We start from the raw sequence: 57,210 nt of genomic DNA, 5'->3' as shown, positions 1-57,210 counted from the left end.
TCAAGCCATCGCCGGCAAGCCGGCTCCTACAGCCTTAATCAAGGGCCAACGGCCCCCCCAAACCCCCCACTGAAAACCCGGGGGATGTATTGCATTCAAAGCCACCGCAAACCTTTGTAGGAGCTGGCTTGCCAGCGAAGGCGGTGGGTCAGATGCACCGCGCCGTGCCATTCGCCGGCAAGCCGGCTCCTACAGGTGCGGTGTGTCAGGTGCACCGCATTGCATCATTGGGTTCTAGGAACCCTTGTTACCCTTTTCATTGGCCGGGTCGTAGACCTTGGTCAGGTCACCGCCGAGGCGGAAGGTCTTGAACGGCTGCATCTGGTGTTTCTTCGCCAGCACCTCGGGCGAGCAGGTGTAGAGCGAGCAGAACGGTTCGAGCCAGGCGAATTTCATGTCCTCTTTCAGGTCGGTCATGTCCTGTTCCTTGCCGTTCTTCTTCTCGAATTGGTCCGGGTCTTTCACCCCGGACAGCACCCGGTCACCCAGGCGTTTGAGCGCGCCATTGTTTTCCTGGCGCAGATCCACTCCATTGACCTGGGCGAAACTGGCGATCATCGCCAGCGGCGGCAGGGCGTAGTTGTGGTAAGCCAGGGCCCGCTGCTGACGCTTGAGTTCGTTGGGCAGGTAGCCGTCGGCGTCGACCTGATTGGCGCCGACCTTGTATTCCTTCACCGCCCAGTCGAACAGGTCGCGACGGTTGGTGGCGACGGAGGTGGCCATCACCGACCATGCCGCCCAGTACGAGTGGTTGTTGGTCATGTCGAGCGGCAGGTTGTCCCAATCGCTGACCACCTGATCGGCCATCCTGCTGAACCAGGCTTCGATCAACTGCGCTTCTTGTTGATGGGTGGCCAGTGGGTGGGAATCGGAAAACTTCAGGCGGATATAGGCCGAAGCCATGCTGCCCAATGCCCATTTGCGCATCGATTTGCCGGTGTGGTTGAAGTCCTTGGACATCAGCGCGTCGGCCTGGGCCCAGGCGGTCAACCAGTCGAGTGTGCATTCCAGCTGTTCCGGGCGACCGTCACGCATGAACTGCATCACGCGCTTGCTGGTGCCGCGCTCGATCTTGGTGATGTCGGCGGTGCTCTCGCGGAAGGCTTTTTCCGACTGCACGTTCAGGGTCGCGCGGGCCTTGTCCGAACCTTCGTACTTGCTGCGAAATTGCAACGAGCCGGTGTACGGCGTCGGCATCGCATCGCAGCCTTCGCTTTTGTCGCCCGTCTTGAATTTATCCACAGGCGCAAAATAGCCCTGGGGTGGACGCAGTGGCGCAGCCGCTTGCGTGGCCCCGGCGAACATCGCCAGGCTCAGGAGCGTCGGTGCCAACAGTGTTGAAATTTTCGGATAGCGCATAGCAGACCTCATTGCCCGACCGAAGCAGTACGCTGCTCGGCGCCCGGGAATACGTTGCGTTTGCAAATTTTCGCTTCGACTTTCCGAGGCGCGGCACCGGCTTCGGGGCCCTGGACTTCAACGGCCAGCAGGTTCTGCGAAGCCCAGTCTTCATCCGTGCGCAACTCGAAAGCGAAACGCCCGTCAGTCTCGGAGGTTTCCGGTTTGTCGATCTTGATGTCCTCGTGGCGACCGTTCATGTACCAGAGGGTGGCTTGCAGGGTTTTCACCGAAGTGTCGGCGAAACGGATGTCGACCTGGTGGCTGCTGTTGCGCAGGTCCATATTCTTGCTGTTGACCATCAACTCGTTTTTGCCCGGCTTGAGCGTGGCGCTGCCGGACATCTGCGCATCCTTGCCTTCGCAACCGTTGTCCAGCAACGCCATCATCTGGCGGTAGATGGTTTCCTGGTCGAGGCGGTACAGCGGCGAGAATTCCCAGATGAGAATTTTCGGCGGATTCTTCTGGAATTCGTCGCTGCCCAGGTACTGCAGCATCGAACCTTCCAGGCCGCCGCCGGGGAAGGCCACGTTGAGGATGTCGGCACCGATGGCCTCTTCGAGGAACCCGGCGAAGTTGTAGTTCTTGCCGCTGTGGGAGGTACCCACGAGGGTGATTTGCGGATTGCCGGAATCACCGAACAGATCGCCATCACCCGCTTCGCCCTTCGGTTCGGTGGTGAACTGATCCATGTACTGGATCGCGTAGCTGGTGCCACAGAGTTGACCGGCCATGTTGTGCAGGGTTCCGGTCTTGCCCATGCGACCCGACTTTTTGGTCTCGAATTCGCGCTTGGGAATGTCGGCGAATTCAGGCAACTGCTTGACCTTCTCGGCGACGATTTTCGCCGTGCGCTGGGCACCGTACGGCGTCCAGTGCTGGTCGCCACGGAAGTAGAAATCGTGGGCGGGCAGGGTGTCGGGCAACGACTCGTTGGTCAACGGCGAAAGGTCCGGGACGACATAGCCCATCTGCGCGAAACGACCGAGCATGGTCTTGTAGTTCTGCAGCGCCTTGTCGAAGTCGAAGCTGGCTTTCTCCGCCGGGTTGAGCTTGTTGCGGTTCACCAAGCCACGGGTCGGCTGGTACACGATGACCAGTTCCACGCCTTTGCTCTTGAACGCATCGTGCAGTTGTTTCATGCGTTTGTAGCCGGCGGGTGTGGTGTCGAATTCGGTGCGCAGGTCTTCCTGGGTGCGGAACAACCAGTCGCCCTGGGCCTGTACCAGGGTGGTGAAGTTCTGCTGATAACGGGTGGTGTAGTTCTTCGCATCGTGGGCGGCCGGGCACAGGCTGCAGCATGGTTCTGCTGTAAAGCTAGGCGCTTTGACCTCGTCGGCGCGAGCACCGCCGCTGGCCGCGAGAATGCCGGCGGTCAGGGCCGACAGGCTGAGTAATTTGATCAAGTGTGGGTGCATAAGATTATCCTCAGTCCCGCATTTCGGTCTGGCGTTCGACAGGGTCGATCAGCACGGCTTTCTGCTGGCGCACCAGCAGGTCGAGAATTTCATCCTGGCGCTCGCCAAGGATGCCGGTGAAGCTGATGCCGCTGGATTTGGCCGGTGCGAGCATCGACACGCGATACAGCTCGACACTCAGCGGCGAGTCGATGGACAGCGGCCCGCTGCCGTTGGCCGCCAGCTCACCGCCGACCACGATCAGCGACACCTGGGCGTCGAACGGGTCGAGCTTGATGTCACGGTCGGTGTTGCTCAGGTCTTTGATGTGCCCGTAGACGCCGGTCAGACCGTTGGCCATGGCGACGTTTTCGTAGAGGCGAATGTTCACGCTGTTACGAATGCGGATGCCGTGGCGCTTGTTGCTCAGCACACGGTTGCCCCACAGCAGGTTGTCGGCACTCTCGTAGAGGGTGATGCCGTCGGTGTGGTTCTGGTAGATCTCGTTGTGGGCGATCAGGTTGTTCACGCTGTTACGGTCGATCACCAGGCCCGACAGCTTGTTGTCGTAGCTGCGGTTGTTGAAGATGAAGCTGTCATTGACCTCACGGGAAATAATGATCCCGTGCTTCTTCTTGGTCCCGAACACCGTGTTGTCGGCAATGATCAGACCGTGGGAACGGTCATGCGGGTCGATGCCGTAGACGATGTTGTCTTTGTAGGTGTTGCCCTTGACCACGAAATCGCGGGTTTCATAGCAGTAGAAGCCGTACCACATGTCCGAGAATTCGGAACCGACGATCCAGCCAGTCGGTTCGGGGCGCTTGAGCACCTTGGCCATGTTCGGCGTGTATTGGGAAATACTCACGCCGTAGGACTTACTGTTGGCATAGCCAAAGCTGGCGATCTTGCTGTTGGCGATGTAAGTCTCGGTGCCGCCCCAGGCCAGCAGGAACGGGCGGAATTCCTTCGGCGAGTTGAACGTCGCCGGGCCGTTGTCCTTCTCGCGCCAGCCAGTGATTTTGGTGTCGCGCACGAACAGTTGGCCGTCGTTGACCAGGAACGAACCGGCCTCCTGGGACAGGCGCAGTTCCTGGGTCTGCTTGTCGATTTCCAGGATGCCGTGACGGCCGACCACGATCGGCAACTTCGCCAGGTAAACCCCTGGCGCGGTTTCGATGACGTATTTGGGTTGCTTCTTCGCCAGGTCCTTGAAGTTCATGTAACCGTCGTCGACAAAGATCGCCTGCGGGATGCCGTGCTGGCGCACCACCCATTCGGCCATCTTGTTGTCGCCGCCGATGAAGTCCTTCAGGGCGTCTTCCTGCATCATCCGGCGCACGCTGATTTTGCCGGCCTTGCTGCGCACGATTTTCGCGGCGACGGCTTCGGCGGTGTAGCCCGAGACATCCGGCAGTTTCGGCGTGGCCAGTTCCAGCGGCGCGGTCGGTGCGCTGCTGACGGTATAGGTCTTGGCCTGTTGCAGTTCCTTGGCCACGGTTGCCGGCTTCGCCGGTTCCACGTTGGCCGGCTCTGCATTGGCGAAGCCAGTCGCGGTGGCCAGCAGCAACGCGAGAGCCAACAGGCTGATCGAGCCTTTTCGGGCTGGATGATTCATCTGGGAGACTCCCTTCGCAATGTGCATCAGAAGCGCCAGATCACGTCGATGAACGCGCGGTGCATGTACGAATCGACTTCCTTGCCGTAGGCATCGCCCGGCTTGAACACACCGCCACGGAAACGCACCAGGGCCGAAGGCTCATCGATGGACTGGCTCAACGCCGCCGGCAACAGGCCTTGCTTGAAGTACTTGGTGACCACCAGATCCATCTCCTGACCGAGGTCTTTCTCGCCATCGTTCAGCGGCAGGGACGTGGTGGAAAGAATTGCGCCGGTGGCGTCGTCGGTGTTGTTTTCGACCGCGTTGATGCCATTGCTGCCGATTGGCTTGTTGCCGTCGACGCGCCAGAATTTGTGGTAGATCAGGCTGGCGTCGTATTCGTCGTTGAGCATCCACGAGCCGAACAAAGTCGCGGTCTGCATGTTTTGCATTTCGCCACGAAAGGCCTCGCCGAAACGGTGTACCCGCGAGCGGGTGCCGGTGTAGTTCGAGCGGTTGCTTTCCAGGCCGTTCTGTTCGTACTCGGCGCTGGCGCGGGCATAGGCGGCACCGACTTGCCATTGCGGATCGAGGCGCAGACGCACGCCGATATCGGTGGCCCAGCCGTTGAGGTTTTCACCGCGCTTGGCTTCGGCCGGCGACGTACCATCGGCGTTCAGCGGGTTGACCTTGTCGATGTCGCCGCTCATGCCGGTGATGCTGCCCCAGTAATTGACGGTGTTGGTGTTGCGCCAGTTATAGGCGTCGCTGTCGGCGGTCAGGCCGATCCAGCTGATGTCACCGTTCTGTTTCTTGTCCAGCGAATCGGCCGGCACGCCCGGTTCCGGGAAGTCGAGCTTGCCGTTGTCATGGGTGTGATGACCACGAATGCCGACCCAGTTGCCCGGTGTCCACTGATACGACGCATCGGCGTAGGCGTGCAGGCGATCCTTGTCTTTCGGGGCGAGTTCCGTGAGGTCGGTGCGGTACTCGCTGAAACGTTCGGCGACCCCGACGTTGGCGCGCAACAGGGTGGTGTCGAACGTCCAGTTCAGGGCTTCGATGTTGGTGTCGCGCCATTGGCCGTCGGCGTTGTGCAGACGTTGGCGACCGAGCTTCAACTGCTCGCCCGGATACGGCGTGAGTCCGCTGTAGCCGACCCAGAATTCGCGCATGGCCAGGTAGTTTTTCTTGGTCTTGCGATCACCGTTGTCGGTGGGCGTGGTGCCATCGCTGGCGGTCCCTTGCAAGGTGTCCGTCTCGATGATGTCGGTGGCAGTCACGGCTTGCCCCATGGCATAGGCGCTCCACGCGCCGCTTTCGCCATAGATCCATGGACGCAAGTCGAGGCCGACGCCGTTGACGTCGCCACCGCTCTGGGTACCGAGGTCACTGTCGTCTTCGGATTGGCCGGTAACCTTCACTTCGAGGCCAAAGTTCTTGGTTTCAGTCATCGCAGCGAGCGTCGGGCAAGACCAGATCAGCGCGAATGTCAGGCCGATACCGGCCTTCATGAATGGATTCAACTTCATAGGGATTCCTCGCCACCTTCGTCTTGCAGGGCTTTCAGTTCCGGCGTGTTCGGGCTCAGGGCACCGCGCACGGCCTGTTCTTGTTTCAACAGGCGTTGGGCCTCGGCCAGCCGGTCAGGCGGCAGTTGCGTTTGGATTGTTTGCGCAAGCTCGGTGGCTTGCGGAGTGTTCTGGGCCAGGGCCAGTTGGCTGAAGACGTAGGCGTTGAGCGGATCAGGCTTGGTGCCCTTGCCCTGGGAAAACAGTTGGGCAATGGCGAAGTCGGCGCTGTTCTGGCCATTGCGCGCAGCGGTCAACAGATGGTCGAGCGCTTTCTGCGGATAGACCTTGCCCAGGTAGCCGCGGCGATAGATCTGGCCGAGGTAGTAATCGGCGGCGACTTCGCGGCCGACGGCTTTCTGGAAGTGCGCTTCGGCGACCTTGGCATCAGCCGGCACCAGTTTGCCTTCGAAGTAGAGCTTGCCCAGCAACAGTTCGGCGCGGGGCTGGTCGGCGGCGCGGCCGTTGTCCAGGTACTTCATCATTTGGTCGACGTCGCCCAGTTCGGGGAAGTCGTAGAGCAGTTGCGCGAGGGATACCCACGAGGCCGGGTAGCCCGGTGCGATCGGTTCGAGCAGCGACTGTGCGGTTTTCTCGTCGGTCTTGCCCAGGGACGAATCAGCGAGCACGCGGGCGACGCTGTCGACGCGCTGCGCCGAAACGGTGCCGCGAGCGTGAGCCGCTTGCATCTGTTTGATCAGCTCGGCCTGTTGCTCAGGCTTGCCTTGTTTCTGATAGACCGTGGCCAGCTCGACGTAGCAGATGTCATTGGTGTTGAGCACGGCCTTGCAGATTTTTTCCACATCATCCAGATGCTGGTCATAGGTGCCCTGGGTGCGATAGAGCAGCACTTGCGCCAGACCGGCTTCCGGTTTGCTCTCGGCACGCCATTGGCTGATTTGCTGCTGTGCATTCACGCTGGGAAAGCTGTGCGGGTATTGCAGGTACAGCATCGCCAGCGGGATCAGCGTGTTGCCTTCGCCCGCGGCGGCGGCTTTTTTCAATAGGGTTTCGGCTTCGTGCTGCTCGGCTTCGGTGGAGCCGGGCTTGGCCACCAGCAGACGACCGAGGCGTGCCTGGGCGCGCGGCGAAACGCTGGCCGCGGCGCGGTAAGTTGCCTCGGCCTGTTTCATCTGCGCCGGGTCTCGGCTGTCGACCTGGATGTCGGCCAGACCGACCTGGGCTTCGCTGTAGCCAAGGTCTGCCAGTTGCCGGTAATTCTGCGCTGCGGTGGCGGTATCGCCACGTTTGAGCGCTTCGTTGGCCAGGCGCTGGTCGGGTAGGCCGGCACAACCGGCCAGAGACACTGCTAGCGCCAGTGAGCACACCATATGACCCCTGTGGGAGCTGGCTTGCCAGCGATTCAGGCGACTCGGTGTTTCAGAGGAACCCCATTGATCCAATCGCGGGCAAGCCCGCTCCCACAGTGATCGCGGCGTTCTCAGGAGACTGATGATGGTCACAGGCATGTCCTCCGGTTACAGACCAACAGCCATGGCTTTGTCGATCAGCCAGTTCAGGTTCGGGCCACGGTCGCTGTTCACTTCCACCGGACGACCGGCGAGGGAGCTGTCCAGGGTTTCGTCCGGCTGGATCAGCACGCGGATGTCGGAGGACAGGTCGGCGCTCTTCAGGCTGGTGCTGCTGACGATCTTGCCGGTGCGAGAGTGGTCTTCGCCGGCGATCTGGAAGCGCACCGAAGTACCCGGGCGCACGTCGCTGAACTGGCGATAGGAGAAGCGCGCTTCGACGTTGGCTTCGCTGTTACGCGGCACCAGCTGGAAGATCACGTCACCCTTGCTGGCGTACTGGCCGTTGGCGACCATTTGCTGGGCTACGGTGCAGTCGCAAGGCGAAGTCAGCGTGCCGGTCATTTGTTTGCCGAACAGCTCTTCAACCTTGGCCGGTTGCAGTTGGTCTTCGTCCAGATGGCCCTTGAGCACGTCGAGCATGCTGGTGCTGAAGGTCGCCAGCGGTGCGCCTTTGGCGGCCACGCCGTCGGCTTTCACCAGGCTCTGCACGGTACCGTCGCGAGGCATGGTGATGTTCACGCCAGGCACGCTGACCAGGCCGGCCTGGGCATGGCTGACGAAGTACATGCCGTACACCGATTTGAAAACGAAGCCGAACGCGGCCAGGCCAACCACGAAGACCCCGAGGCTGAAGGTCACGGCTTTCATGCGTCCGAACGCGGTCATGCCATGGCCGCCGTCCTTGATCTTGCGCGCCTTGGTGAAGTTGTCGCGCTGCAGGGTCGCAAGCATTTCACCCACGCTGACGATGTCGCCGGCCAGGTGCGAAGTGATCAGGTGGCGCAGGGTCGAGATGTCCCGTGGTTCCAGGTTCTGGAACTGGCAGCCGGCGCGTCCGGTCTCGCGATCGAAAGAGCGGACCTGCAACTCGACGTCCATGGCCAGGCCGAGGTTGTCGATGACGAATTGCAGGCGGGCCTTGTACACGTCACCCATTTTCAGCGGCAATTGACCGGCGTTGAACGCCAGGCCACCGGCGGACAGGTCGATCACCCGGGCTTCGACCGGTGTCCGGTCAGGGCCGAAGAAACGCAACTTGGCCGGGATTTTCACGCGGGCGTGTTGGCGCTGGGCTTCGGATTCATGCACTACGTTGGCGTTGACGGCGGTATTCATAAAGGCGTTTTCCTGGTTAATTCAATAAGGGGGCGGTCAGACCATCAACAGCAGCACGGCGACAAAAATGCTGCCGGCAGAGAAGGTCATGGTCCGAGACGACCAGGTGTTGAACCAACGTTGAAAGCTGGCGAGATCACGGGTCAGGGAAGTGGGCTGGCGAGTCCAGGATTGTTGGTCGAGGCGGAAGAACACGTAGATCTTCACCAGTGCACCGACGATCTGGTTGTAATAGAGAATCGCCGGGTAGGCCGGGCCGATCCGGTGTCCGGAGCACGACAGCAACAAGGTCAGGATGAACCGGGTAATGCCGATCCACAGCAGGTACACCAGGATGAACGCGGTGCCGTACTTGAAGCTGGCGATCAGTGCCACGGTCAGGCCCAGCAGCGAGGTCCACATCGACACGCGCTGGTCGAACAGCACCACCGAAGTGAACACGCCGAGGCGTTTGATCCCCAGGCCCAGGGCACGGGAGTTCTGCCGCAGGTTATTGCCGTACCAGCGGAACATCAGTTTGCGACTGGCCTTGATGAAGCTCTTTTCCGGCGGGTGTTCAACGGTGTTGATCGCCGCGTCGGGCACGTAGAACGTGTCGTAGCCCAGGCGCATCAGGCTGAACCAGCTGGACTTGTCATCGCCGGTCAGGAACTTGAAGCGGCCCAGGCGCCAGTGTTGCAGCGAGTCGCTTTCCACGTCGGCGATGAAGTCCGGATTGGTGACCACGGTGGCGCGGAACACCGACATGCGGCCGGTCATGGTCAGCACGCGCTTGGACAAGGCCATCGAACACATGTTGATGTGGCGTTGGGCGAAACGCAGCTTGTGCCATTCGCTCATGATGTAGCCGCCGCGCACTTCGCAGAATTCGTTGGTGGTCAGGCCACCGACGTTGCCGAACATCTGGAACCACGGCACAGTCTTGAGCACCACGCCTTCGGCCAGCACGGTGTCGCCATCGATCACGGCGACCACGGCGCGATCATCCGGCAGGTGCCGGGAGATGGCGCGGAAGCCGTAGGCCAGACCATCGCGTTTGCCAGTGCCGGGAATGCGCACGAAGTCGAGCTTGACCCGGGACGGCGGGTTCATCCGGTTCCACAGGCTTTTTACCAGCAGCTCATCGGACATTTCCACGATGGAGCAGACCACGGTGGTCGGCAGGCCGCAGTCGATGGCTTCGCGGATCACCGAGCTGTAGACCTGCGCAGTGGTCAGGGCGTCGATGCGGAAACTGGTGACCATCAGAAACACGTGGGACGGGTCAGCCGCTTTGCCCAGCTTGCGCACTTTGCGCCGCAGGTGCGGGTAGACGATGTACAGAAAAATCATGCCGCGCACAAAGTGGGTGGCACCCATCGAGTAGCGCCAGATACCCACGGCGCCAATCAGGAAAATGAAGTCCTTCGACTCGGAGTCGAACGTGGACACGGGCAACGCCATGGCGAGGCCCATCAGTAAACTCAGGTAGAACAGCCAACCGGCGGCCTGGAGTAGGCCGTGTTTTAGCCTGTGCATAATCGGAATCCTAAAGTCAGTTGCAAGTCTCGCGCCCCCTGTAGGAGCCGGCTTGCCAGCGATGGCGATCTCAGGTACGCCTTCGCTGACGAGCCAGCTCCTACAGGTTTGCGGTGATCTGTAGGAGCCGGCTTGCTGGCGATCAGCGCGAAGCGCTTACAACCTGCCGGTTACCAGCAGATACCTTCGGCGCGGCCAGTGGTGCTGGTGGCCTTGGACATGAAGCCGACCAGGTCGATCACCTGCTTGCCGTGCGGAACGTCCTGCACCAGCGCGCGGAATTTCTCGTCGCGGTTGCCGAGGATGATTACGTCGGAGTTGTTGATCACCGCGTCGAAGTCCGAGTTGAGCAAGGACGAAACGTGAGGGATCTTCGATTCGATGTAGTCCTTGTTGGCACCGTGAACGCGGGCGTACTCGACGTTGCTGTCGTAGATGCTCAGGTCATAGCCCTTGCCGATCAGCATTTCCGCCAGGTCAACCAGCGGGCTTTCGCGCAGGTCGTCGGTGCCGGCCTTGAAGCTCAGGCCCAGCAGGGCAACTTTGCGTTTGTCATGGCTGGAAACGATGTCGAAAGCGTTCTGCACCTGGGATTCGTTGCTGCGCATCAGCGAGTTGAGCAACGGGGCTTCCACGTCCAGGGAGCCGGCGCGGTAGGTCAGGGCACGCACGTCTTTGGGCAGGCACGAGCCGCCGAAGGCGAAGCCCGGGCGCATGTAGTACTGGGACAGGTTGAGGGTCTTGTCCTGGCAGACCACGTCCATCACTTCGCGACCGTCGACACCGACTGCCTTGGCGATGTTGCCGATTTCGTTGGCGAAGGTGACCTTGGTGGCGTGCCACACGTTGCAGGTGTACTTGATCATCTCGGCGACCGCGATGTCCTTGCGGATGATCGGGGCGTCGAGCTCTTCGTACAGCGATTGCAGAACGTCGCCGGACGCTTTGTCGAATTCGCCGATGACGGTCATTGGCGGCTGGTCGTAGTCGGCGATGGCGGTGCTTTCGCGCAGGAACTCAGGGTTCACGGCCACGCCGAAATCAACGCCGGCTTTCTTGCCGGAGCAGTCTTCGAGAATCGGGATGACCACGTTGGCCACGGTACCCGGCAGCACGGTGCTGCGCACGACGATGGTGTGGCGGGTGGTCTTGTCACGCAGCACGAAACCGATTTCGCGGCACACTGCCTCGATGTAGTTCAACTCCAGGTCGCCGTTCTTTTTGCTCGGCGTGCCCACGCAAATCATCGACAGATCGGTGTCGCGAATCGCCTCGGCGAAGTTGGTGGTGCCACGCAGGCGACCGGTCTGGATGCCCTGGGCCAGAAGTTCGCCCAGGCCGGGTTCAACAATCGGCGATTTGCCGGCATTGATCATGTCGATCTTGTCTTTGGCCACATCGACGCCAACGACGTCATGACCCCGTGCAGACAGGCAACCGGCACATACTGCGCCGACGTAACCCAAACCGAAAATGCTGATGCGCATCGCAATTACCTCTGTATTGATCAAGCCATTAAATGGCCGGAGTTAATGGTGTTCAGCGGTGATAGTGCACTCGCAAGTGCGCCTTGCAGGCACAATGATGCCGCGTGCTGGCATATAAGTTACGAGTGTCTAAATAAATGCACTCAAGGTGTGCGTAACTAGGCCTTGTTATTATGATTTGCCCTGTTATGCAGCCGATCCTCTTTTAAAAAGATCCAGGTGCAAAGGCCTTGCACGCTTGATCTCAGGCTGAAAGCCCGTGGATCAAGCGCTTTGGTGCTCGGGTGAGCACGTTTGTAGGGGCGCTGCCTTGGCCTTGTAGGGGATAGTCATATCGCGTTATCTCCTGTCCGCTAGCTGTTGTCCAAATCAGTGATTAGTCGGCACAAGTTATTATTACAACTTCGCTACACGAATCGCTTATCTGCGTAAGTTATCTCGTACACGCTCGGCGAGAATCGTTACCGGTGGTATGAGCGGTGAGTTTTGACATAGTTCCAGACCGCCTGGCGCGAAATCTGAAATTTTTTGAAATATTGAGAAAGATGGCACTGCTCTCAAACTGATAGCACTTGCCGTTTCGCCCTTTATATATAGGCGGATAATTGGGGCGGATAGTTTTTTGCCACTACTGTTAAAAAAAGTCAGTGCCACTACGCAAAAAAATGATTGAAGTCGAGTGAAACTAAAGTTAGGAAAATGAGTGGTGAATTTTTGGCGCCATAAAAATGGCGAAGATGGCGGGAAAGTCTGAAGTGAATCCAGGGTCGGCGCACGAGGGTTGGGGCAGTCGTGCGCCGACTGGATGCATCACTCTGGTGCGTGATCGCGCAGGAACACCAGATTGTCCGGTTTGGAATGTTCAGCGCTGTAGCGATAGCCTTGAACGTCGAATTGCTTGAGGGTCGCCGGATCGTTGATGCGTTCTTCGATGACGAAGCGGCTCATCATGCCGCGAGCCTTTTTCGCGTAGAAGCTGATGATCTTGTACTGGCCGTTCTTCAGGTCCTTGAATTCGGTATTGATGATTCGTGCGTTCAAGGCGTTGCGTTTGACCGCCGAGAAGTACTCGTTGGACGCCAGGTTGAGCAGCACATCATCGCCTTGATCGGCCAGGGCTTCGTTGAGCCATTCGCTGATGCGTGTACCCCAGAAAGCATACAAATCCTTGCCCCGGGCGTTGGCCAGTTTCGTGCCCATTTCCAGGCGATAAGGCTGCATCAGGTCCAGTGGGCGCAACAGGCCATACAGGCCGGACAACATGCGTAAATGCTGCTGGGCATAGTCGAAGTCGGCTTCGCTGAAGGTTTGCGCATCCAGCCCGGTGTAGACGTCGCCCTTGAAGGCCAGCAGCGCCTGCTTGGCGTTTTCCGGAGTGAACGCGGGTGTCCAGCTGCCGAAACGCGCGGCGTTGAGCCCGCCGATCTTGTCGGAAACATGCATCAACTCGCTGATCTGCGCCGGGGACAACTCGCGCAATTGCAGGATCAACTCCTGGGAGTGGTCGAGGTACTGCGGCTGGGTGAAGCGCTGGGTCACCGGCGGTGTTTCATAGTCGAGGGTCTTGGCGGGTGAAATCACCATCAGCATGAAGTCGTCTCCTTTAATCGTGGCGGCGATTCTAGGGGGTTGTCCTCGCTGACTCCAGCTATCGCGTCCATAGGTGATGGCCGGTGGCCTTGCACAAAACCCTGTGGCTCTGTGTTGCTGCGGGAATTGGGAGTGGATCAGCTATAGTGCCGCGCGGGTTTTGTTATGGAGACATCCCATTGCGTATCGCTTTTCTCATCTCGATCTGGCTACTGAGCTTCGGCGCCCTCGCGGCGCCGGGCGATGTGGCGACGCTCGATCGCAGCACCTGGCCGGAAAAACTCGGCAACCCGACGCTGTTCGACGTCGCGTCGAGGGCCGAGATTCTCATGTATTCCAGCGTACTGTTGGCCAGCGAGTCGCTGGATGAAACCGCCCTGGCCCAGCGTCTGGGCCTGCGCACGATCAATCTGGAGTCGGTCAACCGGGTTCGCCAGCGCATGTGGCAACGGCTGCTGACCAACTACAACTATGCCCAGCAGAGTTGCGACCAGGATGCCTCCTTCTGTTTTCTGGTCGAGGACATGCCTACCCTGCGCGAACAGGCCAGCAAGTTCCAGGTCAGTGCAGACAGCTACTACATCAAGTGGGCCGAGCCGAGCCGTGTGTTCCACACCCAGTACCTGGACGAACAGTTGCGCAAGGCTGCGCTGTTCCCGCAAACCAGCAGCGAAGTCGATCGTTTTGGCGACTATGAGCGCACCGGCGACGAGATGCATGACCGGCTGTTTCTGCTGACCTTCGACAGCGCCGCCAACGCCGCGCCGGACAATACGGCCTGGGTCACCGAGTACCTGCGCAAGTCGAACATGAACGGCACGTTCTTCGTTCTCGGCAAGGACTTCCAGGCCCGTTTGGCAGAGCATTCGGTGAGCAACCTGCAAGCGACCTACTCGACCCAGTGCATCGGCGTACAAGGCTGGGAGTTCCGTTCCCACAGCCACTGGCAGGACTGGCAGGACTCGGTGCGCCGCAGCGCCGAACTGGTCAAAGGCAAGCTGCCGGAGAACTACGTGCCACTGTTCCGTCCGCCCGATGGCCAGCGCCGTTCCGATGCCGAAGGTTTCTTCAAGGCTCAGGGTCTGCAGGTAGCGCTATGGGACATCGACGCCCAGGACAGCGCCGGCAAACTCAAGGGCAACCAGAGTGCGCAACGGGTGCTGACCCTGATGCTGCTGTGGCGGCATGGTGTGATCAATTTCAATGCGAAGCAGGATGGCGTGAAAACGGCGTTGCCGTGGCTGGTCACGCAAACGGCGCCTGTCGGGATCGGCTGGGAAGATTGCCAGGATGCGTTTCGCTGAAAGCGGCAAAAGCCCGTAAACATTGGGGATGGGCCGATTTTAAGCGGGATTTCACTGCAGGTTGATCTCTGACTGTAAACGGGTGATGGCAGTCCGCCAAGTGTTATTGGTCATTCTGAAAAATAAACTTCAAAAAAGCGTCAAAGTACTTTTTTCTGTCACACGTTTTGGAGTATTACGAAGACAGACCGCCGAAACCTGCAACACAGGTGGCGTCTCCCAAGACCCCGCATGTATGCAGAACACTTGAGTCCCCGCAGGTGTATTCGGCAGTCACTTCGAGGCGCAGCACCGTCAGGGTATTGCGTCGACTGGCTCCCACAAAGGTGACCGAGTATGGATGATCACGGACGTAGCTCTTCTTCCAACCAGCCAATCCTTTATGTACTCGATACCAACGTATTGATTCACGATCCAAACGCGCTGCTCAACTTCGAAGAACACCACGTTGCGATCCCGATGACCGTGCTTGAAGAGCTCGACAAGCTCAAGAGCGGGCCTCACAGCGTTGCCGCAGAATGCCGCCAGGCCATCCGGCTGATCGACAAGACACTGGGCGATGCCTCTCCCGAGGACGTCGAGCAGGGTGTTCCGATCCAGCGTGGCAAAAGCGGACCCAAAGGGTTGCTGTCAATTCTGATGATCAGGAATGCCGAGCCGAACCTGATTCTGCCCGAGCACCTCAATGACAACAAAATCATCAACCAGCTGATCGACCTGCACGCGCGCGATCCGAAGAAGCCCGTGGTGCTGGTCACCAAAGACATCAACATGCGCCTCAAGGCGCGCGCCTGCGGGATCGCGGCCGAGGACTACAGCACCGACCAACTGGTCGACGATGTGTCCTTGCTGCCCAATGGCTACCACAATATGACCGGCTCCTTCTGGGACCGAGTCAGCAAGGTCGAAACCCGTCAGGATCATGGCCGCACCTGGCATCAGGTGCAGTTGATCGACAACCTGCCGGCGGTGCACATCAATGAATTCATCATTGATGAGCAGGGCTTTGTCGGCTGGATCAAGGAGATTGAAGAAGACCGTTTGCTGATCCTCGACTTGCACCAGGAACCGCTGCTGCACCAGGAGGCCTGGGGCCTGAAGCCGCGTGATATCTATCAGAGCCTGGCGTTGTACGCTTTGCTCGATCCGGACATCCACCTGGTCAACCTGTCGGGTGCCGCAGGCTCGGGTAAAACCATCCTGGCGCTGGCCGCTGCGATCGAGCAGACCATGGTCAGCAAGCGCTATCGCCGTATCATCGCCACCCGAAGCGTGCAGGGTCTGGACCAGGAAATCGGCTTCCTGCCCGGCACCGAAGCAGAAAAAATGGAGCCGTGGCTGGGCGCCATCACCGACAACCTCGAAGCCTTGCACATGGATGACGAAAGCACCCATGGCAGCGTCGACTACATCCTCAGCAAAGTGCCGTTGCAGTTCAAATCCCTCAACTACATCCGGGGCCGCAGCTTCCAGCAGAGCCTGATCCTGATCGACGAATGCCAGAACCTCACGCCGCACCAGATGAAAACCATCATCACCCGTGCCGGCGCCGGTTCCAAAGTGGTGTGCCTGGGCAACCTGGCGCAGATCGATACCCCTTACCTGTCCGCGACCAGCTCCGGGCTGACCTACCTCACTGAACGCTTCAAGGACTTCCCGAACGGGGTGCACATCACCCTGCAAGGGGTGCCACGTTCGATCCTGGCCGAATACGCCGAATCGCATCTGTAACTGTCCACCGGAACCGGGCGGCTTCACAGCCGCCCGGTTTTTTTTTGTCGTACGCATAACCCTGTAGGAGCCGGCTTGCCGGCGATGGGGTAATGAGCCTTGTGTTGAACTCAAGGCCGCCATCGCTGGCAAGCCAGCTCCTACAAGGCGAGGTACGTCCGATAATCAGGCGTGCGAAAATTTGACCCGCAGGTTTACAATCGATACTCCTGATCAGGAGTAATCCCGTGCTGACTCATCTCGATTCCCAAGGTCGCGCCAACATGGTCGACGTCACTGAAAAAGCCGTGACATTCCGTGAGGCGACGGCCCAAGCCCTGGTGCGCATGCTGCCCGAGACCCTGCAGATGATCGTCAGCGGCGGTCACCCCAAGGGTGATGTGTTTGCCGTGGCGCGCATTGCCGGCATCCAGGCGGCGAAGAAAACCAGCGATCTGATTCCCTTGTGCCATCCGCTGATGCTGACCGGCGTCAAGGTCGAGCTCAGTGCCGAAGGCGATGACTCGGTGCGTATCGTGGCGCGCTGCAAGCTGTCCGGGCAGACCGGCGTCGAAATGGAAGCCCTGACCGCCGCCAGCGTCGCCGCGCTGACCATCTATGACATGTGCAAGGCCGTGGACCGCGGCATGACCATCGAAAGTGTGCGTCTGCTGGAGAAGGTCGGCGGCAAGAGCGGACATTTCCAGGCGGAGCAGCCATGAACGTGACCGTGAAGTTTTTCGCCCGTTATCGTGAAGCGCTGGGGCTGGACTCGGTGAAGGTTCAAGGCGATTTCGCCACCGTCGACGACGTCCGCGCACTGTTGGCCCAGCGTGACGGTGCCGAAGTATTGAGCGAGCAAAACCTGATGTGCGCCCGCAATGAAGACCTCTGCCAGCTCGACGAGCCGGTGAGTGATGGCGATGAAGTGGCGTTCTTTCCGACCGTGACCGGAGGCTGAGGCATGGCGATTCGCGTGCAGTCCACCGCGTTCGACCCGGGGGCCGAAGTCAACGCCATGCACGATGCCAATGTCGGCGTCGGCGCGGTGGTGAGTTTTGTCGGCTACGTGCGCGACTTCAATGACGGCCTCGACGTGGCCGGGATGTTCCTCGAACACTATCCGGGCATGACCGAAAAAGCCCTTGGCAAGATCGCCATCGAGGCCGAACAACGCTGGCCATTGCTCAAGCTGGAAGTGTTGCATCGCATCGGCGCCCTGGAACCTGGCGAGCCGATTGTCTTCGTCGGCGCTGCCAGCGCCCATCGTCAGGCGGCATTCGACGCCTGCGCCTTTGTCATGGATTACCTGAAAACCCGCGCACCGTTCTGGAAGAAAGAAAACACCAGCGACGGGCCGCGTTGGGTCGAGGGCCGTGACAGCGATCATGCGGCGGCGGATCGCTGGAAGCAGTAATTCCTGCGGCGTTCTTTAGTCAGTCTTCGCGGGCGAGCCCGCTCCCACAGGGTTCTGCGTCGTACACAAAATTTGTGCTCAACCAGATCCACTGTGGGAGCGGGCTTGCCCGCGAAGAGGCCATCTGCTTCACCCCATAACCTCCTGAGACACCACCCGACCATCGGCCGGCACGGGCTGCATTTGCCTCATTGACGACTTATACATAAAAGTCCAGTATGGAATTATAAGTACAAAAAAGGTTTCCACCCGTTTCAGCTTTTTCTTCTGTCTTGCCAAACCAACAATAACCGCGAGAAAACGAACATGAAGAAGTTCCCCCTCATCACCGGTCTGGCCCTGAGCCTGTTGGCGTGCAGTAGCGTGTTCGCCGCCGAGAAAACCTTGCGCATCGGCATCGAAGCGGCGTATCCACCGTTCGCCTCGAAAACCGACAAGGGCGAAATCGTCGGTTTCGACTATGACATCGGCAACGCCCTGTGCGCGCAGATGAAGGCCAAGTGTGTGTGGGTCGAAGGCGAGTTCGACGGTCTGATTCCTTCCCTGAAGGTGAAGAAAATCGACATGGCGTTGTCGTCCATGACCATCAACGAAGACCGCAAGAAATCGGTGGACTTCACCCACAAGTACTATTTCACCTCGTCGCGCCTGGTCATGAAGGACGGCGCGGTGGTGGATGACCAGTACGCGAGCCTCAAGGGCAAGACCGTCGGCGTGCAGCGCGCCACCACCACCGACCGTTACGCCACCGAGGTGTTCGAGCCCAAGGGCATCAACGTCAAGCGCTACAGCAACAACGAAGAAATCTACATGGACCTGGCCGCCGGTCGCCTCGACGCGATCTTTGCCGACACCATTCCGCTCAATGACTTTCTGTCGATGCCGCGTGGCCAGGGTTATGCCTTTGTCGGGCCGGAGCTGAAAGATCCGAAGTATGTGGGCGAAGGGGCCGGGATTGCCGTGCGCAAGGGCAACTCCGAACTGGTCAGCGAGCTGAACACGGCCATTGATGGCATTCGTGCCAGTGGCGAGTACCAGAAGATTTCCGAGAAGTATTTCAAGTCTGATATCTACGGCGACTGACAAACCGCCATCGCTGGCAAGCCAGCTCCCACAGGGGATTTGTGAACGCCACAGATCAAGTGTGGGAGCGGGCTTGCCCGCGATTGGGCCAGACCAGCCAACAAAGTTACTAGATCCTAACCCTTCAACTCCTTCAAATGCTTGTACACCGTCGCCCGGCCCATGTTCAGCACATTGGCCACGTAGTTCGAGGCGCTTTTGCCCTTGAACGCGCCTTCGGCGTGCAACGCCAGCACCAGCTCGCGTTTGTGATCGCGGGTCAGCAGGTTCAGGCTCAACTGACGTTCTCGCAGCCAGGCGTGGAGGAAGGTGTTGATCCGCTCCTGCCAGTCATCGCGAAACAGTGCATCCGGTTGCGGGATCAGCTTGGTCGGCGACAGGAACAGGTCCAGGGCGGCCTTGGCATTCTCGAACAGCGAAATATTCAGGTTGATGCACAGCACGGCCAGCGGATGCCCCTCGCTGTCGCGCAGGACGGTGCTGAGGCTGCGAATCTTCTGACCATCCCAATTGAGCTTTTCGTACGGCCCGATGTTTCGTTCGCTGACATCGTCGCTGAGCATGTCTTCCAGCGCCGAGTCGTCGCCGATTTCCCGCTTGGACAGGTTGTTGGCGATGTAGTCGACCTTTTGCGTGCGCAGGTCGTGCAGCACCACTTCGGCGTGGGGGAAAAACAACGTGGCGATGGCGTCGGCGATTGCGTGGAAGTTATCCAGGGACGTGTCGTCCAGGGCCGAGTCTTTTTCGGGGGCGTTCATTGGTGGAACTCCAGGCAGCGTCAACGCCCCATCAAAGGGGCGCTGAAAGTGTGCCGTAATCGTGTGGGCACGTCACCTGAGGATCAGGATCAGCCGAGGCGGGCAGGGGAGAGCATTTCGGCGTTCAGGCCGAAACGGCCGAACGACTCGGGCAACGCCGCACCGCGCACCAGTGCTGCGCTGGCCTGGCCCATGGCCGGTGAAGTCTGGATGCCATAACCACCTTGCGCCGCGACCCAGAACAGCCCCGGCACCTGTGGATCGAAGCCGGACAGCAGATCGCCGTCGCTGACGAAGCTGCGCAGGCCGGCCCAGGTCCGGGTCGGGCGGCGAATGGTCAGGGTCGTGGCCTCTTCGATCTGGTAGATGCCCATGGCAATGTCCAGCTCTTCGGGCTGCACATCGTGGGGTTCGACCGGGTCGGCGTTGGCCGGCGAGCCGAGAAACATCCCGGCGTCGGGTTTCATGTAGAAGGATTCGTCGAGGCTGACCAGCATCGGCCAATGGTGGATGTCCACGCCCTCCGGGCCGGCGAAGATGAACGCGGCACGGCGTTTCGGTTGCAGGCCCAGTGGCTTCGCACCGGCCAGTTCACCGATCTTGTCGGCCCAGGCGCCGGCGGCGTTGATGATGACCGGGGCGCTGAAGGTCTGGCTGTTGGTCTGAACGTGCCATACACCTTGGCCGTCGCGGCTCAGGCTGACCACTTCGCTGTCGGTATGCACTTCGCCCTGGTTGCGACGGATGCCGCGCAGGTATCCCTGATGCAGGGCATCGGTGTCGATGTCGCTGGCGGTCGGGTCGTAGATGGCGCCGTGGACCTTTTCCCGGCGCAGGATCGGCACCAGCGCGCAAGCCTCGTCGACACCGAGCAGTTGCATCTGCGGCACCGTGGTTTTTGCGCTCTGGTACTGCCGGTTCAATTCATCCGGGTCACCGGTGAAGTCCACGGTCATTTCGCCGCGCGGGGTCAGCAGCGGGTGTTCGCAGAAACCGCTGGGCGGGTTGTCGAAAAAGTCCCGGCTGGCCAGGGTCAGCGCCCGCACTTGTGGGGTGCCATAGGCTGCGGTGTACAGCGCAGCCGAACGGCCGGTGGAGTGATAGGCCGGATGGGATTCGCGTTCGAGCACGATCACGCGGCCGTGCTGCGACAGCCAGAAACCGGTGGAAGCACCGGCAATCCCGCCGCCGATGATGATGAAATCTGCCTGGCTCATGAACGTCTCCTGATAACGCACAAATGCTGTAGGTAATTTCTGTAGGAGCCGGCTTGCTGGCGATGGCATCGCCGCGGTTTACCAGACGGACCGCGGCGTCTGCATCGCTGGCAAGCCAGCGCCTACAGGTTTGTGGGGTTAGTGCTGCAGGCGATAGATGGCATTGGCCAGCGCAATGTCTTCCAGGCCCAGGCCGATGGAGCGGAAAAACACATGGCGATCGTAGTCGGGACGCGGGACTTTTCCGCTGAGCAGATCGGGCAGGTCGCCGACAATCGCGCTCCTGTCCCAGCCGTGCCGTTCGGCGGCGATCAGCATTTCACCGGCCGAGCCGGGGGTGGTCAGGCGATAGTCGCAGAACACCTGCATGTCGTTGAGACTCTGCGGCGGCACTTCGTGGGCGCGCGGCGCGTTGGTGCTGATGGAGGTGATCAGCGCCGGTTTGCTGAGGCTTGACGGGTCGATCACCGGGCCGGCGGACGAGGTGCAGAGCATGATCACGTCGGCGTCCAGAGCGGCAGCTTCGCGACTGTCGGCGATGTTCAGGCGTGGCTCGATGTTTTTCAGCAGGCTCACGGTTTCGGCATCTTCGTTCAGGCTCGGCGAGTACAGGCTGATGCTCTGCCAATCGCGCAGCCCTTTCACGTAATGCAGGTGCGCTTGGGCCACTTTGCCGCTGCCGATGATGGCCAGACGATTGGCTGTGGGCGGCGCGAGGGCGTCGACCGCCACAGCGGTGGTGGCCGCAGTGCGCGCGGTGGTCAGTTCTCCGGCATCGCACAACAACAGCGGCTGCCCGCTTTGCATCGACATCAGCAGTGTCCACGCCGTCACCAATGGTCCCTGTTCACGGACGATGTACGGCGAAGTCTTGATCCCGTACACGCCGTCTTCGGCCAGCACGCCCAGGTAATTGATGAAGTCGCCGGCGCCCTGTGGGAACTCCACCAATTGCTGCGCCGGTTGCACCGCTTGCCCGGCGGCCAGGTCGCGGAACAGTTTGCGCAGGATCTGCGGCACATCGACTCGCGCCAGATACTCGCGGGCCTGGGCTTGGGTGATCACTTGGGGCGTACTGGACATGGTCGGCTCCGGGATTCGAGTTGAACTAATTTGTCTATTATGGACTTTTAGTCCTGCAGGACAATATCCGGGCGAAAAAAAAGCGCAGTCCGTTGCCGGCTGCGCTTCTCTTGATCGCGTCACTTAATGCGGACGCTTGCGCTCAACCGCCCGCAACAGATGCGTCGGAGGCGTTTCACAGCTGATCTTGCGCCCCAGCTTTTCCTCGATGGACGGTAGCTGGTAGGAGTCGTCTTCACCGGCAAAGCTGATGGACACGCCGTCGGCACCGGCACGACCGGTACGGCCGATGCGGTGCACATAGTCATCCGGCACTTCGGGCAGGGTGAAGTTGATCACGTGGCTGATGCCGTCGATGTGGATGCCGCGACCGGCCACGTCGGTGGCGACCAGTACGCGGATCTTGCCTTCGCGGAAGCCTTCCAGGGTCTTGATGCGCTTGTGCTGCGGCACGTCGCCGGACAGTTGCGCGGCATTGATGCCATCGCGCACCAGGCGCTCTTCGATGCGCCGCACTTCATCCTTGCGGTTGGCGAAGACGATGACCCGCTCCCAACCATTGTCGTTGACCAGGTTGTAGAGCAGTTTGTATTTGTCGGCAGCGGCCACCGCGTAGATGTGCTGCTCGACGTTTTCGTTGGCCACGTTGGTGACTTCGATTTCGACGATGGCAGGGTCGGTGGTCCATTGCTTGGCCAGGTTCATCACGTCTTCGGTGAAGGTCGCGGAGAACAGCAGCGTCTGACGCTCGGACTTCGGTGGCGTCTGGCGAATGATCTGGCGCACTTGCGGGATGAAGCCCATGTCGAGCATGCGGTCGGCTTCGTCCAGCACCATCACTTCGACCATGTCCAGATGCACGTCGCCACGCTGGTTGAAGTCCAGCAGGCGGCCCGGCGTGGCCACGAGGATGTCGCAGTGGCGGGCTTCGAGGTGCTTGAGCTGCTTGTCGAAATCCATGCCGCCAACGAACGTCATGACGTTGAGGCCGGTGTACTTGGTCAGGTCGGCGGCGTCTTTGGCGATCTGCACCACCAGTTCGCGGGTCGGCGCGATGATCAGCGCCCGTGGCTCACCCATGTAGCGCTCTTTCGGCGGCGGGGTTTGCAGCAACTGGGTGATGATCGATATCAGGAACGCAGCGGTTTTGCCGGTACCGGTCTGGGCGCGGCCGATGGCGTCTTTGCCCGCGAGGGTGAAGCCCAGCACCTGTGCCTGGATCGGCGTGCAATACGGGAAGCCCAGGTCCTGGATGGCGTGCATCAGTTCAGGGGCGAGCTTGAAATCGTGGAAGCGGGTTTTGCCTTCCTGGGGTTCGACGACGAAGTCTTCGAGTTTCCATGGAATGACCGGCGCCTTGGGCTTGGGTTCGCGGCGTGGTTTGGCGGGTTTCGGCGTGTCGCTGCGCGGCTGCTCCGGGGCTGTGATCGCCGCAGGCTGGGCGGCTTCTACGGTCTTCGGCTCATGCTTGAGTGCCGTCGTGGTGGTGGCCCGCTCAGACTGATTGCCGTCGGTGCGTTGGCCGGGAGCGTGAGACGGAGCGCTGGGGACTGGCGCGAGTTGCTCAGTCTCGCTTTTACCGAACATTTTCTTGAGTGCTTTGAGCACGGTCATCTCATCAATTGGTTAAGGAATGTACGCCGGGCAGTGTAATGCAAGAATCGGGCGCGGCGTAGGGGGATGGATCAAAGGGCGCCCTTTAAACAAAAAGAGCAACATAAAACGTTTAACGCAAGCGCTCGGCGAGCCAGGTGCCGATGTCGCGAATTTCTTCGGGTAACACTTCGTGACCCATTGGGTACTCCTGCCATGTCACGGTGACACCATGCTGCTTCAGATACTCGTAAGCGGTACGTCCCATCGAATTTTGCACCACGTCATCGTATTGACCATGCAGCGATAGCGCCGGGATGCGTTGCTGGCTCGCGGACAATTCCAGTTCGTCGCTGAAGGTGGGTGCATAAGTAGAGAGGGCAACTACGCCACCCAGTGGTCCCTGCCATTTCAGAAAAGCGGCGTGTAACACCACGGCACCGCCCTGGGAAAAACCGGCCAGGAAAATTCGCGAGGCGTCTATTCCGCTGGCTCGCTGCGCTTCAATCAATTCGATGATCCAGCTGGCCGACTCCTCGAGTTGTTCACGATTGATCGCGCGCGCCGGGCTCATGGCCAATATGTCGTACCAGCTCGGCATTTCGTAACCGCCATTGATGGTCACGGCGCGGCTCGGTGCCTGGGGCAAAACGAAGCGGGTGCTCAGCAGGCTTTCCTGTAGCGCTTCGGCCACCGGCAGGAAGTCATAGCGGTCGGCGCCCAGGCCATGCAGCCAGATGACGCAGGCGTCTGCGGTCTTGACGGGTTCAAGAATCAAGGGGTTGGTCATGGCTGCTCCAATGTTGTGCGTGCGCGCTCATTAAGTGCGTGATCCAAGTGCGCGTCAGGTTGATCTGTTAAGAAGATGTCGCAAGGGTACAAGTTTTGCTATTGACCTGCAGCTGAACCGCTTCCGCGGGCGGTGTGGTACGGGCTTTGCTATGGAGAAACGGTGCAACACATCTCGCGCCCGGCGGTAACACTATCAGTCTACTGCCGACTGTGGGATAGCGATGAATCCGGTGATGGATGTTCGCCAAAGGCCGCTACGGGCTTCGCGAACGTGAAAGGGCTACAGCCCGTTCGGCCGACTGGTGAGAGTGAGTTTTCCATGATGTGGATTTTCTCCTACTAGACTCATAGCTAACGTCTTACGTCGGTTGACCCCAAAAACAAGCCAACACGGGTCGACTACGCCTCAAAAGGGTGCGACTGGACTCACGCTCCGACACAACAAGAGCAAAACTGGAGGTTTGAATGAAGATGTTGAAATCCACCCTGGCTATCGTGACTGCAGCCGCAGTACTCGGTGTCAGCGGGTTTGCCCAGGCGGGCGCAACCCTGGATGCAGTGATGAAGAAAGGCTTCGTGCAGTGTGGCGTCAGCGATGGCCTGCCAGGCTTCTCGGTTCCGGATTCCACCGGCAAGATCGTAGGTATCGATGCTGACTACTGCCGTGCAGTAGCGGCTGCTGTCTTCGGTGACGCGACCAAGGTCAAGTTCAGCCAGTTGAACGCCAAGGAGCGCTTCACCGCGCTGCAATCCGGCGAAATCGACATCCTGTCGCGCAACACCACCATGACCAGCTCCCGTGACGCGGGCATGGGCCTGAAGTTTCCAGGCTTCATCACCTACTACGACGGCATCGGCTTCCTGGTAAACAACAAGCTGGGCGTGAAAAGCGCTAAAGAACTGGACGGTGCAACCATCTGCATCCAGGCCGGTACCACTACCGAGCTGAACGTTTCCGACTACTTCCGCGGCAACGGCCTGAAGTACACCCCGATCACCTTCGACACCTCCGACGAAAGCGCCAAGTCGCTGGAATCCGGTCGTTGCGACGTTCTGACCTCCGACAAGTCCCAGCTGTTCGCCCAGCGCAGCAAGCTGGCTTCGCCGAAGGACTACGTGGTTCTGCCGGAAACCATTTCCAAGGAGCCTCTGGGCCCGGTCGTGCGTAATGGCGACGACGAGTGGCTGGCCATCGTGCGCTGGACTGGCTACGCCATGCTCAACGCTGAAGAAGCCGGCATCACTTCGAAGAACGTCGAAGCCGAAGCCAAGGGCACCAAGAACCCTGACGTTGCCCGTTTGCTGGGTACCGACGGTGAATACGGCAAAGACCTGAAAGTGAAGAAAGACTGGGTCGTGCAGATCATCAAGCAAGTAGGCAACTACGGCGAAGTGTTCGAGAAAAACCTCGGCAAGAGCACTCCGCTGGAAATCGACCGCGGGCTGAACGCTCTGTGGAACGCTGGCGGCATTCAATACGCACCACCAGTGCGCTGATGGTTCTATCACCCGGTGGGCCAACCACCGGGTGATGTTCTGTTCCATTATTTCCGGGGCACTTCATGCAAAATTCAATCGGCGCACCAAAGCAGAGGCTCAGCCTCAGCGATCCACGAGTGCGTGCGTGGGTATTCCAGATCATCACGATTATCGGGGTGGTCTCGTTAGGCTGGTTTCTGTTCGACAACACGCAAACCAACCTGCAGCACCGGGGCATTACCTCCGGTTTCGACTTTCTGGAGCGCAGTGCCGGTTTCGGCATCGCTCAGCACCTGATCGACTACACCGAAGCGGACACTTACGCCCGGGTGTTTGTCATCGGCCTGCTCAACACCTTGCTGGTGACCTTCATCGGCGTGATCCTGGCGACGATCCTCGGCTTCATCGTCGGTGTGGCGCGGCTGTCGAAGAACTGGATCATCGCCAAGCTGGCGACGGTGTACGTGGAAGTCTTCCGCAACATTCCGCCATTGCTGCAGATCCTGTTCTGGTACTTCGCGGTGTTCCTGACCATGCCGGGGCCGCGCAACAGCCATAACTTCGGCGACACTTTCTTCGTCAGCGCCCGCGGCCTGAACATGCCCGCCGCGCTGATGGCGGACGGTTTCTGGCCATTCGTAGCCAGCATCGTGGTGGCCATCGTCGCCATCGTGCTGATGAGCCGTTGGGCCACCAAGCGCTTCGAGGAGACGGGTGTACCGTTCCACAAGTTCTGGGTCGGCCTGGCGCTGTTCCTGGTGATCCCGGCCTTGTGCGCACTGATCTTCGGCGCACCCCTGCATTGGGAAATGCCAAAGCTGCAAGGCTTCAACTTCGTCGGCGGCTGGGTGCTGATCCCGGAACTGTTGGCGCTGACGCTGGCCCTCACCGTGTACACCGCGGCGTTCATCGCCGAGATCGTGCGTTCGGGCATCAAGTCGGTCAGCCATGGCCAGACCGAAGCGGCGCATTCCCTTGGCCTGCGCAACGGTCCGACCCTGCGCAAGGTGATCATCCCGCAGGCCCTGCGTGTGATCATTCCACCGCTGACCAGCCAATACCTGAACCTGGCGAAAAACTCCTCGCTGGCGGCCGGTATCGGTTATCCGGAAATGGTCTCGCTGTTCGCCGGGACCGTGCTCAACCAGACCGGCCAGGCGATCGAGGTGATTGCCATCACCATGAGCGTGTACCTGGCAATCAGTATCAGCATTTCCCTGCTGATGAACTGGTACAACAAGCGCATTGCGCTGATCGAGCGGTAAGGAAAAGCGCATGAGTACTCATACTTTCAAACCTGACATGCCTCCACCGGGCCGCAGCATCGGTGTGGTGGCGTGGATGCGCGCGAACATGTTCTCCAGCTGGCTCAACACTCTGCTGACCCTGTTTGCGTTCTACCTCATCTACCTGGTGGTGCCGCCGATCCTGCACTGGGCCATCCTCGACGCCAACTGGGTGGGCACGACCCGCGCCGACTGCACCAAGGAGGGCGCCTGCTGGGTGTTCATCCAGCAGCGCTTTGGCCAGTTCATGTACGGCTATTACCCGCCGGAACTGCGCTGGCGCGTGGACCTGACGGTGTGGTTGGCGATTGTCGGCGTGGCGCCGTTGTTCATCTCGCGCTTTCACCATAAAGCGGTGTACGGGCTGGGCTTCCTGGTGCTGTACCCGATCTTTGCCTACTTCCTGTTGCATGGCGGCATCTTCGGCCTGACCAATGTCGCGACCAGCCAATGGGGCGGCCTGATGCTGACCCTGGTGATCGCCACCGTCGGCATCGCCGGTGCGCTGCCGCTGGGGATTGTCCTGGCCCTGGGGCGTCGTTCGAACCTGCCGGCGATTCGCGTGGTCTGCGTGACCTTCATCGAGTTCTGGCGCGGCGTGCCGTTGATCACGGTGCTGTTCATGTCCTCGGTGATGCTGCCGCTGTTCCTGCCTGAAGGCATGAACTTCGACAAGCTGCTGCGGGCCCTGATCGGCGTGATCCTGTTCCAGTCGGCCTATGTGGCCGAGGTGGTGCGCGGTGGTCTGCAAGCGATTCCCAAAGGTCAGTACGAAGCGGCTGCCGCAATGGGCCTGGGCTACTGGCGCAGCATGGGCCTGGTGATTCTGCCGCAAGCCCTGAAGCTGGTGATCCCCGGCATCGTCAACACCTTCATCGCGCTGTTCAAGGACACCAGCCTTGTGATCATCATCGGCCTGTTCGACCTGCTCAACAGCGTCAAGCAAGCCGCCGCCGACCCTAAATGGCTGGGCATGGCCACCGAAGGCTATGTGTTCGCCGCCCTGGTGTTCTGGATTTTCTGTTTTGGTATGTCGCGCTATTCCATGCATCTGGAACGCAAGCTCGACACTGGCCACAAGCGCTGAAGCGCCGTACCTAATTTAGGAAGTTCTTTTATGAGCGAAGCAATCAAACAGCCTGTGGGCCCTGAAGGCATTATTCAGATGCAGGGCGTGAACAAGTGGTACGGCCAGTTCCACGTGTTGAAAGACATCAACCTCAACGTCAAGCAGGGTGAACGTATCGTTCTGTGCGGGCCGTCGGGTTCGGGCAAGTCCACCACCATCCGCTGCCTCAACCGTCTGGAAGAACACCAGCAGGGCCGCATCGTGGTCGATGGCACAGAACTGACCAACGACCTCAAGCAGATCGAGGCGATCCGTCGTGAAGTTGGCATGGTGTTCCAGCACTTCAACCTGTTCCCGCACCTGACCATTTTGCAGAACTGCACCCTGGCGCCGATGTGGGTGCGCAAGATGCCCAAGCGCAAGGCCGAGGAAATCGCCATGCACTACCTGGAGCGCGTACGCATTCCGGAGCAGGCGCATAAATACCCTGGGCAACTGTCCGGCGGTCAGCAACAGCGTGTGGCAATCGCCCGCGCGCTGTGCATGAAGCCGAAAATCATGCTGTTCGACGAACCGACTTCGGCACTCGACCCGGAGATGGTGAAAGAGGTACTGGACACCATGATCGGCCTGGCCGAAGACGGCATGACCATGCTCTGCGTGACCCACGAAATGGGCTTCGCCCGCACCGTGGCCAACCGCGTGATCTTCATGGACAAGGGCGAAATCGTCGAACAGGCTGCGCCGAACGATTTCTTCGACCACCCGCAGAATGAGCGCACCAAGCTGTTCCTGAGCCAGATTCTGCATTGATCGAACCCAGGCACTGAAATAAACCCGGACATGTTCCGGGTTTTTTTTGCCTGTAGGAGCGAGCTGGCTCGCGATGGACTTGAGAGCACCGCGGGGTACCTGCCAACCAACGTTATCGTTGACGTCCATCGCGAGCAGGCTCGCTCCTACAGGGATCATGTTGCTCTCTCGGATGAAGCTGACTAACATGTCAGAAAATTCATCCTATGATTGGATGAGAGGGCGAATTCCATGTCAGAAATCTCTCCATTGGTAAAACGATCGCTGGTCGATCAGGCCTTGGACCAGCTGCGCCTGCGTATCAACCAGGGCGTATGGGTCGTGGGCCAGCGTTTGCCCACCGAGCCTGAGTTGTCCGCCGAACTCGGTATCAGCCGCAACACCGTGCGCGAAGCCATGCGTGTGTTGGCGTTTTCCGGATTGATCGAGATCCGCCAGGGCGATGGCAGTTACCTGCGGGCGGTGGTCGATCCGCTCGATACCTTGAAGGCGCTGTCCCGTTGCTCCCTTGAGCAGGCCCGGGAAACCCGGCACATCCTCGAAGTCGAGGCTATCGGCCTGGCAGCCATGCGCCGCACCGATGAAGACCTGGTGGCATTGCGCGAGGCGCTGGGTGTCAGCGGCAGCCACTACCACGGCGATCTCGATACCTACATCGCCTGCGATCTGGTGTTCCACCGTCGGTTGGTGGACGCCGCGCACAACCCGACCCTCAGCGAGTTGTATCGCTATTTCTCCAGCATCGTCGGTGCGCAGTTGCGCCAGACCCTGAACATCGTCCCGCGCCGCCAGGAAGTGTTCGACCTGCACATCGAATTGCTCGATGCCGTCGAACAACGCGACCCGGAGCGGGCCAAAGCCCTGTCGAGGCAGTTGATCAATGAACCTTGAAACCGAGAAGCCCATGCACCGCGGTGATTTATCCACAGCCCAAAAACGTTCGGCAGAGCTGGAAGAGCTGCTGATCGACGCCGAGGCCGATGACGAACAGGTCCAGCAAGCTCACCCGGTCCTGCGTCGGCCGTGGCTGTTGCTCCTGGGCCTGATTCTGGTGGCGCTGAACCTACGCCCGGCGCTGTCGAGCATGGCGCCGATGCTCAGCGAGGTCTCGAAGTCCCTCGGCTTGTCGGCGTCCACGGCGGGATTGCTGACCACGTTGCCGGTGTTTTGCCTTGGCCTGTTTGCGCCACTGGCGCCGGTGCTGGCGCGTCGCTTCGGAGCCGAGCGGGTCGTGTTGGGCATTCTTCTGACCTTGGCTGGCGGGATCATCCTGCGCAGTTCGTTCGGTGAGATCGGCCTGTTTGCCGGAAGCGTGCTGGCCGGTGCCAGCATCGGCGTGATCGGCGTGTTGTTGCCAGGTATCGTCAAGCGCGATTTCCCGAAACAGGCCGGGACCATGACCGGCGTCTACACCATGGCCCTGTGCCTGGGCGCAGCGATGGCGGCGGGTGCGACCGTGCCCCTCAGTGAGCATTTCGACAAGAGCTGGGCGCTGGGCCTTGGTTTTTGGGTTATCCCCGCGTTGGCGGCGGCAGTGTTCTGGCTGCCGCAAGTCGGCCAGAAACACGGCGCGCACAACGTCGCCTATCGCGTTCGGGGATTGCTGCGCGACCCGCTGGCCTGGCAAGTGACCTTGTACATGGGCCTGCAATCGTCCCTGGCCTACATCGTGTTCGGCTGGTTGCCATCGATCCTGATCGGGCGTGGCCTGACCCCGACCCAGGCTGGGCTGGTGCTGTCGGGCTCGGTGATCGTGCAACTGGTCAGCTCGCTCGCGGCACCCTGGCTGGCGACCCGTGGCAAGGATCAGCGCCTGGCGATTGTGATCGTGATGGTGCTGACCCTCGGCGGCCTGTTCGGTTGCCTGTATGCGCCGATCGAAGGCTTGTGGGGCTGGGCAATTGTGCTGGGGCTGGGGCAGGGCGCCACGTTCAGCCTGGCATTGACCCTGATCGTGCTGCGCTCGCGGGACTCCCACGTCGCGGCGAACCTGTCGAGCATGGCCCAGGGCTTCGGTTACACCCTGGCGTCCATGGGGCCGTTCGCGGTCGGCATCGTGCATGACTGGACTGGCGGCTGGACGGCTGTGGGCTGGATCTTCGGTGTCATCGGCCTGGGGGCGATCATCGCGGGGCTCGGTGCCGGGCGTGCTTTGTACGTTCAGGTGGAAAGCGAAAAGGTCTGAAACGAGCACTATCGGTATTCGGCTAACGAATGCCGATAGTGCTCGACGCATTTGCGGACTATCGTGCAGGCAAAATCCTTTTATCGTATGGAGCCTGCCCATGAGTGACGCCCACAGCGCGTTGATCACCCAGTTCTATCAAGCCTTCCAGCGCCTGGATGCCGAAGCCATGGCGGCCTGCTACACCGATGATGTGGTGTTCAGTGACCCGGCGTTCGGCGAGCTTCGCGGTCGCGACGCCGGTGACATGTGGCGCATGCTGACCACTCGGGCCAAGGACTTTTCCCTGACCTTCGATCAAGTCCACGCCGATCAGCGCAGCGGTGGCGCCCATTGGGTCGCGACCTATCTGTTCAGCCAGACCGGCAATATTGTGATCAACGACATTCAGGCGCGATTCGTCTTTCGCGACGGCAAGATCTGCGAGCACCACGACCGCTTCGATCTGTGGAAGTGGTCACGTCAGGCGTTGGGTTTCAAAGGCCTGCTGCTGGGCTGGACGCCGCTGGTGAGAAACGCCGTCCGCGCCCAGGCATTGAAAGGCCTGAAGGCATTCCAGGCCAGTCGCTGATAAGATCACGGCCTGTTTTCCTTCAAGCCCTGATCGTTACGTGACCACCCTCAGCGAAAGCCCTGTCGACGCCGACACCCCCGCGAGCAAAGCCTGGTTCGTCTACCTCGTTCGTGCGGCCAACGGTTCGCTTTATTGCGGGATCAGCGATGATCCCGTGCGTCGCTTCGCCAAGCATCAAAGCGGCAAGGGCGCACGATTCTTTCTTTCCAGCCCTGCCATGGCACTGGTCTACACCGAACGCTGTCGCGACAAAAGCGATGCGTTACGTCAGGAGCGGCTGATCAAAAAGCTCAAAAAGAGTGCCAAGGAATGCCTGGTGGCGAGCGCAGCGAGCGCCGCCTCTGACTTATCACTCTGACTGATCAGTTCCCATCAGGCGGATCTGTAGGCTGCCAGGTGATTGCGCGCTAAGCTGCGGATTCCTGATCCTTGCGGCGGAGCCGAGCATGTCCGAGTTGATTCTGCATCATTACCCGACGTCCCCCTTTGCCGAGAAGGCCCGCCTGCTGCTGGGCTTCAAGGGCTTGTCCTGGCGTTCGGTGAATATCTCGCCAGTGATGCCCAAACCGGATCTCACGGCGTTGACCGGTGGCTACCGCAAGACCCCGGTGTTGCAGGTCGGTGCGGATATTTATTGCGATACGGCATTGATTGCCCGGCGACTGGAGCAGGAAAAAACCTTGCCGGCGTTTTTCCCTGAAGGTCAGGAAATGATCACCGCGACGTTTGCAGCCTGGGCCGACTCAGTGGTGTTCCAGCACGCGGTCAGCCTGGTGTTCCAGCCCGAATCGATAGCGGTGCGCTTTGGCAAGTTGTCGCCGGAAGCGATCAAGGCGTTTATTGCCGACCGCACCGGGTTGTTCAGTGGAGGTAGTGCGACCAGGTTGGCCGCCGAGCAGGCCAGGCACCAGTGGCCAACGATCATGTCGCGGCTGGAGTTGCAATTGCAGCGCGAAGAGGGGGATTTCCTGTTCGGCGAGCCGTCGATTGCCGACTTTGCCCTGGCTCATAGCCTCTGGTTCCTCAAGGCCACACCGGTCACTGCGCCGCTGGTCGATGCGTATCCGGCGGTCAGTGCGTGGCATGCGCGAGTGCTGGGCTTCGGTCACGGTGCATCCAGCGAAATGACGTCCGAGGAGGCGCTGGAGGTCGCGCGCACATCCACGCCAGCGGCCTTGCCCGATGAGCAGTTCGTTGATCCCAATGGATTCGAGGCCGGTCAGCAGGTAGTCATCGCGGCCACGGACTATGGCGTTGATCCGGTAGTGGGGGAGTTGTTGTTTGCCGGCCGCGAAGAGCTGATTGTGCGACGCGAGGACGAGCGTGGCGGCGTGGTGCATGTGCACTTCCCGCGTTTTGGCTTCCGCATCGAAGCGCAATAAGTCCCGTCATACACAGGCCCTGTAGGAGCTGGCTTGCCAGCGAAAGCGGTGTGTCAGTCAGCATATTTGTCGACTGATCCACCGTCTTCGCTGGCAAGCCAGCTCCTACAAGGGAGTTATTTGAGGGCAGCCAGGATCGCATCCGGGTCGTACCCGCGAATGAGGGTTCCGTTCACATCGATGATCGGAATCCCTGCACCACCCAAGGCCTCGTAATCCTTGCGCGCGACGGCGTCTTTCTCGATATCGAATGTCTTGTACGGAATGCCTTTCTGATCGAGAAAGCGCCGGGTCAGCTTGCAGTAACCACACCATTCGGTGGCATAGAGCACGACGTTGGCCTGGGCCTGCGTCTGTTCCGACACGACCTGCGAAGGGTTGAACACCCGCTCGATTTTGCCCCAATTCTGGTAAGCCACGACCACCAGCAGGATCAGCAGGAATTTCTTCAGCACGCCGCCGAGCATCAGTTGCGACGCTTCAGCTGATCGGTGAGCGAAGTGGGCAGGCCCTTGATGATCAACGTGCCGGCTTCTTCGTCGTACTCGATCTTCGAGCCCAGCAGGTGGGCTTCGAAACTGATCGACAGGCCTTCGGCGCGGCCAGTGAATCGGCGGAACTGGTTCAGGGTGCGTTTATCGGCCGGGATTTCCGGCGAGAGGCCGTAATCCTTGTTGCGGATGTGATCGTAGAAGGCCTTCGGGCGTTCTTCGTCGATCAGCCCCGACAGTTCTTCCAGGCCCATCGGCTCACCGAGCTTGGCCTGGCTGCTGGCGTAATCCACCAGGGTCTTGGTCTTCTCGCGGGCGTCGTCTTCCGGCAGGTCTTCGCTTTCAACGAAATCACTGAAGGCTTTGAGCAGGGTGCGGGTTTCACCCGGACCGTCGACGCCTTCCTGGCAGCCAATGAAGTCGCGGAAATACTCCGAAACCTTTTTGCCGTTCTTGCCTTTGATGAACGAAATGTACTGCTTGGACTGTTTATTGTTCTGCCATTCGGAAACGTTGATCCGCGCCGCCAGGTGCAATTGCCCCAGGTCCAGGTGACGGGACGGGGTCACGTCCAGTTCGTCGGTCACGGCCACGCCTTCACTGTGGTGCAGCAGGGCGATGGCCAGGTAGTCGGTCATGCCTTGTTGATAGTGCGCGAACAGCACATGGCCGCCGACCGACAGGTTCGATTCTTCCATCAGTTTTTGCAGATGCTCAACCGCCACGCGACTGAACGCAGTGAAATCCTGGCCACCCTCGAGGTACTCCTTCAGCCAGCCGCTGAACGGGAACGCGCCGGATTCCGGATGGAACAGGCCCCAGGCTTTACCCTGTTTGGCGTTATAGCTTTCGTTGAGGTCGGCGAGCATGTTCTCGATGGCCGCGGACTCGGCCAGTTCAGAGTCACGGGCGTGGAGAACTGCAGGTGTGCCGTCGGGTTTTTTGTCGATCAGGTGGACGATGCAATGACGGATCGGCATGGGCTTCTCGGCTGAATGAAGAGAGGAGGGCGTGCTCCCCCGAAAAAGCGCCCAGTGTACCGCAACCACTGGTTTTGGCGCGGTACGAAGGGCAATTGACGGGCGACCGACGGCGCTTATGCGTTTTTTTCCTGTTTTAGCGCAATAAAGCTGACCAAATGGGTAGCTAGAGGCGGATATTTCCACGCCTGTGTGCTAGCTTTGCCCGGTCTTGCGCGAAGTCACTGCGTTAAGCGTGCAGTCAGCATTTGTCAGGTCGAACCAAACCCTGATTTCGGTATCTATAACCCCGATCCCGAGGTTATTTGGCCGAGGGTGCCAGATCCAGAAGATCGGGCTCGATGGCTGACATTGCACTCTGCAATCCATATGAATTTGATAGGGAAGGAACACTAAATGGCTCTTACTAAAGACCAACTGATCGCCGACATCGCTGAAGCTATCGACGCGCCGAAAACCACCGCGCGTAACGCTCTGGACCAACTGGGCCAAATCGTTGCCGATCAGCTGGAAAACGGCGGCGAAATCACTCTGCCAGGTATCGGCAAACTGAAAGTGACTGAGCGCCCTGCCCGTACTGGCCGTAACCCTTCGACTGGCGCTGCCATCGAAATCGCTGCCAAGAAAGTGATCAAGCTGGTTGTGGCCAAAGGCCTGACCGACGCTGTCAACAAGTAAGACTTGTTGAAAAAAAACCGTGCACCGGAGCGATCCGGGCACGGTTTTTTTGTGCCTGCGATTGTAGGAGCGAGCTTGCTCGCGATGGGCGTAAACGATAACGCGGGCAGTCTGAATGAACGCGTTGCTCTCAGGTTTTTCGCGAGCAAGCTCGCTCCTACAGGTGGACGTGTTTTAGTTTTTAGGCGCCCAACGCTCGCGCCAAACCTGTTGCTGGGCTGGAGTCTGGAAGGTCCAGGCGACGAAGCGGCTCTGCTTCTGTCCCTGCCCCATTTCCACCACCTGACTTTCCAGTACGCCGGCCTTGCTCAGGGCTGCCTGGATCGCCGGCAGGTTCGAGGCCTTTGACACCAGCGTGCTGAACCACAGCACTTGTTGCGCCACCTGCACGCTCTCGCTGACCAGTTGGGTGACGAAACGCACTTCCCCACCCTCGCACCACAATTCCGCCGCTTGGCCGCCAAAGTTCAACACCGGCAGCTTGCGTTTCGGATCGGCTTTGCCCAGGGCGCGCCATTTGCGCGTGCTGCCCCGTGTGGCCTCGTCCAGCGAGGCGTGGAATGGCGGGTTGCACAGGGTCAGATCGAATCGCTCTGCGCTTTCCAGCAGGCCTGTGAGGATCTGCTTGGGGTTGCTCTGCTGGCGTACCTGGATGGCTTTGTTCAGGCCATTGGATTGAATGATGGCCTTTGCCGCGGCAATGGCGGTCGCATCGATATCGGAACCGAGGAACTGCCAGCGATAGTCGCTGTAGCCGATCAGCGGATACACGCAGTTGGCGCCCATGCCGATGTCCAGCACCTTCACGGCGGCGCCACGGGGAATCACACCGTCATTGCCGCTGGCCAGCAGGTCGGCGAGGAAGTGCACGTAATCGGCACGGCCTGGCACTGGCGGGCACAGGTAGTCGGCCGGAATGTCCCAGTGAGCGATGCCATAGAACGACTTGAGCAGCGCCCGATTGAACACCCGCACGGCTTCCGGGCTGGCGAAGTCGATGCTTTCCTTGCCGTACGGATTGATGATCACGAACTTCTTCAGTTCCGGGGAGCTTTTGATCAGCGCCGGAAAGTCGTAGCGACCCTGGTGGCGATTGCGCGGGTGCAGGCTAGCCTTTTCCTTCGGGGCGACGGCCGTGGCCGGGGTCTTCGGGGCAGGCTTTTGGCGCGCAGGCTTGGGGGGGCGGGGGGCGGTCATGGGTGTGGTCGATTCGGGCATGGCTGAAAGTGGCGGGCATTGTCCCACATCCTGCCGTTGTGAACCCATCATCAAAAACAACACAGAACCCTGTGGTAGGTTGGGAAGTGGCAGGCATAAAAAAGGGAGGCCGCATGGGCCTCCCTCTTTCAGTGCGATCTGCCGTTACAGGCTGGCAATCCGCGCATGCTGCTCGGCCAGTTTGCCCAGGGCCTGTTCGGCCTCGGCCAGTTTGGCGCGTTCTTTCTCGATGACTTCGGCTGGCGCCTTGTCGACGAAACCGGCGTTGGACAGCTTGCCGCCGACGCGTTGCACTTCACCTTGCAGACGCTGGATTTCCTTGTCCAGACGCGCCAGTTCCGCACCTTTGTCGATCAAGCCGGCCATTGGCACCAGCACTTCCATCTCGCCGACCAGCGCGGTGGCGGACAGCGGTGCTTCTTCGCCAGCAGCGAGCACGGTGATCGATTCCAGACGCGCCAGCTTCTTCAGCAGGGCTTCATTTTCGGTCAGGCGACGCTGATCCTCGGCGCTGACGTTTTTCAGGAACAACGGCAGCGGTTTGCCCGGGCCGATGTTCATTTCGCCACGGATGTTGCGGGTGCCGAGCATCAGGCCCTTGAGCCATTCGATGTCATCTTCGGCCGCCTGATCGATGCGTGTTTCGTTGGCCACTGGCCAAGGTTGCAGCATGATCGTCTTGCCTTCTATACCGGCTAGCGGCGCGATGCGCTGCCAGATTTCTTCGGTGATGAACGGCATGAACGGGTGTGCCAGGCGCAGGGCGACTTCCAGTACGCGCACCAGGGTGCGACGGGTGCCGCGCTGGCGTTCGACCGGTGCGTTTTCGTCCCACAGCACAGGCTTGGACAGTTCCAGGTACCAGTCGCAATACTGGTTCCAGATGAACTCGTACAAGGCTTGCGCCGCCAGGTCGAAACGGAACTGGTCGAGCTGGCGGGTCACTTCGGCTTCGGTGCGTTGCAGTTGCGAAATGATCCAGCGATCGGCCAGGGACAGCTCATAGGCTTCGCCGTTCTGGCCACAGTCTTCGCCCTTGTCCAGCACATAGCGCGCCGCGTTCCAGATCTTGTTGCAGAAGTTGCGATAGCCTTCGACGCGGCCCATGTCGAACTTGATGTCACGACCGGTGGATGCCAGCGAGCAGAAGGTGAAGCGCAGGGCGTCGGTGCCGTAGCTGGCAATGCCTTCGGCGAACTCGTCGCGGGTCTGCTTCTCGATCTTCTTCGCCAGTTTCGGCTGCATCAGGCCGGAGGTGCGTTTCTGCACCAGCTCTTCCAGTTCGATGCCGTCGATGATGTCCAGCGGGTCCAGGACGTTGCCCTTGGACTTGGACATCTTCTGGCCCTGGCCGTCACGCACCAGACCATGAACATAAACAGTCTTGAATGGCACCTGCGGCGTGCCGTCTTCGTTCTTCACCAAATGCATGGTGAGCATGATCATCCGGGCAACCCAGAAGAAAATGATGTCGAAGCCGGTCACCAGCACGTCGGTGGAGTGGAATTTCTTCAGGAATTCGGTTTTTTCCGGCCAGCCGAGGGTGGAGAACGTCCACAGGCCCGAGCTGAACCAGGTATCAAGAACGTCATTGTCCTGTTGCAGGGCGACGTCCGGGCCGATTTTGTGCTTGGCCCGCACTTCGGCTTCGTCGCGACCGACGTAGACCTTGCCCGACTCGTCGTACCAGGCCGGAATCCGGTGGCCCCACCACAGCTGACGGCTGATGCACCAATCCTGGATGTCGCGCATCCACGAGAAGTACATGTTTTCGTACTGTTTTGGCACGAATTGGATACGGCCGTCTTCGACGGCTGCAATCGCAGGCTCGGCCAACGGCTTGGTGGACACGTACCATTGGTCGGTCAGCCATGGCTCGATGACGGTGCCGGAGCGGTCGCCTTTCGGTACTTTCAGGGCGTGGTCGTCAACGCTGACCAACAGGCCGGCAGCGTCGAACGCGGCCACGATCTGCTTGCGGGCTTCGAAGCGGTCGAGACCGGCGTATTCGGCCGGGATCTTGCCGTCGATGGTTTCGTTCAGCGTGCCGTCGAGGTTGAACGCCTGGCAGGCCGGCAGGACCGTTGCGTTTTTGTCGAAGATGTTCAGCAGCGGCAGGTTGTGACGCTTGCCGACTTCGTAGTCGTTGAAGTCGTGGGCCGGGGTGATTTTCACGCAACCGGTACCGAATTCAGGGTCGCAGTAATCGTCGGCAATGATCGGGATGCGGCGGCCGACCAGCGGCAGCTCGACAAATTTGCCGATCAGGGCTTTGTAGCGATCATCGTTCGGGTTCACGGCCACGGCAGAGTCGCCGAGCATGGTTTCCGGGCGAGTGGTCGCGACGATCAGGAAATCGTTGCCTTCAGCGGTCTTGGCGCCGTCGGCCAGCGGGTATTTCAGGTTCCACAGGAAACCTTTCTCGTCGTGGTTTTCCACTTCGAGGTCGGAAATCGCCGTGTGCAGCTTGGTGTCCCAGTTGACCAGGCGCTTGCCGCGGTAGATCAGGCCGTCTTCGTGCAAACGGACGAAGGCTTCTTTAACGGCTTCCGAGAGGCCGTCGTCCATGGTGAAGCGCTCGCGGCTCCAGTCGACAGACGAGCCGAGGCGACGGATCTGACGGCTGATGTTGCCACCGGACTCATCCTTCCACTCCCAGACTTTCTCGAGGAACTTCTCGCGCCCCAGGTCATGGCGGCTCTGGCCCTTGGCTTCGAGCTGACGCTCCACCAGCATCTGCGTGGCGATACCGGCGTGGTCGGTGCCCGGCTGCCACAGGGTGTTGCGACCCTGCATGCGGCGGAAACGGATCAGGGCGTCCATGATCGCGTTGTTGAAGCCGTGCCCCATGTGCAGGCTGCCGGTGACGTTCGGCGGCGGGATCATGATGGTGTAGGACTCGCCCGCGCCTTGCGGGGCGAAGTAATTCTCTGACTCCCAGGTGTTGTACCAGGAAGTTTCAATGGCGTGCGGTTGGTAGGTCTTATCCATGCGCGGCGGGACCCTATTGGCATTTATTCAGGAAAAGCCGGGAAGTATAGCGGGGATGAGCCGATGCGCGTAGAGCGAGGTGACAATGGGTGGGGGAAAAACCGTGTTTTTTCGGGGGAGTGTTTAGTCAGTAAAGACGCCATCGCGGGCAAGCCCGCTCCCACAGGTGGTGTGTCGTACAGCAATTGTGTGATCAACACTGACCCTGTGGGAGCTGGCTTGCCAGCGATGGCGGCCGGTCAGGCAACCTGATTCAAATCGTTATGCCGCGTTTCCTTCAGGCACAGCACCGCAATCAGGCTCAGCACTGCCGCCCCGGACACATATCCGCCGACATAGCCCAACCCGCCCATCGCCACCAGTTTCTGGGCGAAGAACGGCGCCGCCGAAGCGCCGACGATACCGCCCAGGTTGTAGGCCGCCGAGGCGCCGGTGTAGCGCACGCGGGTGGGGAACAGCTCCGGCAGCAGCGCCCCCATCGGCGCAAACGTCACGCCCATCAGAAACAGTTCGATGCACAGGAATAACGCCACGCCCCACGTCGAGCCCTGGGTCAGCAGCGGCTCCATGAGAAAGCCGGACAGGATCGCCAGTACGCCACCGATGATCAGCACCGGTTTGCGCCCGTAACGGTCGCTGGCCCAGGCCGACAGCGGGGTGGCGGCCGCCATGAACAGCACCGCGAAGCACAACAGGCCGAGGAAGGTTTCGCGGCTGTAGCCGAGCGTTGCCACGCCGTAACTCAGGGAAAACACGGTGGAGATGTAAAACAGCGCGTAGCACACGACCATCGCGCCGGCTCCCAGCAATACGGGCGCCCAGTATTGACCGAACAGCTCGAACAGCGGGATCTTCACCCGCTCCTGGCGCGCCACGGCGTTGGCAAACACCGGAGTTTCATGCAGCTTGAGGCGAACGTACAGGCCGACCATCACCAGTGCGGCGCTGAGCAGGAACGGAATACGCCAGCCCCAGGAGCGGAACTGTTCATCGTCCAGTACCAGGGCCAATGTCAGGAACAGGCCGTTGGCCGCCAGGAAGCCAATGGATGGCCCCAGTTGCGGAAACATGCCGAACCACGCGCGCTTGCCTTTCGGCGCGTTCTCCGTGGCCAGCAATGCCGCACCACCCCATTCACCGCCCAGCCCCAGGCCCTGGCCGAAGCGCAGGACGCAAAGCAGGATCGGTGCCCAGGCGCCAATGCTGTCGTAACCCGGCAGCACGCCGATCAGCGTGGTGCACACGCCCATCAGCAGCAATGAGGCGACCAGGGTCGATTTGCGCCCGATACGGTCGCCAAAGTGGCCGAAAAGCGCCGAACCCAAGGGGCGTGCAAGGAAAGCGATACCGAACGTGAGAAACGCCGAAAGCATCTGGGCGGTGCCGGATGTCTGCGGAAAGAACACCGGGCCGATCACCAGCGCAGCGGCGGTGGCATAGACATAGAAATCGTAGAACTCGATAGCGGTACCGATGAAGCTTGCGGTGGCCACGCGGGTGGCGGAGTTCGTCGGTTGCGCAGGTGTGGAGTCGCTGTAAGTCGTACTGGTCGTCATGCGGTTATCCCTGACAGTCATGGGCTCCAGTGGAGCAAATTATTATGGTCGAGAACCCAGGGATGTGGGTGGAGACACGGTCGCTGTTCAAGGTAGGAACAGTCGTCGGTTGGTTGCGGGCGTTGCTGATGGACGGGCCGGAGGCTGCTAAGTGCGGGGTAAGCACGGAGCCGGCGAGGCTTGGGTAAGCGGTTCGATTATAGGAAGGTGGCTAACGATCGAACAAGAGGTCTGGCGAACACAGTGTGGCGAGGGGGCAAGCCCCTTCGCCACAGGGATTTGTGTCAGGTTTCAGATAACGACCGGCATCGAACTGGTCTGCCAGATCAGCACCCGCGTGACACGATTGTCCTCGGTCTCGAGAATTTCCAGGCGATACCGACCGATCTTCAGGCACACCGCACTTTCGGGAATGGTTTCCAGCGCCTCGGTGACCAAACCGTTCAGGGTTTTCGGGCCATCGCTGGGCAGGTGCCAGCCGAGGCTCTTGTTCAGCTCGCGAATGGACGCGGCTCCGTCGATCACCAGGCGCCCGTCGGCTTGCGGATGAATGTGCGGGTTGTCCAGGCTGTGCTGGTTTTCGAACTCGCCGACGATTTCTTCGAGAATGTCTTCCAGAGTGACGATGCCCAGCACTTCGCCGTATTCGTCGACCACCATGCCCAGGCGCCGCTGCTGCTTGTGGAAGTTGAGCAGTTGCAACTGCAACGGAGTGCTTTCCGGCACGAAGTACGGCTCGTGACTGGCCGCCAGCAAGGCTTCCCGGGTCAGGCTCGCATCGGGCAGCAAGTGAAGGATATGCCGGGTGTTGAGGACGGCTTCGACCTGGTTGATGTCGCTGTGGAACACCGGCAGGCGAGTGCGCTTGTTGTGGCGCAGTTGTTCGATGATTTCTTCGATGGGGTCATCGAGGTTGATGCCGTCCACGTCACTGCGCGGCACCAGGATGTCATTGACCGTGATGTTGTCCAGTGCGTGGATGCCTGGCAGCGGGTGAGGGCGGGTTACGGTCTCGGGAGGTGTATGCCGCTCCGTGAGCGTTTCGTCCTCACTGCGTTGCACCACCTTGGCTTTACGGGCGAACGGTCGCATCAGCAACTGACTGATGCTGTTGAGCAACCATGCCGCGGGATAGATGACTTTCAGTGGTATGCGCAGCAGATTGTTGCCCTGGGTCAGGATCGCATCCGGATAGCGGGTGGCGAGCGCCCGTGGCAAATAGTCGGAAAACACCAGCAAAATGGCGCCTGCCCCAAGGCACGCAACCCACGGGCCGTTCTCGGCCCAGGTGAAAATGGCCAGCAAGGTGCTGATGACCACCACGAGTGCACGGCACAGGGTGTTGCAAAAAATCAGGCTGGCAAGCGGGAAGCTGAGTTTCGCCACCGGTTTGTCGCTGGAACGCGTTGCGGTGCGCTGGGCCAGCAAATGCTGGTGCGCCGCTTCGATGGCGGTAAACAGCCCCGACCATAAAATCAGCAGGGTCACTACCGCGAGCATCGGCCCTATGGGCAAGTCGTCCATTAATGCCGCCCGTCAGATATGCAGGATGTATTCACGAACCAGTTTGCTGCCGAAATACGCCAGCATCAGCAGGCAGAAACCGGCCAGGGTCCAGCGAATGGCTTTGTGCCCGCGCCAGCCGAGGCGATTGCGCCCCCACAGCAGCACGCTGAAAACGATCCAGGCCAGGCAGGCCAGCAGGGTTTTGTGCACCAGATGCTGGGCGAACAGGTTTTCGACGAACAGCCAGCCGGAAATCAACGACAACGACAATAGCGTCCAGCCGGCCCAGAGGAAGCCGAACAGCAGGCTTTCCATGGTTTGCAGCGGCGGGAAGTTCTTGATCAGCCCGGAGGGGTGCTTGTGTTTGAGCTGGTGGTCTTGAACCAGCAGCAGCAAGGCCTGGAACACCGCGATGGTGAACATGCCATAGGCAAGAATCGAGAGCAGGATGTGGGCGAGGATACCCGGCTCCTCATCGATGATCTGCACCGTGCCGGCCGGCGCGAAATGCGCCAGCAACACGGTCAAGGCCCCCAGCGGGAACAGCAGTATCAGCAGGTTCTCTACCGGAATCCGTGAACAGGCCAGCAGGGTCAATGCAATGACCGCCACGGCAATCAGGCTGGCGGCAGTGAAGAAGTCCAGACCCAGGCCGGTTGGGGTTAGCAGGTGGGTGAGCAGGCTGGCGCCGTGGGTCAATAAGGCGAGCACGCCAAGCATGACCAGCAGGCGTTTGTTGGCCTTGGTGCCGGACGCCAGGCGAGTGCCCTGATAAATGGTCGCAGCGGCATACAAGCAGGCGGCGGCGAGGGTAGTAAGCAAGCTGGGTGACAAGGGGAGCATAAATCCTGTTAGGCAAGCCCGAAAGTCGCTGAGTTTGGCATAGAACCCCCACCACACGAAAGACCGCGCAAGCCGACGGCGAGGTGTCCGCCAGCCACAGTCTTCGCTATAATCCGCGACCTGCCCACGCCGCAGGCTCGCCGAGCACACGTTTAGTCCGGTCCGGGCCGCCATTATCCCGGTCTACACAGGGCCTGAAAGGATCGCGCAATGTTTGAAAACTTAACCGACCGTCTCTCGCAGACGCTGCGCCATGTCACCGGCAAGGCCAAGCTGACTGAAGACAACATCAAAGATACCCTGCGCGAAGTGCGCATGGCGTTGCTCGAAGCCGACGTCGCCCTGCCGGTGGTCAAGGACTTCGTCAATTCGGTCAAGGAACGTGCCGTCGGTACCGAGGTGTCGCGCAGCCTGACGCCGGGCCAGGCCTTCGTGAAAATCGTCCAGGCCGAGCTCGAAAGCCTGATGGGCGCGGCCAACGAAGACCTGAACCTGAGCGCCGTTCCACCCGCCGTCATCCTGATGGCCGGTTTGCAGGGCGCGGGTAAAACCACCACCGCCGGCAAGCTCGCGCGCTTCCTTAAAGAGCGCAAGAAGAAGTCGGTCATGGTTGTGTCCGCCGACGTTTACCGTCCGGCGGCGATCAAGCAGCTGGAAACCCTGGCCAACGACATTGGCGTGACGTTCTTCCCGTCGGACCTGAGTCAGAAGCCGGTCGACATCGCCCAGGCGGCTATTAAAGAAGCAAAACTCAAATTCATCGACGTGGTCATCGTCGATACCGCCGGCCGCCTGCACATCGATGAAGAAATGATGGGCGAGATCAAGGCACTGCATGCCGCGATCAACCCGATCGAAACCCTGTTCGTGGTCGACGCCATGACCGGCCAGGACGCCGCCAACACGGCCAAGGCCTTTGGCGATGCATTGCCGCTGACCGGTGTGATCCTGACCAAGGTCGACGGCGACGCCCGTGGCGGTGCCGCTCTGTCGGTGCGTGCTATCACCGGCAAGCCGATCAAGTTCATCGGTATGGGCGAGAAGAGCGAAGCGCTCGATCCGTTCCATCCTGAGCGTATCGCCTCGCGCATCCTCGGCATGGGTGACGTGCTCAGCCTGATCGAGCAGGCGGAAGCGACGCTCGACAAGGACAAGGCCGACAAGCTTGCTAAAAAGCTGAAGAAGGGCAAGGGTTTCGACCTCGAAGACTTCCGCGATCAGCTGCAACAAATGAAGAACATGGGCGGCCTCGGCGGGCTCATGGACAAGCTGCCGAACATGGGCGGCGTGAATCTGGCGCAGATGGGCAACGCCCAGGGCGCGGCAGAAAAGCAATTCAAGCAGATGGAAGCCATCATCAACTCGATGACCCCGGCCGAGCGCCGCGACCCCGAGATGATCAGCGGTTCGCGCAAGCGCCGGATCGCCATGGGTTCCGGCACCCAGGTGCAAGACATCGGCCGCTTGATCAAGCAGCACAAGCAGATGCAGAAAATGATGAAGAAATTCTCTGCGAAAGGCGGAATGGCCAAGATGATGCGCGGCATGGGCGGAATGTTGCCCGGCGGCGGCATGCCAAAAATCTGAAAAAACTCGCCGGTCGTCGTACCGGCGCAGTCCCGCAAGGAAGCGGGATCTCCAGCAAACCCGCGCTTGGCGGGAGCTGACCGGCCGTTTTCAACGACGGCTCCATAGCCAATCTGGATGGCACGGTGACAGGTGCCGGAAAAAGGCATTTGCAAAAGTCCGGATATTCCTTAGAATATGCGGCCTTTCGGGCACCCATGCCCGCTGTGCATTTAGATTTGCAGCACCGACTACAGGAACGATGTTCACATGCTAACAATCCGTCTTGCCCTTGGCGGCTCCAAAAAGCGCCCGTTTTACCACTTGACCGTAACCGACAGCCGCAACCCGCGCGACGGTTCGCACAAGGAACAGGTTGGCTACTTCAACCCTGTTGCCCGTGGTCAGGAAGTTCGTCTGTCCGTGAACCAAGAGCGCGTAGCCTACTGGCTGAGCGTTGGTGCACAACCTTCTGAGCGCGTTGCTCAGTTGTTGAAGGAATCTGCTAAGGCTGCGGCCTGAGCAATATGAACGCGACGCCAGCCATTGCTGATGATTTGATCGTTATCGGCAAGATTTACTCTGTTCACGGCGTTCGCGGCGAAGTGAAGGTGTACTCCTTTACTGATCCGATTAAAAACCTGCTGGACTACAAAACCTGGACGCTCAAGCGTGACGGCAATGTAAGGCAGGTAGAGCTGCTCAGCGGACGCGGGAACGACAAGTTCCTGGTCGCAAAGCTCAAGGGTCTCGATGATCGCGAAGAAGCTCGTCTTCTGGCCGGTTATGAGATCTGCGTGCCGCGCAACCTGTTCCCTGAACTGACCGACGGCGAGTACTACTGGTACCAGCTGGAGGGTCTCAAGGTCATCGACACGCTCGGACAACTGTTCGGGAAAATCGATCACCTGCTGGAGACCGGCTCGAACGATGTCATGGTGGTCAAGCCTTGCGCTGGCAGCCTGGATGATCGCGAACGCCTGTTGCCCTATACGGAGCAATGCGTGTTGGCCGTCGACCTGGCCGCGGGCGAGATGAAGGTGGATTGGGACGCGGATTTCTAAGCGTGGCTAACTTGCGCGTAGAAGTGATCAGTCTGTTTCCCGAGATGTTCTCCGCCATCAGCGAGTACGGCATCACCAGTCGTGCGGTGAAACAGGGGCTCTTGCAGCTCACCTGTTGGAATCCGCGAGACTACACGACGGATCGACATCACACTGTGGACGATCGCCCGTTTGGCGGTGGTCCGGGCATGGTGATGAAGATCAAGCCCCTGGAAGATGCTCTGGTTCAGGCCAAGGCAGCAGCCGGGGAGGCGGCGAAGGTAATTTACCTGTCCCCCCAAGGCCGTCAACTGACTCAGTCGGCGGTACGCGAGTTGGCGAATCTGGATGCATTGATCCTGATTGCCGGCCGCTATGAAGGCATTGACGAGCGTTTTATTGATGCTCATGTCGATGAAGAGTGGTCGATTGGCGACTATGTATTGTCTGGCGGCGAGCTGCCGGCGATGGTCCTGATCGATGCGGTTACACGACTGCTGCCTGGAGCTTTAGGGCATGCGGACTCCGCCGAGGAAGATTCCTTTACGGATGGTTTGCTGGATTGCCCGCACTACACCCGACCGGAGGTGTATGCGGATCAGCGTGTTCCCGACGTATTGCTAAGTGGCAATCACGCGCACATCCGGCGTTGGCGTTTACAGCAGTCCCTTGGTCGGACCTTTGAACGACGCGCCGATCTTCTGGAAAGCCGCTCGCTTTCTGGAGAAGAGAAGAAGCTGCTCGAGGAATACATCCGCGAGCGGGACGATAGTTAACAACGTATCGATGGTAGATCCGACGATTTACCTTAGGAGCACAGCATGACTAACAAAATCATCCTTGCACTCGAAGCAGAGCAGATGACCAAAGAGATCCCTCCCTTTGCCCCGGGCGACACCATTGTCGTTCAGGTGAAAGTGAAGGAAGGCGACCGTTCGCGTCTGCAAGCGTTCGAAGGTGTTGTTATCGCCAAGCGTAACCGCGGCGTAAACAGTGCATTCACCGTTCGTAAAATCTCCAACGGTGTTGGCGTAGAGCGTACTTTCCAGACCTACTCCCCGCAAATCGACAGCATGGCTGTCAAGCGTCGCGGTGACGTACGTAAAGCCAAGCTGTACTACCTGCGCGACCTGTCGGGTAAAGCAGCTCGCATCAAGGAAAAACTGGTTTAAGTCCAGCTTCCGATGCAGAAAAAAGCAGCCTACGGGCTGCTTTTTTGTTGTCTGCGGTTTGTCTGTCCCCTGTAGGAGCTGGCTTGCCAGCGAAGACGGCCGCCCAGCCGATGAATGTTTCGACTGACACACCGCCTTCGCTGGCAAGCCAGCTCCTACAGGGCGAATCGTTCTGTCAGGCGCTGCTCGTCTCGGGCTGAATCAATGCTAGAAGTGTCCACCCCGCCGAAGGCTTCAGCGAGCTGTCCGGTGTCACCACGTGCACCCAACCGCTGTCATCGCGCACGAACAGCAAGGTCGCACGCTCGCCATGCGGCGCGCGGTAGTCGTCCCAACTGAAGCCATCCGTCAATGTCGTGCTGTAGAGCTCGGCGCCCTGGCTCAATTGGCTGGCGAACTTGGCGTAGGTCAGCGCCTCGCTGCCCAGTTGATTGCCGCGATGCTCCAGGCTGGTGCGGTGCTTGTCGGTGCGGCGGTTTTCCTGGCCGCTGGCCAGGCCGAACATGCGCTGATGACCCAGTTCATGACGAAAGCGCATCAGCGCCAGGGTATTCATCTCTCCGGAGGGTGACAGCGCCAGCAAATGCCCGAGGCCGACCAGGTCCAGGTGCGCATCGGCATGTTGCGACGCCGGGTTGCCAAAATAGGTTGGCAAACCTTCCATTCGGGCAGCACGAATGTTTTCCCAGCTCGAATCCGTCAGCAGCACCCGGCTGCCCAGTTGTTGCAGTGCCTTGCCCAGTATGCGCGCAGGTCCATTGGCGCCGATGATCAGGAAGCCACTTGGCGCCGGTTCCGCCACCTTCAGCAGGCGTGCCAGCGGTCGTGCTGTCGCGCTTTGCAACACGACCGTACCGATGATCACCGCAAAGGTGAGCGGCACGAGTAGTAGTGCCTCCTGATGACCGGCCGCATGCAGGCGGATGGCGAAAATTGCCGACACCGCCGCTGCCACGATTCCCCTTGGGGCAATCCATGCCAGCAGGGCCCGCTCGCGCCAACTCAGGCTGGAGCCCGCCGTGCACAGCAGTACATTCAAAGGGCGGGCGATGAACTGAATGACCAGCAGCAAAATCAGCACCAGGGGCCCAAGGCCGATCATGGCGTTCAGGTCCAGCCGTGCCGCCAGCAGAATGAACAGGCCGGAGATCAGCAGCACGCTGAGGTTCTCCTTGAAGTGCAGGATGTGCCGCACGTCCACGCCTTTCATGTTGGCCAGCCACATGCCCATGAGTGTCACGGCCAGCAACCCGGATTCATGGGTGACCTCGTTGGAGGTAATGAAAATACCCAGGACTGCCGCGAGCGCCGCCAGGTTGTGCAGGTATTCCGGCAGCCACTGGCGACGAATCAGGGTGCCAAGCAACAAGCCGCCCAAAACACCAAACAGGCTGCCGCACAAGATCACGCCGCCGAAGGTCAGCAGGCTTTCCTTGAAGCCATTACCTTCACCGCTGGCGATGATGAAGCTATAGACGACCACCGCCAGCAGGGCGCCGATGGGGTCGATGACAATGCCTTCCCAGCGCAGGATGTTGGCAATCGAGGCTTTCGGGCGCACGACGCGCAGCATCGGTACGATCACGGTCGGCCCGGTCACCAGGGTCAGGCTGCCGAACAGGATGGCCAGCATCCAGTCGAAACCCAGCAGCCAGTGAGTGGCAACCGCAATCACCGCCCAGGTGGAAAGGGCTCCAATCGTGACCAGGCGGTGGACGACGCTGCCGATTTCGCGCCACTCGGACAAATGCAGGGTCAGGCTGCCTTCGAACAGGATCAGCGCCACCGCCAGGGACACCAGCGGCATCAGCAGTGGCCCGAACATTTCCTGCGGGTCGAGCAAGTGCAGTCCGGGACCGGCCAGGATGCCGGTCAACAACAGGAAAAGGATCGCCGGCAGTTTCAAGCGCCAGGCCAGCCATTGGCAAAGCAGCGCCGCCGCGCCTATCCCGCCAAATGCCAATAAAATCTGCTGCTCGCTCATTGCTGCTCCCTGTTCCTTGAATTGGCGGCCTGTGAAAGACTAGCGGCCGATTCCATGTCTGTTCCTAATTTTGTGCGCAGTCTCGGGACTGTGTGATTTGAGTGCCCATGCCTGCCATCGATCACCCGCTGATAGACCAGTTCCTCGACGCCTTGTGGCTGGAGAAAGGCCTTTCCGATAACACCCGCGATGCCTATCGCAGTGACCTCACGCTGTTCAATGGCTGGCTACAGGACAAAGGACTGGAGCTGGTCAATGCCGGGCGCGAGTTGATTCTCGACCACCTGGCCTGGCGCCTGGAGCAAAACTACAAACCTCGTTCCACCGCGCGATTTCTCTCGGGGGTGCGTGGCTTCTATCGCTATCTGTTGCGGGAAAAGATGATCGCTGTCGATCCAACGTTAAGGGTTGATATGCCGCAACTCGGCAGGCCGCTGCCCAAATCCTTGTCGGAGGCCGATGTAGAAGCACTGTTGAAGGCGCCTGATTTGAGCGAAGCCATCGGGCAGCGCGACCGCGCCATGCTTGAAGTGCTGTACGCCTGTGGTCTTCGGGTGACGGAACTGATCAGTCTGACGCTGGAACAGGTCAATCTGCGCCAAGGCGTGTTGCGAGTGATGGGCAAGGGCAGCAAGGAGCGACTGGTCCCGATGGGGGAGGAGGCGATTGTCTGGGTCGAGCGCTACATGCGCGATGGGCGGGGCGAGCTGCTTGGCGGGCGTCCCAGCGATGTGTTGTTTCCCAGTCAGCGTGGCGAGCAGATGACCCGCCAGACCTTCTGGCATCGGATCAAGCACCAGGCCAAGGTGGCCGGGATCGGCAAGTCGCTGTCACCGCACACGCTGCGCCACGCCTTCGCCACGCACCTGCTCAACCACGGTGCAGACCTGAGGGTGGTGCAGATGCTGCTGGGGCACAGTGACTTGTCGACGACCCAGATCTACACCCACGTTGCCCGTGCGCGCTTGCAGGACCTGCATGCCAAACACCACCCCAGAGGCTGACCGTACCCTCCTGTAGGAGCGAGCCTGCTCGCGATGGTCGTTAACGATAATACGTGCCGAATGGTTCAACGCGGCGCTTTTGAGACCTTCGCGAGCGAGCTCGCTCCTACAAAAAACATTCGCCAATGCCTTGTATCACCGGCATTCGGCCCCACGAACCTTATGTGATAGGCTTGACCGGTTTGCACGATGGGCGGTTATGACCCGGTGTCTTGGCACGGGCGTTCTGATCGTCCCATATGTTCGCCTTCAGGAGTTCTCATGCGTCTGACCCAGATTTTCGCCGCCGCAGCCATTGCGTTGGTCAGCACCTTTGCCGTCGCCGATGACGCGGCCGACAAAGCCATTCGTAAAAGCCTGGAAAACCTCCAGCTCGAAGTGCCGGTGGAAAGCATCACCGCCAGCCCGTTGCCAGGCCTGTACGAAGTCAAGCTCAAAGGCAGCCGCGTGCTGTACGCCAGTGCCGACGGCCAGTATGTGGTTCAGGGCTACCTGTTCGATCTCAAGGACGGCAAGCCGGTCAACCTGACCGAGAAGACTGAACGCCTGGGCATTGCCAAGCTGATCAACGACATTCCAGTGACTGAAACCGTGGTCTACCCGGCCATTGGCGAAACCAAGTCGCACATCACCGTATTCACCGACACCACCTGCCCGTACTGCCACAAGCTGCACGCCGAAGTGCCTGAGCTGAACAAGCGCGGCATTGAAGTGCGTTATGTCGCGTTCCCGCGTCAGGGCCTGGGCTCGCCGGGAGACGAACAGCTGCAGGCGGTGTGGTGCTCGAAAGACAAGAAAGCGGCCATGGATAAAATGGTCGACGGCAAGGAAATCAAGGCCGCCAAGTGCGATAACCCGGTTTCCAAACAGTTCGCACTCGGCCAGTCGATTGGCGTGAACGGTACGCCGGCCATCGTTTTGGCCGACGGTCAGGTCATTCCGGGCTACCAGCCTGCGCCACAAGTCGCCAAACTGGCGCTGGGCGCGAAGTAAATTCGCATCGTCACGCTCAGTCGTTGACGAGCGTGGTCCGGCGGCAGCATTGTCGGGCCATCAATAGAGAGCCGCGAATCTGCGGTTGTTTTCACGGCCGGCCTTGTGTCGGCCGTTTTATGGGGAGTTCACAGTGAAACCGGTCAAAGTAGGCATCTGTGGGTTAGGGACCGTCGGTGGCGGAACCTTCAACGTACTTCAGCGCAACGCCGAGGAAATCGCTCGTCGTGCCGGGCGTGGAATCGAAGTGGCACAAATTGCCATGCGCACGCCAAAGCCTCAGTTCCAAACGACCGGTATTGCGATTACCAACGATGTCTTCGAAGTGGCCACGAACCCTGAGATCGACATCGTCATAGAGCTGATGGGCGGCTACACCGTTGCCCGCGAGCTGGTACTCAAGGCCATCGAGAATGGCAAGCATGTGGTCACCGCGAACAAGGCGCTTATCGCCGTTCACGGTAATGAAATTTTCGCCAAGGCCCGCGAGAAGGGCGTGATCGTTGCGTTCGAAGCGGCGGTGGCCGGTGGCATCCCGGTGATCAAGGCGATCCGCGAAGGCCTGTCCGCCAACCGCATCAACTGGGTGGCCGGTATCATCAACGGCACCGGCAACTTCATCCTGACGGAAATGCGCGAGAAGGGTCGCACCTTCGAAGACGTATTGGCCGAAGCCCAGGCCCTGGGTTATGCCGAAGCCGATCCAACCTTCGACGTTGAGGGTATCGACGCCGCTCACAAGCTGACGATCCTGGCCTCCATCGCGTTCGGCATCCCGCTGCAGTTCGACAAGGCTTACACCGAAGGCATCACCAAACTGACTACCGCTGACGTGAACTACGCCGAAGCGCTGGGCTACCGCATCAAGCACCTGGGCGTGGCGCGCAGCACCGCGGCCGGTATCGAACTGCGCGTGCACCCGACGCTGATCCCGGCCGATCGCCTGATCGCCAACGTCAACGGAGTGATGAACGCTGTGATGGTCAACGGCGATGCTGCCGGTTCGACCCTGTTCTACGGTGCCGGTGCCGGTATGGAGCCAACCGCTTCGTCGGTGATCGCCGACCTGGTGGACGTGGTCCGCGCCATGACGTCCGATCCGGAAAACCGCGTGCCGCACCTGGCGTTCCAGCCGGATTCGCTGTCGGCCCACCCGATCCTGCCGATCGAAGCCTGCGAAAGCGCCTACTACCTGCGTATTCAGGCCAAGGACCATCCAGGCGTATTGGCTCAGGTCGCAAGCATCCTTTCGGAGCGCGGCATCAACATCGAGTCGATCATGCAGAAGGAAGCCGAGGAACACGACGGCCTGGTGCCGATGATCCTGCTGACTCACCGCGTGCTGGAACAGCACATCAACGATGCCATCCAGGCACTGGAAGCTCTTCAGGGCGTGGTTGGACCGGTAGTCCGGATTCGTGTCGAACATTTGAATTAACACAGCGGCAAGCGGCAAGCTTCAAGCGGCAAGTTGAAAGCAGTTCGGCTTTTACTTGCAGCTTGAAACTTGAAGCTTGAAGCTCAAACCGAAGGTTTGAAAACATGCGCTACATCAGTACCCGCGGCCAGGCACCGGCCCTGAATTTCGAAGACGTCCTGCTGGCAGGTCTTGCCACCGACGGCGGTCTGTACGTCCCGGAAAACCTGCCACGTTTTACCCAGGAAGAAATCGCTTCCTGGGCCGGCCTGCCGTATCACGAGCTGGCCTTCCGCGTCATGCGTCCGTTCGTCACCGGCAGCATTCCGGATGCCGATTTCAAAAAGATTCTTGAAGAAACCTACGGTGTGTTCGCCCACAACGCCGTCGCGCCGCTGCGTCAGCTTAACGGCAACGAATGGGTGCTGGAGCTGTTCCACGGCCCGACCCTGGCGTTCAAGGACTTCGCCTTGCAATTGCTCGGTCGCCTGCTTGACTACGTGCTGGAGAAGCGCGGCGAGCGCGTGGTGATTGTCGGCGCCACTTCCGGTGATACCGGTTCGGCCGCCATCGAAGGCTGCAAGCACTGCGAAAACGTCGACATCTTCATCCTGCACCCGCACAACCGGGTGTCCGAAGTGCAGCGTCGGCAGATGACCACCATTTTCGGTGAGAACATCCATAACATCGCCATCGAAGGCAACTTCGATGACTGCCAGGAAATGGTCAAGGCGAGCTTCGCCGACCAGGGCTTCCTCAAGGGCACGCGTCTGGTTGCGGTGAACTCGATCAACTGGGCGCGGATCATGGCCCAGATCGTTTACTACTTCCACGCAGCCCTGCAACTGGGCGGTCCGGCGCGTTCGGTGTCGTTCTCGGTGCCGACCGGCAACTTCGGCGATATCTTCGCCGGTTACCTGGCACGCAACATGGGCCTGCCGATCAACCAGTTGATCGTCGCCACCAACCGCAACGACATCCTGCACCGCTTCATGAGCGGCAACCAGTACGTCAAGGAAACCCTGCACGCCACGCTGTCGCCGTCGATGGACATCATGGTGTCGTCGAACTTCGAACGCCTGCTGTTCGACCTGCATGGTCGCAATGGTGCCGCAATCGCCGGGTTGATGGATTCGTTCAAGCAGGGCGGCGGTTTCAGCGTAGAGCAAGAGCGCTGGACCGAAGCCCGCAAATTGTTCGACTCGCTGGCCGTGGATGACGCACAAACCTGCGAAACCATCGCCGAAGTCTACGAGCAGACAGGTGAAGTGCTGGATCCGCATACTGCCATCGGCGTGAAAGCCGCGCGGGAATGCCGTCGCAGCCTGGATATTCCAATGGTGATCCTGGGCACCGCCCACCCGGTCAAATTCCCGGACGCCGTGGAAAAAGCCGGTGTAGGAAAAGCTCTCGAGCTGCCGGTACATCTTTCTGATTTGTTTGAACGAGACGAACGTTGCACAGTATTGCCAAATGACCTGAAGGCCGTGCAGGCCTTTGTCAGTCAGCATGGCAACCGCGGCAAACCGCTGTAACCGGTCAACGCTGTTACATTTTGAAGCCCGTCTCCTGACGGGCTTTTTCATTTCTGCATGCACACTTGTGGTGTTATCGCCGCGAAAGGACAGGCGAGTAGATAACCAAGGACGTGGGAATGCTGTTTACAAGTGTGTTCAAGCCAGTTGTGCGCTGGCTGTTTTTGCTCGTCATCCTGGGTGTTGCCCAATGGGGAGGGGCGAGCCCTGCATCGATTCAAGAGCGTGGGAAGTCTGTTGCACGCTCAATGGTCGTGCTGGATGAACAGGAGTTGCAGTGGATAGCCAGCCATCCACGGGTAGTGGTCACGGCAATGGAATACCCGTTGTATCAGTTCAAGGATGAAACGGGTCAATGGACGGGCCTGAACAGTGACCTGCTCAAACGCATCAGTGACGTGACGGGGTTGCAGTTCGTTTACGAAGAGTCTTTTTCTGTCGATCAGATGCTGGCACGCCTGGAAAGCGGCGCGGCGGATTTGAGCACCCTACTGTCAATGAATGACGAACGCAGGACGTTTCTCGATTTCAGCCATGCGTTCGGTGGTGCAGGATGGGTCTTTGTCGGGTTGGCCGGAGCACCGCCGGTGCAGTCGCTGGAGGATCTGTCGAAGCGGGTACTGGTGCTGCCGACCCGGCATGCACTGGAAGCGATGATCCGTCGCGATTATCCGTCCATCGAATTGCGTTCGGTTAAAACCTACGCCGAAGCCCGTGCCTGGGTTGAGAACGGCGAAGCCTATGCCACCATCGAAAGCGAAATCGGCGCCTGGCTTTTTCCGTCGGGCCGGCTGCAGATCGGCGCTACGGTGCCGGACATATGGGACGCGGATTATCTGGCGGTGCGCAAAGGTCAGCCGCAGTTGCTGAGCGTCCTCAACAAGGCGCTCGAGGCATTTCCAGCGCAGGAGCTGCGCGATCTTCGCCGCAAGTGGTTCCGTGGTGCTACCACACCACATTCGCCTGGCGTCTGGCAGCAGCTTGACCAGTGGGTCTTCTGGGGCATGTTTGTGGCCGGCCTGTTCGGCCTGTTGTCCCTGCTCTGGAATCGGCGGTTGGCGGTGGTGGTCAGGCAACGGGTCGAGGTCCAAAGGAGTCTGAGTGATCAGCTCGCATTCCAGCATGCGCTGATGGATGCCATGCCTGACCCGATGTTTGTCCGTGATCTGCAAGGGCGTTTGATCATGTGCAACAAAAGCTATGAGGACGCCTTGTCGACGCGTTTTGACCGGATGCAGGGGCGGCAGTTGATCGAGGTCGATGTCATGCCCAGACAAACCGCGGAACTGCTGCATGCCGAGTTTCTGGCGCAGTTGAGTACGCGAAGAACGCGCTTCTTCGAGCGTCAATTGGTATTCAAGGAAGGTGTCAGGGATATCTACCAGTGGACAGTGCCGTTTTACACGGCCGATGGCGAGCTGCGAGGATTGTTGGGGGGCTGGGCCGACATCGGCCGGCGCACCCGACAGACGTGATGCTGGCGTTTTTTCTCTGTCATGTTTGCCGTGCATGCTCTCTTGACTGAGTTGCAGGTTCGCTTGCGGTCGGTATCCAGAACTTTCTTCTCGGGCCAGTGGTCATCTGTTGCAGGCATGCCCCAGGCACATTGTTTTCGGACTATTGAGTGGTGATCGGGATGGAAAGTATCAGTCTGTTGCTCGGAGAGGCGCTGAGCCCATATCAGGTCACATTGACCCCGTCAGGCATTCGTGACGAATGCCGGGTGACCCTGACGAATGCTATCGGCGCGACCGTGGTCGAGCGCGAGTTCAATCAGGCCCAGTTGAATGACAAACGCTTGCTGACGGATGTGGTCGACGGTTTGCATCGCGATGTACTTATCGCTGAAGGGCGCCTTGAGCCTTGTGTCATCGCGGCATTGCGAAATGCGGCGCAGGACAAACTGCAGGCCAGCCGCAATTGAACGGATTTTTGTGGGAACCTTCCCGCGCCCAGGTCAGTCAGACCTGGTAACAGCAGGATCAGGCATTGTGCTCCGGTGCTTGTAGCTTGCTGCTACGGGTCTACAAACAGGCCACGTTTAACCCCGGGTCGTCTCCCCACTTCCCGGGGTTTCTTTTTGCCCGGGATTTGTCATGGCTGCGCCAGATTGTCGAAAAACGCCTTGGTGTCTTTCAGGTAATCGCTGCGGCTTTGCGGATCCAGCCAGGCGGCGTAGGCCTCATAAAGGCGTTCGCGAGGCAGGGTACGCAGTACCTGGTTGATCTCGACAATGGCCTGCCGACCCTTGGGCGTGTCGGTGCAACCGATGTAACCGGACAGGTATTTGCCTGCGCCCCGGATCGGATAGAACTGCAATTCATCCTCGGTGATGCCTTGCAGTGAGGCCTGGTAGCGAATTTCCGGGCGATAGCCCAACAGCAGGCGCAAGCGTCCCAGGCGCTGCATTTGCAGCAGGCTGCCCAAGGCGTCGTTGCCGTAATGAGGGGTCAGTGCCTCGACTGGCGCTTGCTTGAGCAGCCCGTCGAGGTATTCGCCGTAATTGCGCTCGGCAATAATCCCCAGTTTTTCGCTGCCGCTGGCGAGCAGCGCGGCCAGGTCCACTTCGCCATCCTTGATAAAGGGGGTCAGCACGTTCTGGTCAGCGCGGCGCACGGCCAGGCCATTGCTCATGGCCCGGAAGACCGGGATGGAAAAGGCGATCCACTTTTCCCGTTCCTTGCTCCAGTTCAATGCAGCGTCGCAGACGAGAGACGGTTCGTGGAGCATTTGCAGGCCACGCGCGCGATTGACCCTCATCACGCTGTGCTGGTACTGCGGCATGCCGGCTATCAACAGTGGAAGCAGTTGATCGATGACGCCCTGGCCTTTTTTCGGCCCATCGAAGATCGTCAGTGGCGGCAGGTCGCGCTTGAGCCAGATCAGGTTTTCCTTGGGTTGCGCCAGGGCTGACGGGATCGGATCAAGGAGCAAGAGTAAAATCGCCAACATGCACAGCAGCCACCCGCTGCACGACGGGTAGCGTCGAGGCGGGCGCCGCAGCTTAGATGGCTCCGTCTTTGCGCAACTGTGCGATCTGCGTCGCGTCATAGCCAAGTTCCTGGAGTACCTGTGCGTTGTGCTCACCCAGTTGTGGCCCGACCCATTCACATTCACCGGGGGTCTCTGAGAGTTTCGGCACAATGCCTGGCATCTTGAAGTCTTTGCCATCCGGCAGCCTGGCTTGCAGAAACATTTCCCGCGCCAGGTACTGAGGGTCGTTGAACATGTCTTCGGCGCTGAAGATCCGGCTGGCCGGCACGTCGGCCTGATTGAGCA

Annotated in this window: 51 protein-coding genes (1 of these 51 cut by a window edge); 27 read left to right on the top strand and 24 right to left on the bottom strand. The window is 59.9% G+C overall.

The window, feature by feature from the left end:
- Positions 1–234: 234 nt before the first annotated feature.
- From PMI31_RS13555 to yaaA, 9 genes are all read right to left on the bottom strand, one after another.
- Positions 235–1,359 carry a mannuronate-specific alginate lyase gene (locus PMI31_RS13555; RefSeq protein WP_008018610.1) on the bottom strand — a complete coding sequence of 375 codons (1,125 nt, stop codon included), beginning with the start codon at positions 1,357–1,359 and terminating at the stop codon, positions 235–237.
- An 8-nt stretch (positions 1,360–1,367) separates the two neighbouring features.
- Entirely contained in the window at positions 1,368–2,816 is a 1,449-nt protein-coding gene (locus tag PMI31_RS13550) for an alginate O-acetyltransferase (RefSeq protein ID WP_008018607.1), read from the bottom strand.
- Positions 2,817–2,826: 10 nt separating this feature from the next.
- On the bottom strand, positions 2,827–4,413 hold the full coding sequence (gene algG, locus PMI31_RS13545) for a mannuronan 5-epimerase AlgG (RefSeq protein ID WP_008018606.1): 1,587 nt from the start codon (positions 4,411–4,413) through the stop codon (positions 2,827–2,829).
- A 26-nt stretch (positions 4,414–4,439) separates the two neighbouring features.
- Positions 4,440–5,927: an alginate export family protein gene (locus tag PMI31_RS13540; protein WP_008018605.1), complete on the bottom strand. Its 1,488-nt coding sequence runs from the start codon at positions 5,925–5,927 to the stop codon at positions 4,440–4,442.
- Positions 5,924–7,435 (bottom strand): alginate biosynthesis TPR repeat lipoprotein AlgK, encoded by a 1,512-nt coding sequence (gene algK, locus PMI31_RS13535; RefSeq protein WP_177323566.1) that lies wholly within the window; start codon positions 7,433–7,435, stop codon positions 5,924–5,926. The genes PMI31_RS13540 and algK overlap by 4 nt, the downstream gene beginning before the upstream one ends.
- A gap of 9 nt (positions 7,436–7,444) precedes the next feature.
- A complete protein-coding gene (locus PMI31_RS13530) occupies positions 7,445–8,614 on the bottom strand; it encodes an alginate biosynthesis protein Alg44 (RefSeq protein ID WP_008018603.1) in 1,170 nt (389 codons plus the stop codon).
- A 36-nt stretch (positions 8,615–8,650) separates the two neighbouring features.
- Positions 8,651–10,132, bottom strand: a complete 1,482-nt coding sequence (alg8, locus tag PMI31_RS13525) for a mannuronan synthase (RefSeq protein WP_008018602.1) — start codon at positions 10,130–10,132, stop codon at positions 8,651–8,653.
- Positions 10,133–10,302: 170 nt separating this feature from the next.
- Positions 10,303–11,619, bottom strand: a complete 1,317-nt coding sequence (locus tag PMI31_RS13520) for a nucleotide sugar dehydrogenase (RefSeq protein WP_008018601.1) — start codon at positions 11,617–11,619, stop codon at positions 10,303–10,305.
- An 810-nt stretch (positions 11,620–12,429) separates the two neighbouring features.
- Positions 12,430–13,209 carry a peroxide stress protein YaaA gene (gene yaaA / locus PMI31_RS13515; RefSeq protein WP_008018600.1) on the bottom strand — a complete coding sequence of 260 codons (780 nt, stop codon included), beginning with the start codon at positions 13,207–13,209 and terminating at the stop codon, positions 12,430–12,432.
- A gap of 179 nt (positions 13,210–13,388) precedes the next feature.
- On the opposite strand from yaaA, the gene PMI31_RS13510 reads away from it, so the two are divergent.
- From PMI31_RS13510 to PMI31_RS13485, 6 genes are all read left to right on the top strand, one after another.
- On the top strand, positions 13,389–14,513 hold the full coding sequence (locus PMI31_RS13510) for a polysaccharide deacetylase family protein (RefSeq protein WP_008018599.1): 1,125 nt from the start codon (positions 13,389–13,391) through the stop codon (positions 14,511–14,513).
- Between the two features lie 336 nt (positions 14,514–14,849).
- Positions 14,850–16,244 carry a PhoH family protein gene (locus tag PMI31_RS13505; RefSeq protein WP_008018598.1) on the top strand — a complete coding sequence of 465 codons (1,395 nt, stop codon included), beginning with the start codon at positions 14,850–14,852 and terminating at the stop codon, positions 16,242–16,244.
- A 227-nt stretch (positions 16,245–16,471) separates the two neighbouring features.
- Positions 16,472–16,945: a cyclic pyranopterin monophosphate synthase MoaC gene (gene moaC / locus PMI31_RS13500; protein WP_007972660.1), complete on the top strand. Its 474-nt coding sequence runs from the start codon at positions 16,472–16,474 to the stop codon at positions 16,943–16,945.
- A complete protein-coding gene (gene moaD, locus PMI31_RS13495) occupies positions 16,942–17,184 on the top strand; it encodes a molybdopterin converting factor subunit 1 (RefSeq protein ID WP_008018597.1) in 243 nt (80 codons plus the stop codon). The genes moaC and moaD overlap by 4 nt, the downstream gene beginning before the upstream one ends.
- Positions 17,185–17,187: 3 nt before the next feature.
- On the top strand, positions 17,188–17,640 hold the full coding sequence (gene moaE / locus PMI31_RS13490; RefSeq protein WP_007989960.1) for a molybdopterin synthase catalytic subunit MoaE: 453 nt from the start codon (positions 17,188–17,190) through the stop codon (positions 17,638–17,640).
- 306 nt (positions 17,641–17,946) lie between these two features.
- Positions 17,947–18,723, top strand: coding sequence for an ABC transporter substrate-binding protein (locus PMI31_RS13485; RefSeq protein ID WP_008018596.1), 777 nt, complete (start codon positions 17,947–17,949; stop codon positions 18,721–18,723).
- Positions 18,724–18,839: 116 nt separating this feature from the next.
- Here the strand turns inward: PMI31_RS13485 and PMI31_RS13480 are convergent, their stop codons facing one another.
- The 5 genes from PMI31_RS13480 to PMI31_RS13460 form a co-directional block, all read right to left on the bottom strand.
- Positions 18,840–19,481, bottom strand: coding sequence for a helix-turn-helix transcriptional regulator (locus PMI31_RS13480; RefSeq protein WP_007972668.1), 642 nt, complete (start codon positions 19,479–19,481; stop codon positions 18,840–18,842).
- 89 nt (positions 19,482–19,570) lie between these two features.
- Positions 19,571–20,698, bottom strand: a complete 1,128-nt coding sequence (locus PMI31_RS13475) for an NAD(P)/FAD-dependent oxidoreductase (protein WP_008018595.1) — start codon at positions 20,696–20,698, stop codon at positions 19,571–19,573.
- A gap of 138 nt (positions 20,699–20,836) precedes the next feature.
- Positions 20,837–21,781 (bottom strand): ornithine cyclodeaminase family protein, encoded by a 945-nt coding sequence (locus PMI31_RS13470; protein ID WP_008018594.1) that lies wholly within the window; start codon positions 21,779–21,781, stop codon positions 20,837–20,839.
- A 123-nt stretch (positions 21,782–21,904) separates the two neighbouring features.
- Positions 21,905–23,395 carry an ATP-dependent RNA helicase RhlB gene (gene rhlB / locus PMI31_RS13465; RefSeq protein WP_008018593.1) on the bottom strand — a complete coding sequence of 497 codons (1,491 nt, stop codon included), beginning with the start codon at positions 23,393–23,395 and terminating at the stop codon, positions 21,905–21,907.
- Between the two features lie 112 nt (positions 23,396–23,507).
- Complete coding sequence (locus PMI31_RS13460) at positions 23,508–24,164, bottom strand: alpha/beta hydrolase (RefSeq protein ID WP_008018592.1); 657 nt, start codon at positions 24,162–24,164, stop codon at positions 23,508–23,510.
- A gap of 467 nt (positions 24,165–24,631) precedes the next feature.
- Between PMI31_RS13460 and PMI31_RS13455 the strand changes: the two genes are divergently transcribed.
- From PMI31_RS13455 to PMI31_RS13415, 9 genes are all read left to right on the top strand, one after another.
- Positions 24,632–25,663 carry an amino acid ABC transporter substrate-binding protein gene (locus PMI31_RS13455; RefSeq protein ID WP_008018591.1) on the top strand — a complete coding sequence of 344 codons (1,032 nt, stop codon included), beginning with the start codon at positions 24,632–24,634 and terminating at the stop codon, positions 25,661–25,663.
- 65 nt (positions 25,664–25,728) lie between these two features.
- Entirely contained in the window at positions 25,729–26,910 is a 1,182-nt protein-coding gene (locus PMI31_RS13450) for an amino acid ABC transporter permease (RefSeq protein WP_008018590.1), read from the top strand.
- A gap of 10 nt (positions 26,911–26,920) precedes the next feature.
- On the top strand, positions 26,921–28,018 hold the full coding sequence (locus tag PMI31_RS13445; RefSeq protein ID WP_008018589.1) for an amino acid ABC transporter permease: 1,098 nt from the start codon (positions 26,921–26,923) through the stop codon (positions 28,016–28,018).
- Between the two features lie 30 nt (positions 28,019–28,048).
- On the top strand, positions 28,049–28,813 hold the full coding sequence (locus PMI31_RS13440) for an amino acid ABC transporter ATP-binding protein (protein ID WP_008018587.1): 765 nt from the start codon (positions 28,049–28,051) through the stop codon (positions 28,811–28,813).
- A 231-nt stretch (positions 28,814–29,044) separates the two neighbouring features.
- Positions 29,045–29,704 carry a FadR/GntR family transcriptional regulator gene (locus tag PMI31_RS13435; RefSeq protein ID WP_008018586.1) on the top strand — a complete coding sequence of 220 codons (660 nt, stop codon included), beginning with the start codon at positions 29,045–29,047 and terminating at the stop codon, positions 29,702–29,704.
- Positions 29,694–30,998 carry a CynX/NimT family MFS transporter gene (locus PMI31_RS13430; RefSeq protein WP_008018585.1) on the top strand — a complete coding sequence of 435 codons (1,305 nt, stop codon included), beginning with the start codon at positions 29,694–29,696 and terminating at the stop codon, positions 30,996–30,998. Before PMI31_RS13435 ends, PMI31_RS13430 begins: the two co-directional genes overlap by 11 nt.
- Positions 30,999–31,098: 100 nt before the next feature.
- The gene (locus PMI31_RS13425) at positions 31,099–31,569 is read left to right on the top strand and encodes a nuclear transport factor 2 family protein (protein WP_008018584.1); all 471 of its coding nucleotides are present in this window, start codon (positions 31,099–31,101) and stop codon (positions 31,567–31,569) included.
- A 40-nt stretch (positions 31,570–31,609) separates the two neighbouring features.
- Complete coding sequence (locus PMI31_RS13420) at positions 31,610–31,930, top strand: GIY-YIG nuclease family protein (RefSeq protein WP_008018583.1); 321 nt, start codon at positions 31,610–31,612, stop codon at positions 31,928–31,930.
- A gap of 88 nt (positions 31,931–32,018) precedes the next feature.
- A complete protein-coding gene (locus PMI31_RS13415; protein WP_008018582.1) occupies positions 32,019–32,954 on the top strand; it encodes a glutathione S-transferase family protein in 936 nt (311 codons plus the stop codon).
- A 116-nt stretch (positions 32,955–33,070) separates the two neighbouring features.
- On the opposite strand, the gene PMI31_RS13410 is transcribed toward PMI31_RS13415, so the two are convergent.
- Together PMI31_RS13410 and yejK are read right to left on the bottom strand one after the other, a co-directional pair.
- Positions 33,071–33,421 carry a glutaredoxin family protein gene (locus tag PMI31_RS13410; RefSeq protein ID WP_008018581.1) on the bottom strand — a complete coding sequence of 117 codons (351 nt, stop codon included), beginning with the start codon at positions 33,419–33,421 and terminating at the stop codon, positions 33,071–33,073.
- Positions 33,421–34,425 carry a nucleoid-associated protein YejK gene (gene yejK, locus PMI31_RS13405; protein ID WP_008018580.1) on the bottom strand — a complete coding sequence of 335 codons (1,005 nt, stop codon included), beginning with the start codon at positions 34,423–34,425 and terminating at the stop codon, positions 33,421–33,423. The genes PMI31_RS13410 and yejK overlap by 1 nt, the downstream gene beginning before the upstream one ends.
- 396 nt (positions 34,426–34,821) lie before the next feature.
- Between yejK and PMI31_RS13400 the strand changes: the two genes are divergently transcribed.
- Entirely contained in the window at positions 34,822–35,103 is a 282-nt protein-coding gene (locus tag PMI31_RS13400; protein WP_007905514.1) for an HU family DNA-binding protein, read from the top strand.
- A 174-nt stretch (positions 35,104–35,277) separates the two neighbouring features.
- On the opposite strand, the gene rlmF is transcribed toward PMI31_RS13400, so the two are convergent.
- The 5 genes from rlmF to PMI31_RS13375 all read right to left on the bottom strand — a co-directional run bounded on the left by rlmF (position 35,278) and on the right by PMI31_RS13375 (position 43,217).
- Positions 35,278–36,300, bottom strand: coding sequence for a 23S rRNA (adenine(1618)-N(6))-methyltransferase RlmF (gene rlmF / locus PMI31_RS13395; RefSeq protein WP_008018579.1), 1,023 nt, complete (start codon positions 36,298–36,300; stop codon positions 35,278–35,280).
- 165 nt (positions 36,301–36,465) lie between these two features.
- Positions 36,466–39,312, bottom strand: a complete 2,847-nt coding sequence (locus PMI31_RS13390; RefSeq protein WP_008018577.1) for a valine--tRNA ligase — start codon at positions 39,310–39,312, stop codon at positions 36,466–36,468.
- A gap of 239 nt (positions 39,313–39,551) precedes the next feature.
- Positions 39,552–40,868 (bottom strand): MFS transporter, encoded by a 1,317-nt coding sequence (locus PMI31_RS13385; RefSeq protein WP_008018574.1) that lies wholly within the window; start codon positions 40,866–40,868, stop codon positions 39,552–39,554.
- Between the two features lie 291 nt (positions 40,869–41,159).
- Entirely contained in the window at positions 41,160–42,392 is a 1,233-nt protein-coding gene (locus tag PMI31_RS13380; protein ID WP_008018571.1) for a transporter associated domain-containing protein, read from the bottom strand.
- Between the two features lie 12 nt (positions 42,393–42,404).
- Complete coding sequence (locus PMI31_RS13375) at positions 42,405–43,217, bottom strand: cytochrome C assembly family protein (protein ID WP_008018570.1); 813 nt, start codon at positions 43,215–43,217, stop codon at positions 42,405–42,407.
- Between the two features lie 210 nt (positions 43,218–43,427).
- Here PMI31_RS13375 and ffh point away from each other — a divergent pair, with 210 nt between their 5' ends.
- The 5 genes from ffh (at position 43,428) to rplS (ending at position 46,998) form a co-directional block, all read left to right on the top strand.
- Positions 43,428–44,804, top strand: coding sequence for a signal recognition particle protein (gene ffh / locus PMI31_RS13370; RefSeq protein WP_008018569.1), 1,377 nt, complete (start codon positions 43,428–43,430; stop codon positions 44,802–44,804).
- Between the two features lie 249 nt (positions 44,805–45,053).
- Entirely contained in the window at positions 45,054–45,305 is a 252-nt protein-coding gene (rpsP, locus tag PMI31_RS13365; protein ID WP_007972721.1) for a 30S ribosomal protein S16, read from the top strand.
- A gap of 5 nt (positions 45,306–45,310) precedes the next feature.
- On the top strand, positions 45,311–45,847 hold the full coding sequence (gene rimM / locus PMI31_RS13360; RefSeq protein WP_008018568.1) for a ribosome maturation factor RimM: 537 nt from the start codon (positions 45,311–45,313) through the stop codon (positions 45,845–45,847).
- A gap of 2 nt (positions 45,848–45,849) precedes the next feature.
- On the top strand, positions 45,850–46,602 hold the full coding sequence (trmD, locus tag PMI31_RS13355; protein WP_007897583.1) for a tRNA (guanosine(37)-N1)-methyltransferase TrmD: 753 nt from the start codon (positions 45,850–45,852) through the stop codon (positions 46,600–46,602).
- 45 nt (positions 46,603–46,647) lie between these two features.
- Complete coding sequence (gene rplS / locus PMI31_RS13350) at positions 46,648–46,998, top strand: 50S ribosomal protein L19 (RefSeq protein WP_008018567.1); 351 nt, start codon at positions 46,648–46,650, stop codon at positions 46,996–46,998.
- A 175-nt stretch (positions 46,999–47,173) separates the two neighbouring features.
- On the opposite strand, the gene PMI31_RS13345 is transcribed toward rplS, so the two are convergent.
- Positions 47,174–48,982, bottom strand: coding sequence for a cation:proton antiporter (locus PMI31_RS13345; RefSeq protein ID WP_008018566.1), 1,809 nt, complete (start codon positions 48,980–48,982; stop codon positions 47,174–47,176).
- A 107-nt stretch (positions 48,983–49,089) separates the two neighbouring features.
- On the opposite strand from PMI31_RS13345, the gene xerD reads away from it, so the two are divergent.
- The 6 genes from xerD to PMI31_RS13315 all read left to right on the top strand — a co-directional run bounded on the left by xerD (position 49,090) and on the right by PMI31_RS13315 (position 55,855).
- Positions 49,090–49,986 carry a site-specific tyrosine recombinase XerD gene (gene xerD, locus PMI31_RS13340; protein WP_008018565.1) on the top strand — a complete coding sequence of 299 codons (897 nt, stop codon included), beginning with the start codon at positions 49,090–49,092 and terminating at the stop codon, positions 49,984–49,986.
- A 261-nt stretch (positions 49,987–50,247) separates the two neighbouring features.
- Entirely contained in the window at positions 50,248–50,979 is a 732-nt protein-coding gene (dsbC, locus tag PMI31_RS13335; protein WP_008018564.1) for a bifunctional protein-disulfide isomerase/oxidoreductase DsbC, read from the top strand.
- A 133-nt stretch (positions 50,980–51,112) separates the two neighbouring features.
- A complete protein-coding gene (locus PMI31_RS13330; RefSeq protein ID WP_008018563.1) occupies positions 51,113–52,417 on the top strand; it encodes a homoserine dehydrogenase in 1,305 nt (434 codons plus the stop codon).
- Positions 52,418–52,521: 104 nt separating this feature from the next.
- On the top strand, positions 52,522–53,931 hold the full coding sequence (gene thrC / locus PMI31_RS13325) for a threonine synthase (RefSeq protein WP_008018562.1): 1,410 nt from the start codon (positions 52,522–52,524) through the stop codon (positions 53,929–53,931).
- 119 nt (positions 53,932–54,050) lie between these two features.
- Complete coding sequence (locus PMI31_RS13320; protein ID WP_008018561.1) at positions 54,051–55,406, top strand: transporter substrate-binding domain-containing protein; 1,356 nt, start codon at positions 54,051–54,053, stop codon at positions 55,404–55,406.
- Between the two features lie 161 nt (positions 55,407–55,567).
- Positions 55,568–55,855, top strand: coding sequence for a DUF3509 domain-containing protein (locus tag PMI31_RS13315; protein WP_008018560.1), 288 nt, complete (start codon positions 55,568–55,570; stop codon positions 55,853–55,855).
- Between the two features lie 170 nt (positions 55,856–56,025).
- Here PMI31_RS13315 and PMI31_RS13310 read toward each other — a convergent pair whose 3' ends face one another.
- Both PMI31_RS13310 and PMI31_RS13305 read right to left on the bottom strand, forming a co-directional pair.
- On the bottom strand, positions 56,026–56,982 hold the full coding sequence (locus PMI31_RS13310) for a TIGR02285 family protein (RefSeq protein ID WP_008018559.1): 957 nt from the start codon (positions 56,980–56,982) through the stop codon (positions 56,026–56,028).
- Positions 56,936–57,210: the 3' end of a CaiB/BaiF CoA transferase family protein gene (locus tag PMI31_RS13305; protein ID WP_008018558.1), read on the bottom strand. 925 nt of this gene lie beyond the right edge of the window; only the last 275 of its 1,200 coding nucleotides appear in the window; its start codon lies off the right edge, out of view — the gene reads right to left on this strand; it ends in the stop codon at positions 56,936–56,938. Before PMI31_RS13305 ends, PMI31_RS13310 begins: the two co-directional genes overlap by 47 nt.

Source organism: Pseudomonas sp. GM55, assembly GCF_000282395.1.
GTDB lineage: Bacteria > Pseudomonadota > Gammaproteobacteria > Pseudomonadales > Pseudomonadaceae > Aquipseudomonas > Aquipseudomonas fluorescens_CC.
Note: the sequence above shows the minus strand (reverse complement) of the source record. Positions and strands in the feature narration are given on the sequence as shown.

What these genes read in the sequence shown, in the direction of transcription:
- PMI31_RS13390 (WP_008018577.1), bottom strand. Translation starts at nt 39,312, where the DNA reads ATGGATAAGACCTACCAACCGCACGCCATTGAAACTTCCTGGTACAAC.
- PMI31_RS13450 (WP_008018590.1), top strand. Translation starts at nt 25,729, where the DNA reads ATGCAAAATTCAATCGGCGCACCAAAGCAGAGGCTCAGCCTCAGCGAT.
- dsbC (WP_008018564.1), top strand. Translation starts at nt 50,248, where the DNA reads ATGCGTCTGACCCAGATTTTCGCCGCCGCAGCCATTGCGTTGGTCAGC.
- PMI31_RS13505 (WP_008018598.1), top strand. Translation starts at nt 14,850, where the DNA reads ATGGATGATCACGGACGTAGCTCTTCTTCCAACCAGCCAATCCTTTAT.
- rlmF (WP_008018579.1), bottom strand. Translation starts at nt 36,300, where the DNA reads ATGACCGCCCCCCGCCCCCCCAAGCCTGCGCGCCAAAAGCCTGCCCCG.
- PMI31_RS13400 (WP_007905514.1), top strand. Translation starts at nt 34,822, where the DNA reads ATGGCTCTTACTAAAGACCAACTGATCGCCGACATCGCTGAAGCTATC.
- xerD (WP_008018565.1), top strand. Translation starts at nt 49,090, where the DNA reads ATGCCTGCCATCGATCACCCGCTGATAGACCAGTTCCTCGACGCCTTG.
- yaaA (WP_008018600.1), bottom strand. Translation starts at nt 13,209, where the DNA reads ATGCTGATGGTGATTTCACCCGCCAAGACCCTCGACTATGAAACACCG.
- rpsP (WP_007972721.1), top strand. Translation starts at nt 45,054, where the DNA reads ATGCTAACAATCCGTCTTGCCCTTGGCGGCTCCAAAAAGCGCCCGTTT.
- PMI31_RS13530 (WP_008018603.1), bottom strand. Translation starts at nt 8,614, where the DNA reads ATGAATACCGCCGTCAACGCCAACGTAGTGCATGAATCCGAAGCCCAG.
- PMI31_RS13445 (WP_008018589.1), top strand. Translation starts at nt 26,921, where the DNA reads ATGAGTACTCATACTTTCAAACCTGACATGCCTCCACCGGGCCGCAGC.
- PMI31_RS13380 (WP_008018571.1), bottom strand. Translation starts at nt 42,392, where the DNA reads ATGGACGACTTGCCCATAGGGCCGATGCTCGCGGTAGTGACCCTGCTG.
- PMI31_RS13470 (WP_008018594.1), bottom strand. Translation starts at nt 21,781, where the DNA reads ATGTCCAGTACGCCCCAAGTGATCACCCAAGCCCAGGCCCGCGAGTAT.
- moaD (WP_008018597.1), top strand. Translation starts at nt 16,942, where the DNA reads ATGAACGTGACCGTGAAGTTTTTCGCCCGTTATCGTGAAGCGCTGGGG.
- rplS (WP_008018567.1), top strand. Translation starts at nt 46,648, where the DNA reads ATGACTAACAAAATCATCCTTGCACTCGAAGCAGAGCAGATGACCAAA.
- PMI31_RS13520 (WP_008018601.1), bottom strand. Translation starts at nt 11,619, where the DNA reads ATGCGCATCAGCATTTTCGGTTTGGGTTACGTCGGCGCAGTATGTGCC.
- algG (WP_008018606.1), bottom strand. Translation starts at nt 4,413, where the DNA reads ATGAATCATCCAGCCCGAAAAGGCTCGATCAGCCTGTTGGCTCTCGCG.
- PMI31_RS13440 (WP_008018587.1), top strand. Translation starts at nt 28,049, where the DNA reads ATGAGCGAAGCAATCAAACAGCCTGTGGGCCCTGAAGGCATTATTCAG.
- PMI31_RS13345 (WP_008018566.1), bottom strand. Translation starts at nt 48,982, where the DNA reads ATGAGCGAGCAGCAGATTTTATTGGCATTTGGCGGGATAGGCGCGGCG.
- PMI31_RS13410 (WP_008018581.1), bottom strand. Translation starts at nt 33,421, where the DNA reads ATGCTCGGCGGCGTGCTGAAGAAATTCCTGCTGATCCTGCTGGTGGTC.
- PMI31_RS13415 (WP_008018582.1), top strand. Translation starts at nt 32,019, where the DNA reads ATGTCCGAGTTGATTCTGCATCATTACCCGACGTCCCCCTTTGCCGAG.
- PMI31_RS13375 (WP_008018570.1), bottom strand. Translation starts at nt 43,217, where the DNA reads ATGCTCCCCTTGTCACCCAGCTTGCTTACTACCCTCGCCGCCGCCTGC.
- ffh (WP_008018569.1), top strand. Translation starts at nt 43,428, where the DNA reads ATGTTTGAAAACTTAACCGACCGTCTCTCGCAGACGCTGCGCCATGTC.
- PMI31_RS13460 (WP_008018592.1), bottom strand. Translation starts at nt 24,164, where the DNA reads ATGACCAACCCCTTGATTCTTGAACCCGTCAAGACCGCAGACGCCTGC.
- yejK (WP_008018580.1), bottom strand. Translation starts at nt 34,425, where the DNA reads ATGCCGATCCGTCATTGCATCGTCCACCTGATCGACAAAAAACCCGAC.
- PMI31_RS13555 (WP_008018610.1), bottom strand. Translation starts at nt 1,359, where the DNA reads ATGCGCTATCCGAAAATTTCAACACTGTTGGCACCGACGCTCCTGAGC.
- rhlB (WP_008018593.1), bottom strand. Translation starts at nt 23,395, where the DNA reads ATGACCGTGCTCAAAGCACTCAAGAAAATGTTCGGTAAAAGCGAGACT.
- PMI31_RS13455 (WP_008018591.1), top strand. Translation starts at nt 24,632, where the DNA reads ATGAAGATGTTGAAATCCACCCTGGCTATCGTGACTGCAGCCGCAGTA.
- PMI31_RS13540 (WP_008018605.1), bottom strand. Translation starts at nt 5,927, where the DNA reads ATGAAGTTGAATCCATTCATGAAGGCCGGTATCGGCCTGACATTCGCG.
- PMI31_RS13485 (WP_008018596.1), top strand. Translation starts at nt 17,947, where the DNA reads ATGAAGAAGTTCCCCCTCATCACCGGTCTGGCCCTGAGCCTGTTGGCG.
- PMI31_RS13435 (WP_008018586.1), top strand. Translation starts at nt 29,045, where the DNA reads ATGTCAGAAATCTCTCCATTGGTAAAACGATCGCTGGTCGATCAGGCC.
- PMI31_RS13475 (WP_008018595.1), bottom strand. Translation starts at nt 20,698, where the DNA reads ATGAGCCAGGCAGATTTCATCATCATCGGCGGCGGGATTGCCGGTGCT.
- PMI31_RS13425 (WP_008018584.1), top strand. Translation starts at nt 31,099, where the DNA reads ATGAGTGACGCCCACAGCGCGTTGATCACCCAGTTCTATCAAGCCTTC.
- PMI31_RS13315 (WP_008018560.1), top strand. Translation starts at nt 55,568, where the DNA reads ATGGAAAGTATCAGTCTGTTGCTCGGAGAGGCGCTGAGCCCATATCAG.
- PMI31_RS13320 (WP_008018561.1), top strand. Translation starts at nt 54,051, where the DNA reads ATGCTGTTTACAAGTGTGTTCAAGCCAGTTGTGCGCTGGCTGTTTTTG.
- PMI31_RS13310 (WP_008018559.1), bottom strand. Translation starts at nt 56,982, where the DNA reads ATGACGCGACGCAGATCGCACAGTTGCGCAAAGACGGAGCCATCTAAG.
- rimM (WP_008018568.1), top strand. Translation starts at nt 45,311, where the DNA reads ATGAACGCGACGCCAGCCATTGCTGATGATTTGATCGTTATCGGCAAG.
- thrC (WP_008018562.1), top strand. Translation starts at nt 52,522, where the DNA reads ATGCGCTACATCAGTACCCGCGGCCAGGCACCGGCCCTGAATTTCGAA.
- PMI31_RS13480 (WP_007972668.1), bottom strand. Translation starts at nt 19,481, where the DNA reads ATGAACGCCCCCGAAAAAGACTCGGCCCTGGACGACACGTCCCTGGAT.
- moaE (WP_007989960.1), top strand. Translation starts at nt 17,188, where the DNA reads ATGGCGATTCGCGTGCAGTCCACCGCGTTCGACCCGGGGGCCGAAGTC.
- PMI31_RS13430 (WP_008018585.1), top strand. Translation starts at nt 29,694, where the DNA reads ATGAACCTTGAAACCGAGAAGCCCATGCACCGCGGTGATTTATCCACA.
- PMI31_RS13385 (WP_008018574.1), bottom strand. Translation starts at nt 40,868, where the DNA reads ATGACGACCAGTACGACTTACAGCGACTCCACACCTGCGCAACCGACG.
- PMI31_RS13550 (WP_008018607.1), bottom strand. Translation starts at nt 2,816, where the DNA reads ATGCACCCACACTTGATCAAATTACTCAGCCTGTCGGCCCTGACCGCC.
- algK (WP_177323566.1), bottom strand. Translation starts at nt 7,435, where the DNA reads ATGCCTGTGACCATCATCAGTCTCCTGAGAACGCCGCGATCACTGTGG.
- alg8 (WP_008018602.1), bottom strand. Translation starts at nt 10,132, where the DNA reads ATGCACAGGCTAAAACACGGCCTACTCCAGGCCGCCGGTTGGCTGTTC.